This is a genomic window from Streptomyces sp. SID5785 (genome assembly GCF_009870065.1).
Taxonomy (GTDB): Bacteria; Actinomycetota; Actinomycetes; order Streptomycetales; family Streptomycetaceae; genus Streptomyces.
In genome coordinates this window covers 1-51,606 of record NZ_WWIA01000132.1, presented here as the reverse complement: position 1 = coordinate 51,606, position 51,606 = coordinate 1, and the positions used below count along the sequence as shown (strand labels likewise).

General features: G+C 70.8%; 49 protein-coding genes, 1 tRNA gene, 1 pseudogene and 1 riboswitch. Of the genes and pseudogenes, 27 read left to right on the top strand and 24 right to left on the bottom strand.

Going from position 1 to position 51,606, the window contains the following annotated elements; all coding sequences use genetic code 11:
* Nucleotides 1-112: 112 nt before the first annotated feature.
* The 3 genes from pheA (at nt 113) to GTW43_RS04225 (ending at nt 3,805) form a co-directional block, all read left to right on the top strand.
* Nucleotides 113-1,048 carry a prephenate dehydratase gene (gene pheA / locus GTW43_RS04235; protein ID WP_161300258.1) on the top strand — a complete coding sequence of 312 codons (936 nt, stop codon included), beginning with the start codon at nt 113-115 and terminating at the stop codon, nt 1,046-1,048.
* 615 nt (nt 1,049-1,663) lie between these two features.
* Complete coding sequence (serS, locus tag GTW43_RS04230) at nt 1,664-2,935, top strand: serine--tRNA ligase (protein WP_161300257.1); 1,272 nt, start codon at nt 1,664-1,666, stop codon at nt 2,933-2,935.
* A gap of 45 nt (nt 2,936-2,980) precedes the next feature.
* Entirely contained in the window at nt 2,981-3,805 is an 825-nt protein-coding gene (locus GTW43_RS04225) for an HAD family hydrolase (protein WP_161300256.1), read from the top strand.
* 66 nt (nt 3,806-3,871) lie between these two features.
* Here the strand turns inward: GTW43_RS04225 and GTW43_RS04220 are convergent.
* The 6 genes from GTW43_RS04220 to GTW43_RS04200 all read right to left on the bottom strand — a co-directional run bounded on the left by GTW43_RS04220 (nt 3,872) and on the right by GTW43_RS04200 (nt 8,168).
* Nucleotides 3,872-3,956: transfer RNA gene (locus GTW43_RS04220), tRNA-Ser, on the bottom strand.
* A gap of 261 nt (nt 3,957-4,217) precedes the next feature.
* Nucleotides 4,218-4,523: a hypothetical protein gene (locus GTW43_RS37405; protein ID WP_202501022.1), complete on the bottom strand. Its 306-nt coding sequence runs from the start codon at nt 4,521-4,523 to the stop codon at nt 4,218-4,220.
* 103 nt (nt 4,524-4,626) lie between these two features.
* Nucleotides 4,627-5,346, bottom strand: a complete 720-nt coding sequence (locus GTW43_RS04215; RefSeq protein ID WP_161300255.1) for an ABC transporter permease — start codon at nt 5,344-5,346, stop codon at nt 4,627-4,629.
* A gap of 20 nt (nt 5,347-5,366) precedes the next feature.
* A complete protein-coding gene (locus GTW43_RS04210; protein ID WP_161300254.1) occupies nt 5,367-6,278 on the bottom strand; it encodes an ABC transporter ATP-binding protein in 912 nt (303 codons plus the stop codon).
* Nucleotides 6,275-7,177, bottom strand: a complete 903-nt coding sequence (locus tag GTW43_RS04205; protein ID WP_161300253.1) for an ABC transporter permease subunit — start codon at nt 7,175-7,177, stop codon at nt 6,275-6,277. Before GTW43_RS04205 ends, GTW43_RS04210 begins: the two co-directional genes overlap by 4 nt.
* Entirely contained in the window at nt 7,167-8,168 is a 1,002-nt protein-coding gene (locus GTW43_RS04200) for an ABC transporter ATP-binding protein (RefSeq protein ID WP_161300265.1), read from the bottom strand. The genes GTW43_RS04205 and GTW43_RS04200 overlap by 11 nt, the downstream gene beginning before the upstream one ends.
* A gap of 294 nt (nt 8,169-8,462) precedes the next feature.
* Here GTW43_RS04200 and GTW43_RS04195 point away from each other — a divergent pair, with 294 nt between their 5' ends.
* The 7 genes from GTW43_RS04195 to GTW43_RS04165 all read left to right on the top strand — a co-directional run bounded on the left by GTW43_RS04195 (nt 8,463) and on the right by GTW43_RS04165 (nt 15,321).
* On the top strand, nt 8,463-9,305 hold the full coding sequence (locus GTW43_RS04195) for a M24 family metallopeptidase (protein WP_161300252.1): 843 nt from the start codon (nt 8,463-8,465) through the stop codon (nt 9,303-9,305).
* Complete coding sequence (locus GTW43_RS04190; protein WP_202501008.1) at nt 9,305-11,086, top strand: SDR family oxidoreductase; 1,782 nt, start codon at nt 9,305-9,307, stop codon at nt 11,084-11,086. The genes GTW43_RS04195 and GTW43_RS04190 overlap by 1 nt, the downstream gene beginning before the upstream one ends.
* Nucleotides 11,087-11,206: 120 nt before the next feature.
* On the top strand, nt 11,207-12,130 hold the full coding sequence (locus GTW43_RS04185) for a MerR family transcriptional regulator (RefSeq protein ID WP_161300251.1): 924 nt from the start codon (nt 11,207-11,209) through the stop codon (nt 12,128-12,130).
* A 142-nt stretch (nt 12,131-12,272) separates the two neighbouring features.
* The gene (locus GTW43_RS04180) at nt 12,273-12,815 is read left to right on the top strand and encodes an RNA 2'-phosphotransferase (protein WP_161300250.1); all 543 of its coding nucleotides are present in this window, start codon (nt 12,273-12,275) and stop codon (nt 12,813-12,815) included.
* 35 nt (nt 12,816-12,850) lie between these two features.
* On the top strand, nt 12,851-13,318 hold the full coding sequence (locus GTW43_RS04175) for a hypothetical protein (protein ID WP_161300249.1): 468 nt from the start codon (nt 12,851-12,853) through the stop codon (nt 13,316-13,318).
* Nucleotides 13,319-13,384: 66 nt separating this feature from the next.
* Nucleotides 13,385-14,326 (top strand): LLM class flavin-dependent oxidoreductase, encoded by a 942-nt coding sequence (locus GTW43_RS04170; protein ID WP_161300248.1) that lies wholly within the window; start codon nt 13,385-13,387, stop codon nt 14,324-14,326.
* A 110-nt stretch (nt 14,327-14,436) separates the two neighbouring features.
* Nucleotides 14,437-15,321, top strand: a complete 885-nt coding sequence (locus GTW43_RS04165) for an HAD hydrolase family protein (RefSeq protein WP_161300247.1) — start codon at nt 14,437-14,439, stop codon at nt 15,319-15,321.
* Between the two features lie 32 nt (nt 15,322-15,353).
* Here GTW43_RS04165 and GTW43_RS04160 read toward each other — a convergent pair whose 3' ends face one another.
* The 5 genes from GTW43_RS04160 to GTW43_RS04140 all read right to left on the bottom strand — a co-directional run bounded on the left by GTW43_RS04160 (nt 15,354) and on the right by GTW43_RS04140 (nt 24,406).
* Nucleotides 15,354-16,400, bottom strand: a complete 1,047-nt coding sequence (locus GTW43_RS04160) for a M23 family metallopeptidase (protein ID WP_161300246.1) — start codon at nt 16,398-16,400, stop codon at nt 15,354-15,356.
* A 123-nt stretch (nt 16,401-16,523) separates the two neighbouring features.
* On the bottom strand, nt 16,524-18,269 hold the full coding sequence (locus GTW43_RS04155) for a GAF domain-containing protein (protein WP_161300245.1): 1,746 nt from the start codon (nt 18,267-18,269) through the stop codon (nt 16,524-16,526).
* 42 nt (nt 18,270-18,311) lie between these two features.
* Nucleotides 18,312-21,836 carry a thiol reductant ABC exporter subunit CydD gene (cydD, locus tag GTW43_RS04150; RefSeq protein ID WP_161300244.1) on the bottom strand — a complete coding sequence of 1,175 codons (3,525 nt, stop codon included), beginning with the start codon at nt 21,834-21,836 and terminating at the stop codon, nt 18,312-18,314.
* A gap of 39 nt (nt 21,837-21,875) precedes the next feature.
* Entirely contained in the window at nt 21,876-22,880 is a 1,005-nt protein-coding gene (gene cydB, locus GTW43_RS04145; RefSeq protein ID WP_161300243.1) for a cytochrome d ubiquinol oxidase subunit II, read from the bottom strand.
* A 20-nt stretch (nt 22,881-22,900) separates the two neighbouring features.
* Nucleotides 22,901-24,406 carry a cytochrome ubiquinol oxidase subunit I gene (locus GTW43_RS04140; protein ID WP_161300242.1) on the bottom strand — a complete coding sequence of 502 codons (1,506 nt, stop codon included), beginning with the start codon at nt 24,404-24,406 and terminating at the stop codon, nt 22,901-22,903.
* Between the two features lie 210 nt (nt 24,407-24,616).
* Between GTW43_RS04140 and GTW43_RS04135 the strand changes: the two genes are divergently transcribed.
* Nucleotides 24,617-25,012, top strand: a complete 396-nt coding sequence (locus GTW43_RS04135; RefSeq protein ID WP_161300241.1) for a cyclophilin-like fold protein — start codon at nt 24,617-24,619, stop codon at nt 25,010-25,012.
* A 34-nt stretch (nt 25,013-25,046) separates the two neighbouring features.
* On the opposite strand, the gene hisC is transcribed toward GTW43_RS04135, so the two are convergent.
* Nucleotides 25,047-26,126 (bottom strand): histidinol-phosphate transaminase, encoded by a 1,080-nt coding sequence (hisC, locus tag GTW43_RS04130; protein ID WP_161300240.1) that lies wholly within the window; start codon nt 26,124-26,126, stop codon nt 25,047-25,049.
* A 377-nt stretch (nt 26,127-26,503) separates the two neighbouring features.
* Here hisC and GTW43_RS04125 point away from each other — a divergent pair, with 377 nt between their 5' ends.
* The 3 genes from GTW43_RS04125 (at nt 26,504) to GTW43_RS04115 (ending at nt 29,961) form a co-directional block, all read left to right on the top strand.
* Nucleotides 26,504-27,616: a LacI family DNA-binding transcriptional regulator gene (locus tag GTW43_RS04125; RefSeq protein ID WP_161300239.1), complete on the top strand. Its 1,113-nt coding sequence runs from the start codon at nt 26,504-26,506 to the stop codon at nt 27,614-27,616.
* 216 nt (nt 27,617-27,832) lie between these two features.
* Entirely contained in the window at nt 27,833-28,918 is a 1,086-nt protein-coding gene (locus GTW43_RS04120) for a metallophosphoesterase (protein WP_161300238.1), read from the top strand.
* Between the two features lie 182 nt (nt 28,919-29,100).
* Nucleotides 29,101-29,961 carry a hypothetical protein gene (locus tag GTW43_RS04115; RefSeq protein WP_161300237.1) on the top strand — a complete coding sequence of 287 codons (861 nt, stop codon included), beginning with the start codon at nt 29,101-29,103 and terminating at the stop codon, nt 29,959-29,961.
* 55 nt (nt 29,962-30,016) lie between these two features.
* Here GTW43_RS04115 and GTW43_RS38450 read toward each other — a convergent pair whose 3' ends face one another.
* Nucleotides 30,017-30,145, bottom strand: a complete 129-nt coding sequence (locus GTW43_RS38450) for a hypothetical protein (RefSeq protein WP_272922493.1) — start codon at nt 30,143-30,145, stop codon at nt 30,017-30,019.
* Nucleotides 30,146-30,232: 87 nt separating this feature from the next.
* On the opposite strand from GTW43_RS38450, the gene GTW43_RS04110 reads away from it, so the two are divergent.
* Nucleotides 30,233-31,792, top strand: a complete 1,560-nt coding sequence (locus GTW43_RS04110) for a recombinase family protein (protein WP_343245896.1) — start codon at nt 30,233-30,235, stop codon at nt 31,790-31,792.
* 144 nt (nt 31,793-31,936) lie between these two features.
* On the opposite strand, the pseudogene GTW43_RS04105 reads toward GTW43_RS04110, so the two are convergent.
* Together GTW43_RS04105 and GTW43_RS04100 are read right to left on the bottom strand one after the other, a co-directional pair.
* Nucleotides 31,937-32,410, bottom strand: a pseudogene (locus tag GTW43_RS04105) (replication initiator); the annotation flags it as partial.
* 225 nt (nt 32,411-32,635) lie between these two features.
* Nucleotides 32,636-32,908 carry a hypothetical protein gene (locus GTW43_RS04100; RefSeq protein WP_161300236.1) on the bottom strand — a complete coding sequence of 91 codons (273 nt, stop codon included), beginning with the start codon at nt 32,906-32,908 and terminating at the stop codon, nt 32,636-32,638.
* A 281-nt stretch (nt 32,909-33,189) separates the two neighbouring features.
* On the opposite strand from GTW43_RS04100, the gene GTW43_RS04095 reads away from it, so the two are divergent.
* Complete coding sequence (locus tag GTW43_RS04095) at nt 33,190-34,155, top strand: hypothetical protein (protein ID WP_237536392.1); 966 nt, start codon at nt 33,190-33,192, stop codon at nt 34,153-34,155.
* A gap of 111 nt (nt 34,156-34,266) precedes the next feature.
* Here the strand turns inward: GTW43_RS04095 and GTW43_RS04090 are convergent, their stop codons facing one another.
* From GTW43_RS04090 to GTW43_RS04080, 3 genes are all read right to left on the bottom strand, one after another.
* Nucleotides 34,267-35,445 (bottom strand): methyltransferase domain-containing protein, encoded by a 1,179-nt coding sequence (locus GTW43_RS04090; RefSeq protein WP_343245897.1) that lies wholly within the window; start codon nt 35,443-35,445, stop codon nt 34,267-34,269.
* Nucleotides 35,446-35,841: 396 nt separating this feature from the next.
* A complete protein-coding gene (locus tag GTW43_RS37845) occupies nt 35,842-36,078 on the bottom strand; it encodes a hypothetical protein (RefSeq protein WP_161300234.1) in 237 nt (78 codons plus the stop codon).
* Nucleotides 36,075-36,401 carry a hypothetical protein gene (locus tag GTW43_RS04080; protein WP_237536396.1) on the bottom strand — a complete coding sequence of 109 codons (327 nt, stop codon included), beginning with the start codon at nt 36,399-36,401 and terminating at the stop codon, nt 36,075-36,077. The genes GTW43_RS37845 and GTW43_RS04080 overlap by 4 nt, the downstream gene beginning before the upstream one ends.
* A 131-nt stretch (nt 36,402-36,532) precedes the next feature.
* Between GTW43_RS04080 and GTW43_RS04075 the strand changes: the two genes are divergently transcribed.
* Nucleotides 36,533-37,390: a helix-turn-helix transcriptional regulator gene (locus GTW43_RS04075; RefSeq protein WP_161300233.1), complete on the top strand. Its 858-nt coding sequence runs from the start codon at nt 36,533-36,535 to the stop codon at nt 37,388-37,390.
* On the top strand, nt 37,387-37,593 hold the full coding sequence (locus GTW43_RS04070) for a DUF397 domain-containing protein (RefSeq protein WP_343245895.1): 207 nt from the start codon (nt 37,387-37,389) through the stop codon (nt 37,591-37,593). The genes GTW43_RS04075 and GTW43_RS04070 overlap by 4 nt, the downstream gene beginning before the upstream one ends.
* Nucleotides 37,594-37,675: 82 nt before the next feature.
* On the opposite strand, the gene thiC is transcribed toward GTW43_RS04070, so the two are convergent.
* A complete protein-coding gene (thiC, locus tag GTW43_RS04065) occupies nt 37,676-39,469 on the bottom strand; it encodes a phosphomethylpyrimidine synthase ThiC (RefSeq protein WP_161300232.1) in 1,794 nt (597 codons plus the stop codon).
* Nucleotides 39,462-39,641, bottom strand: a riboswitch (TPP riboswitch). Its footprint overlaps the gene before it by 8 nt.
* A gap of 71 nt (nt 39,642-39,712) precedes the next feature.
* Here thiC and GTW43_RS04060 point away from each other — a divergent pair.
* Nucleotides 39,713-41,047 carry a YibE/F family protein gene (locus GTW43_RS04060; protein WP_161300231.1) on the top strand — a complete coding sequence of 445 codons (1,335 nt, stop codon included), beginning with the start codon at nt 39,713-39,715 and terminating at the stop codon, nt 41,045-41,047.
* Between the two features lie 76 nt (nt 41,048-41,123).
* On the opposite strand, the gene GTW43_RS04055 is transcribed toward GTW43_RS04060, so the two are convergent.
* From GTW43_RS04055 to GTW43_RS04040, 4 genes are all read right to left on the bottom strand, one after another.
* Nucleotides 41,124-41,591 (bottom strand): SsgA family sporulation/cell division regulator, encoded by a 468-nt coding sequence (locus GTW43_RS04055; RefSeq protein ID WP_161300230.1) that lies wholly within the window; start codon nt 41,589-41,591, stop codon nt 41,124-41,126.
* A 100-nt stretch (nt 41,592-41,691) separates the two neighbouring features.
* Nucleotides 41,692-42,417 carry a helix-turn-helix domain-containing protein gene (locus GTW43_RS04050; protein ID WP_161300259.1) on the bottom strand — a complete coding sequence of 242 codons (726 nt, stop codon included), beginning with the start codon at nt 42,415-42,417 and terminating at the stop codon, nt 41,692-41,694.
* Between the two features lie 297 nt (nt 42,418-42,714).
* On the bottom strand, nt 42,715-42,927 hold the full coding sequence (locus GTW43_RS04045) for a DUF5326 family protein (protein ID WP_161300229.1): 213 nt from the start codon (nt 42,925-42,927) through the stop codon (nt 42,715-42,717).
* A 144-nt stretch (nt 42,928-43,071) separates the two neighbouring features.
* Nucleotides 43,072-43,389, bottom strand: coding sequence for a cupin domain-containing protein (locus GTW43_RS04040; RefSeq protein ID WP_161300228.1), 318 nt, complete (start codon nt 43,387-43,389; stop codon nt 43,072-43,074).
* Between the two features lie 59 nt (nt 43,390-43,448).
* Between GTW43_RS04040 and GTW43_RS04035 the strand changes: the two genes are divergently transcribed.
* From GTW43_RS04035 to GTW43_RS04000, 8 genes are all read left to right on the top strand, one after another.
* Nucleotides 43,449-43,829 (top strand): phage holin family protein, encoded by a 381-nt coding sequence (locus tag GTW43_RS04035; protein ID WP_161300227.1) that lies wholly within the window; start codon nt 43,449-43,451, stop codon nt 43,827-43,829.
* 6 nt (nt 43,830-43,835) lie between these two features.
* Nucleotides 43,836-44,318, top strand: coding sequence for a low molecular weight protein-tyrosine-phosphatase (locus GTW43_RS04030; RefSeq protein ID WP_161300226.1), 483 nt, complete (start codon nt 43,836-43,838; stop codon nt 44,316-44,318).
* Between the two features lie 124 nt (nt 44,319-44,442).
* Complete coding sequence (locus GTW43_RS04025; RefSeq protein WP_161300225.1) at nt 44,443-45,951, top strand: DUF4246 domain-containing protein; 1,509 nt, start codon at nt 44,443-44,445, stop codon at nt 45,949-45,951.
* Between the two features lie 212 nt (nt 45,952-46,163).
* Nucleotides 46,164-47,069 carry a LysR family transcriptional regulator gene (locus GTW43_RS04020; RefSeq protein ID WP_161300224.1) on the top strand — a complete coding sequence of 302 codons (906 nt, stop codon included), beginning with the start codon at nt 46,164-46,166 and terminating at the stop codon, nt 47,067-47,069.
* Between the two features lie 58 nt (nt 47,070-47,127).
* On the top strand, nt 47,128-47,610 hold the full coding sequence (locus GTW43_RS04015) for an NUDIX hydrolase (protein WP_161300223.1): 483 nt from the start codon (nt 47,128-47,130) through the stop codon (nt 47,608-47,610).
* A 108-nt stretch (nt 47,611-47,718) separates the two neighbouring features.
* On the top strand, nt 47,719-48,255 hold the full coding sequence (locus tag GTW43_RS04010; protein ID WP_343245894.1) for a DUF2269 domain-containing protein: 537 nt from the start codon (nt 47,719-47,721) through the stop codon (nt 48,253-48,255).
* A gap of 5 nt (nt 48,256-48,260) precedes the next feature.
* On the top strand, nt 48,261-49,127 hold the full coding sequence (locus tag GTW43_RS04005; protein ID WP_161300221.1) for a GNAT family N-acetyltransferase: 867 nt from the start codon (nt 48,261-48,263) through the stop codon (nt 49,125-49,127).
* Between the two features lie 211 nt (nt 49,128-49,338).
* Nucleotides 49,339-49,815, top strand: coding sequence for a MarR family transcriptional regulator (locus GTW43_RS04000; protein ID WP_161300220.1), 477 nt, complete (start codon nt 49,339-49,341; stop codon nt 49,813-49,815).
* Between the two features lie 48 nt (nt 49,816-49,863).
* Here GTW43_RS04000 and GTW43_RS03995 read toward each other — a convergent pair whose 3' ends face one another.
* Entirely contained in the window at nt 49,864-51,492 is a 1,629-nt protein-coding gene (locus GTW43_RS03995) for a sigma-70 family RNA polymerase sigma factor (RefSeq protein WP_161300219.1), read from the bottom strand.
* Between the last annotated feature and the right edge of the window lie 114 nt (nt 51,493-51,606).

The window sequence follows — 51,606 nt, the reverse complement described above, 5'->3', positions numbered from 1 at the left end:
CAACCGACGACAACGCCGCAGGTCGGCGTGCCGGACCCCGCGTCCGCGACATGATCCGCCGGGCAGGCCCTAGCCGTCGGCGAGCCGGAGCGAGCCCCATTAGGGTGACGTCATGCCAGCCAGCTACGCGTATCTCGGCCCCGAGGGCACCTTCACCGAAGTCGCCCTGCGCACGCTTCCGGAGGCGGCCACCCGGGAGCTGGTCCCCGTCGTGTCCGTGCCCGCCGCGCTCGACGCCGTCCGCAGCGGCGAGGCGGAGGCGGCGTTCGTGCCGATCGAGAACTCGGTCGAGGGCGGCATCACGACGACCCTCGACGAGCTGGTCGCGGGCGAGCCGCTGATGATCTACCGCGAGGTGCTGCTCGACATCACCTTCGCGCTGCTGGTGCGGCCCGGCACCCGGCTGACGGACGTCAAGACGGTCACCGCGCATCCCGCGGCGCAGCCGCAGGTCCGCAACTGGATGAAGACGCATCTGTCCGCGGACGTCGCCTGGGAGTCCGCGGCGTCCAACGCGGACGGGGCACGGCTCGTGCAGGAGGGGCGGTACGACGCCGCGTTCGCCGGGGTCTTCGCGGCCGAGCGCTACGGGCTCACGCCGCTGGTGACCGACATCCACGACGCGGAGAACGCGCAGACCCGCTTCGTCCTGGTCGGCCGTCCCGCCCGGCCCGCGGCGCCGACCGGCGCGGACAAGACGTCCGTGGTCATCTGGCAGCGCGAGGACCACCCCGGCGGTCTGATGCAGCTCCTCCAGGAGTTCGCGATCCGCGGGGTCAACCTGGTGCTGCTGCAGTCCCGGCCCACGGGCACGGGCATCGGCGACTACTGCTTCGCGATCGACGCCGAGGGCCACATCTCGGACCGCCGGGTCGCCGAGGCGCTCATGGGGCTGAAGCGCGCGTGCCCGCAGGTGCGCTTCCTCGGCTCCTACCCGCGCGCGGGGGTGTCTGCCGCCGAGGTGACGGCACCGCGGCCCGGTACGTCGGACGGTGAGTTCGTGTCGGCGTCCGACTGGCTCGCGCGCTGCCAGGACGGCCGTTTCTGAGGTTTGTCCACCGGTGAGAGGGGCCGAGCTCTGCCCGCAGAGCCGGTCCTACCAGCGGATTTTCTTCATCCACAGAAGTTATCCACAGGTGGCCTTCTCGACCTGGGGACAAGTCGACAGGATCAGCTGACATGGTCGACAAATCGCCCCACGGGGCCCAAGTCCCTCCACAGCCCCGCACGTCACCCCTCGTCCACCCATTTCCTTTGATCAACTCTTTGGAGTGAAGCATTTCCACCCGAAAGTGAGCGCGAAACGGGTTTGCCCCGGGAATCCCTCGCCGCACATGCGGCTTTCGGAATGATCTCTTCCGTAGTCCACAGCCCCCTCGCACAGCCTGTGGATAACTCGAGGAATGCGGGACCTCCTGTGGACAGCACCTCCCCAAATCCCCTGCTCCCCAGGGGAGTCACGTCAAGGAACCGCACCGCCGCCGCACCGGTTCGGGGAATGGCGGGCTTTTCCTTGACGGAAGTCGCACAGGGCTCACAGAGATCGCTCCGGGGCACTTCCGGGCGCGTTCCACTCTAAATTCACATTCCGGCAAATAGGGCATAAAGCAACGCAACGGATATCGGGTCGTGAGCCGGAAGCGGGCACCGGTAGCCTTGAGGGGTGATTGACCTTCGCCTGCTCCGTGAGGACCCCGACCGTGTTCGCGCCTCCCAGCGCGCCCGTGGAGAGGACGTCGCCCTCGTCGACTCCGTCCTGTCCGCCGATGAGCGCCGCCGGTCCTCCGGCCTGCGCGCCGACGCGCTGCGCTCGGAGCGCAAGGCACTCAGCAAGCTGATGGGCAAGGCCACGCCCGAGGAGCGCGCCGAGCTGCTCCAGAAGGGCGAGACCCTCAAGACGGACGTGAAGGCCGCCGAGGCCGAGCAGCGCGACGCCGAGGAGGAGACCCAGCGTCTCGCCCTCCGGCTGGGGAACATCGTGCACGCGGACGTCCCGCAGGGCGGCGAGGAGGACTTCGTCGTCCTCGAGACGCACGGCACCATCCGTGACTTCGGCGCCGAGGGCTTCGCGCCCAAGGACCACCTGGAGCTCGGCGAGGCGCTCGGCGCCATCGACGTGGAGCGCGGCGCGAAGGTCTCCGGCTCGCGCTTCTACTACCTGACGGGCGTCGGCGCCCTGCTCGAGCTCGCCCTCGTCAACGCGGCGATCGCGCAGGCCACCGAGGCCGGCTTCACGCCGATGCTCACCCCCGCCCTGGTGCGCCCGCGCGCCATGGAGGGCACCGGCTTCCTCGGCCAGGCCGCGGAGAACGTGTACCACCTGGAGAAGGACGACTACTACCTGGTCGGCACCTCCGAGGTCCCGCTCGCCGCGTACCACATGGACGAGATCGTCGAGGCGAACCAGCTGCCGCTGCGCTACGCGGGCTTCTCGCCCTGCTTCCGCCGCGAGGCCGGTACGTACGGCAAGGACACCCGCGGCATCTTCCGTGTGCACCAGTTCGACAAGGTCGAGATGTTCTCGTACGTCGACCCGGCGGACGCGGAGAACGAGCACCGGCGGCTCCTGGAGTGGGAGAAGCAGTGGCTGACCTCGCTCGAGCTGCCCTTCCAGGTGATCGACGTGGCCACGGGCGACCTGGGCTCCTCGGCCTCGCGCAAGTTCGACTGCGAGGCCTGGATCCCGACCCAGGGCAAGTACCGCGAGCTGACCTCGGCGTCCAACTGCGACGGGTTCCAGGCGCGCCGCCTGTCGATCCGGATGCGGGAGGGCAAGAAGGTCCAGCCGCTCGCGACGCTGAACGGCACGCTGTGCGCCGTTCCGCGCACGATCGTCGCCATCCTGGAGAATCACCAGCAGGCCGACGGCTCCGTGCGAGTGCCCGAGGTGCTGCGTCCGTACCTGGGGGGACGAACCGTTCTGGAACCCAAGTAAGGCGTTCCGAACCCCACGCAAGAACCGTCTGGAGCCGAACCCCAAGTGAGCCAGCCCGCTCCGATCGCCGCCGCCTTTCCGTACCAGCTCGTCGCGACCGACCTCGACGGGACGCTGCTGCGCCCCGACGACACGGTCTCGCAGCGCACGCGTGAGGCGCTCGCCGCGGTCACCGCGGCGGGTGCGGCGCACATCATCGTCACCGGCCGGGCCGTGCCCTGGACCCGGCACATCCTCGACGACCTCGGTTACGAGGGACTCGCGGTGTGCGGCCAGGGCGCGCAGCTCTACCACGCCGGGGAGCACCGGCTGCTGACATCGGTGACGCTCGACCGGCAGCTCGCCGGGCTCGCCCTGTCCAAGATCGAGGCCGAGACCGGCCCGCTGGCGATCGCCGCGAGCCGGGACGGCATCGAGGGCGAGGTGATCGTCGGGCCCGGCTACCGGGTGCAGGAGGGTCCGCTCCCGGTCGTCCCGTTCACGGACGTCGCGGACCTGTGGTCGGCTCCGCTCAACAAGGTCTACGTGCAGCACCCGGACCTCACGGACGACGAGTTGGCCATGATCGCGCGCAGCGTGGCGGGCGACCTCGTGGGCGTCACGATGGCCGGCCCCGGCGTCGTGGAGCTGCTGCCGCTCGGCCTGTCGAAGGCCACCGGGCTGTCGCTCGCGGCGCGCCGCCTCGGCGTGAAGGCCGCGCACACGATCGCGTTCGGCGACATGCCCAACGACATCCCGATGTTCGGCTGGTCCGCGCACGGCGTGGCCATGGCCAACGCCCATGCCGAGCTGAAGTCCGTGGCCGACGAGGTGACGACGTCGAACGCGGACGACGGCATCGCGGTGGTCCTGGAGCGCCTGCTCGGCTGACGCCGCACCCGGCACCCGCCGGTCCGGTCCGGCATGGTCCGGCCTTGTCCTGGCCTGTCGTTCTTGCGGAGGATGCGCGGATCGAACGCGCGCGGGGGTCACCCCGACCACGGCTTAGCAAGCCGGTGCCTTACCACTCGGCCAATCCTCCGGGTGGGCGGCCCACGTGCCGCGGAGGGCACGTGCTCGAAGCGGCCGCCCCGGGCAGCACCCCCGTGGGCGGGGCTCGACGGAGTGCAGTGACTACTCCGGAGCCTGCCTCGGGCTGCCCTGCCGGGAGCTCGACGGACTACTGCTGATCATCGTCGCGCTCCTCTCCCGGTAGACGGCCGCCGGGCCTCGGGGTCCGGCGGGCGGTGACACAACTACTGTGCCTCGCGCGCCCGTTCACCGCCACCCAATAAATCCGGGCTCAGCGGCGGCGCCGTCTGCGGCGCCGGGCCTTGCTGAAGAACCATCCCGCGGGCGGCTCGTCGGACCGCCACGGCTGCGGGTCCGGGGCGCCCTCGCGCCAGCGGGCCGCGAGCATGCGCGCCCGCGCCGAGGGCTCCTGCGTCCCGGCCGCGCGGATGAAGTCGGCGTCCAGCTCGACGTCGTCCCACGCCCTGTCGCCCTGCTCGTGGTCGTGGTCGTCGTGGTCGTCGTAGTCGCGCTCGTGGTCGTGCTCGTGGTCGTCCCGGCCGGGCTGGTCCCCCTCGTGGATCGGCTCGGATGCCATCGCAGGTCCTCCTCGGGCCGCGTACGGACAGCGCACCCTCCCCCCAGTGTCCGGGTGGGAGGGTGAACGTGGCGTCAAGACGCCGGCACGGCCGGCGGGCGGGCTACTCCTCGCCCGCCAGGGTCAGCGACCTCAGCTTCTGCCCGGCGTACCAGGTGGCCAGCACGGTCACGCCGACGAGCAGGACGGTCGCCAGCGGCAGCCCCACGTCCGAGGTGACGAGGTCGCCGCCCGCCACCTTCTGGGCGACGGCCAGGGACCACTGCTGCACGCTGAGCGTGCGCGCGCCGGACACCAGCGAGCCGAAGAGGGCCTCCCACACGAGCGCGTAGACGAGACCGAAGACGACGGCGTGCCGGGTCACCGTGCCGAGCAGCAGGAAGATCGCGGCGTACGCGATGGAGGCGACCAGGGCCGCGACCGTGTAGGCGACGGCGATCTGCTGCCCGTTCCCGTTGAGGATCAGGCCGGCGATCAGGGTCGGGACGGCGGAGAACACCATGGTGACGCCGACGGCCACGATGAGCTTCGTGAAGATGATCGTGGGCCGCTTGACCGGCTTGGACAGCAGATAGACCACGGAGCCGTCGTCGATCTCGGGCCCGATCGCGCCCGTGCCCGCGATGACGCCGATGAGCGGCACCATCGTGGCGAGCGCGAAGCCGCCGAGGACGTCGGACGCGGTCTGGTCGTCGGCGCCCGTGAGCCCGCGCACCAGCGCCGAGATGGCGACGAGCAGGACGGGCAGGGCGAAGAGGATCAGCGCACGGCGGCGGCCGAGCAGAGCCCGGTAGGTGAGCCGGGCGACAGTGGGGTCGTACATCAGGGCCTCCTACGCCGTGACTAGGCCGCGACCAGGTAAGAGAAGACGGACTCGAGGGACTCGTCGGACGGCGAGACCGTGAGCAGGCGGATGCCGTGCTCGCGCGCCACCTTGGGGAGCAGAGCGGTGAACCGGCCGAAGTCGACGGCCTGGATGCGCAGCGCGCCCTCCTTGAGGTCGACCTCGATGCCCGCCGTGGAAGGGTCGGCGATCAGTGCGGCGGCCAGCGCCCGGTCGTCGCTGGAGCGGATCAGGTAGCGGTGCGGGCGGTCGGTCATCAGGCGGCGGATCCGCCGGAAGTCACCGCTGGCCGCGTGCCGTCCGGCGACGATCACCTCGATGTGCGAGGCCAGCTGCTCGACCTCCTCGAGGATGTGCGAGGAGAAGAGCACGGTGCGGCCCTCGTCGCCCATGCGCCGCAGGAGGTCCATGAGCTGCATGCGCTGGCGCGGGTCCATGCCGTTGAACGGCTCGTCCAGGAGCAGCACGGACGGCTCGTGGACGAGCGCGGAGGCCATCTTCACGCGCTGGCGCATGCCCTTGGAGTACGTCGAGATCTTGCGGTCCTGCGCGTACTCCATCTCGACGGTGGCGAGCGCGTGCTGCGCCTCCTTCTTGCCGAGGCCGTGCAGTTCCGCGTTGGCGACGACGAACTCGCTGCCGGTGAGGAAGTCGTACATCGCCTCGCGCTCGGGGACGATCCCGATGTGGCGGTAGATCTGTTCGTTGCGCCAGATCGGCTGCCCGTCGAGGGTCACCGTGCCGTTGGAGGGGGCGAGGAAGCCGCCCATCATGTTGATCAGCGTGGACTTTCCCGCGCCGTTGGGGCCGAGGAGTCCGGTGACGCCGGGGCCGATCGTCATGGTGACGTCGTTGACGGCGACCACGTTGCCGAACCAGCGCGAGACGTGGTCGATGTTGATGGCAGTCACAGTCCGACCTTCCGGTAGCGGCGCATCAGGAGGCCGTAGGAGCCGGCGATGAGTCCGAGGACGACGAGCAGGTAGACCACGCCCTGGCCGGCCGAGGGGCCGTGCGCGCCCGGGAAGGCGGACGTGGCGCCCAGGAAGGCGGTCTGGACGCCGTCGATGAGCGTGATCGGCGAGAACAGGCCGAGCCAGGACTCCGCGCTGCCGTTGTCCTGGGTGTCGGCGATCGCCTGGACGGTCGAGACCGCGCCGTAGGAGATCGTGAGGACGGCGATCACGGCGGCGATGCCGAAGCCGCGGCGCGGGGTGACGGCGGAGACGACGAGTCCGATGCCGGCGAAGAGCAGCGACAGCAGTGCCACGGAGACCAGTCCCTGGGCGAATCCCTTGGTCTGCTCGGCGAAGTCGAGCTTCGCGAGCAGGGCGCCCACGTAGAGGACGACGAGCGGTGCGGCGGTCAGGACGAACAGGGCCGACGTCATGGCGGCGAACTTCGCGGCCACGTAGTCACCGCGCTCGATGGGGCGCGAGAAGTAGAGCGGCACCGACTTGAAGCGCAGGTCGCGGGAGACCGCCTGCGGTGCCTGCGACGCCACGTAGAGGCCGATCACGGCCTGGAGGACGATCGCATAGCGCGTGTAGTCGAGCGGGAGGTCCTTCGCCTTGGTGGCGACGGCGACCGCGACCATGATGAGCGCGGGGACGCACATCACCACGAAGAGCAGCATCGGCAGCACCTTGGACTTGGCCGAGCGGCCCAGTCCGTACGCGCCCCGCAGGCTCTGCGAGAAGAGCGAGCGCCGGGCGTACGCGCGGCCCAGGCGGGCGCCGTCGTAGTGGCGGTAGCCGATGTTGTGGATCCGGGTGGACGTGCGGTCCGTGGGCATGGGCTCAGTGGTCATCGTGGCCGCCTCCCGTCTGCTGTGCCGCCACGGGGGCGAGTGGTTCGGGCTGCTGTGCGCCTTCGTCGGCCGGCCGGAAGACCTCGGCGATGTGGTGGCGGCGCTGCTCCATGCGGACGAGGCCGAGGCCGAGGTCCGCGACGACGTCGCGCACGAGGTCGTAGGTCTGCTCGCCCTGGGCGGTGAGCAGCACGATGTGCCCCGCGCCGGGCAGTTCGCCACCGGTGTGGGTCTCGATGCCCTGCCGGGTGAGTGCGTCGCGCAACGCGCGCGTGCCGTCGGGGTGTTCGTCGCTGTCGGTCACCTCGACGGCGAGGGTCGCGGTGCTCTGGGTGAAGTCCTTGGTGGAGCTGGAGCGCAGGAGCTTGCCGCCGTCGATCACGACGACGTGGTCGCAGGTGCGCTCCAGCTCGCCGAGCAGGTGCGAGGTGACGAGCACGGAGATGCCGAAGTCGGAGTGGACCCGGCGGATCAGGTCGAGCATGTCGTCGCGGCCCACCGGGTCCAGGCCGTTGGTCGGCTCGTCCAGGAAGACCAGCTGCGGGTCGTGGACGAGGGCCTGGGCGAGCTTCACGCGCTGCTTCATGCCCGTCGAGTAGCCGCCGATGGGGCGGTAGCGCTCCTCGTACAGGCCGACGTGGCGCAGGGTGTCGGCGGTGCGCTCCCGCGCGGCGGTGGGCGGCAGGCCGGACATCCGCGCCATGTGGACGACGAACTCGGTGGCCGAGACGTCGGGCGGCAGGCAGTCGTGCTCCGGCATGTACCCGACCCGCTCGCGGATCTCGGCGCCCTTGGTCGCGACGTCGAGCCCGAGCACGGCGGCTCGGCCCTCCGAGGCGGGGGACAGACCAAGAAGAATCTTGATCATGGTGGACTTGCCGGCTCCATTGGCCCCGACGAGTCCGGTCACCCCGGGCTCGATGTCCATGGTCAGCCGGTCAAGCGCGGTCACCCTGGGGAACCGCTTGCTCAGGCTTTCGGTCGCGATCACAGTCACGGTTCGACGCTAGTGGCGCAGGCCACACGAAACGTCAGACCCTGGGCTCGACCTCGTATGGGACCTGAGTATTACGGGGCCCTAGGGGTCAGCCCCGAGTAGCCCGTCCCGGCCGCGGCCCGTCCCCCGTGACGGTGACGCGGTTGTCCACAACCGGGGTGCCGTCCACAGTCTGACGCAGGCCCCTTGACGTCGACGCCGGTCATTGTCACATTCATCAGTGTCAAGTTACGAGCGCGTACGGCGACGCCCCGGTCACGGGCGGCCGGAACCGGGACGGACGGTGGCATGACCACAGCGGTGGCACGGGAACTCTCGGCGGAGCTGCGCGGGTTCAGAGAGGTCCAGGCGCTCGCGTACGCGTGCGCGGAAGCGGTCGCGGCCCAGCTCAAGCCCGGCGTGACGGAGCGCGAGGCGGCCCGCATGCAGCGCGAGTGGCTGCGCGAGCACGGGGTGCGGGACTGGTTCCACCTGCCCTTCGCGTGGTTCGGGGACCGCACGGCGTTCGCGGGGTTCCGCGTGCCGCTGCAGTTCTTCCCGACGAACCGCAAGCTCGAGGCGGGCATGCCGTTCATCCTCGACATGGCGCCGGTCCACCGGGGGTACACGGCGGACATCGGCTACTCGGGCTGCCTCGGCCCCGACCCGCTGCACGCCAAGCTGCTCGCGGACCTGGAGCCGCACCGCGCGCTGATCCTGCGCGAGGTGCGCGAGCGCCGCTCGCTGCGGGAGATCTACGAGAGCGTGGACCGCCTGATGGTCCGCCAGGGCTATGCCAACCGGCACCGGGCCTACCCCTTCGGGGTCATCGCGCACAAGGTGGACCGGGTCAAGGAGCGCAGGCACGCCCCCACCCTGTTCGGTTTCGGCGTCCAGTCCCTGAAGGGCCTGGCGAGCGACGCGCTGCACGGGCACCGGGACGGCTGGTCCCCGCTGTGGTCCCCGTACCGGTTCTCCGACCATCCGCCGCAGCCCGGTCTGTGGGCGGTGGAGCCGCATCTGGGATTCCGCGGCACGGGCGCCAAGTTCGAGGAGATCCTCGTGGTCACGGACTCCGCGGACCCCGAGGAGAGCGCCTTTTGGCTGGACGACGATCTGCCGCACGTGCGGCGCTGGGCGGAGGGCATCTGATGACGGACCTGACGAAGATCCACGGGGCGCGGGAGCGCACGGTGGCCACGGGCGGGGTCGAGCTGTGCGTCCTGGAGCTCGGCGACGCCGCGCGCCCCACGGTCGTCCTGGTGCACGGCTACCCGGACTCCAAGGAGGTCTGGTCCGAGGTCGCCACGCGCCTGGCCGACCGCTTTCACGTGGTGCTCTACGACGTGCGCGGGATGGGCCGGTCCACGGCACCGACCCCGCTGCGCGGCGGCTTCACCCTGGAGAAGCTGACCGACGACTTCATGGCGGTCGTCGACGCCGTCAGCCCCGACCGGCCCGTCCACGTGGTGGGGCACGACTGGGGCTCCGTGCAGTCCTGGGAGTTCGTCACGGTCGAGCGCACCGAGGGCCGCATCGCGTCCTTCACCTCGATGTCGGGGCCGTCCCTCGACCACTTCGGGCACTGGATCAAGCGGCGCATGAAGCGGCCCACGCCCCGCAAGGTCGGCCAGCTGCTCGGCCAGGGCGCCAAGTCCTGGTACGTGTACATGCTGCACACGCCGGTCCTGCCGGAGCTGGCCTGGCGCGGGCCGCTGGGCAAGCGCTGGCCGAAGATCCTGGAGCGCGTCGAGCGCGTCCCCGCCGGCGACTACCCGACGGCCTCGCTGCCCACCGACGCCGCCCGCGGCGCCTGGCTCTACCGGGACAACGTGCGCGCGCGGCTGAGCCACCCGCGCGAGGACGCGTACGCGCACGCGCCCGTGCAGCTCATCACGCCGCTCGGGGACGCCTTCCTGTCTCCGCAGCTGTACGACCAGCTGGAGCTGTGGGCGCCGCAGCTGACCCGGCGCTCGCTGCCCGCCAAGCACTGGGTGCCGCGCACCCGGCCCGACCAGCTCACCGCCTGGATCGGCGAGTTCGTGACGGCGAACGAGGAGCGCACGTCGGGCCTGCCGGTGCGGCGTGCGGCGGCCTCCGGCAGACACGCGGACCGGTTCGGCGGCCAGCTGGTGCTCGTCACGGGCGCGGGCAGTGGCATCGGCCGGGCCACCGCGTTCGCGTTCGCCGAGGCGGGCGCGCGCGTGATCGCCGTGGACCGGGACGCGGAGAGCGCCGCGCGGACCGCCGAGATGGCCCGGCTGATCGGCGCGCCCGAGGCCTGGGCGGAGACCGTCGACGTCAGCGACGAGCAGGCCATGGAGCAGCTCGCCGAGAAGGTCGCGGCCGAGCACGGCGTCGTGGACGTGCTGGTGAACAACGCGGGCATCGGCCTGTCCGGCTCGTTCTTCGACACCACCCCGGAGGACTGGAAGAAGGTCCTCGACGTGAACCTGTGGGGGGTCATCCACGGATGCCGGCTGTTCGGCCGGCAGATGGCGGAGCGCGGACAGGGCGGCCACATCGTCAACACGGCCTCGGCGGCGGCGTTCCAGCCGTCCCGGGCGCTGCCCGCCTACAGCACCTCGAAGGCCGCCGTCCTCATGCTCAGCGAGTGCCTGCGCGCCGAGCTGTCAGGTCAGGGCATCGGCGTCTCGGCGATCTGCCCCGGCCTGGTGAACACGAACATCACGGCGACGGCCCGCTTCGCGGGCGCCGACGCCGAGGAGGAGAAGCGCCGCCAGAAGAAGTCCTCGCGCCTCTACGGCATCCGGAACTACCCGCCGGAGAAGGTCGCCGACGCCGTCCTGGACGCCGTCGTGCACGACAGAGCGGTCGTCCCGGTCACCCCGGAGGCGCGCGGCGCGCACCTCATGGCGCGCTTCGCGCCCCGCGCCCTGCGCCGGATCGCCCGGATGCAGCCGCCGCTGTGAGAGCGGGGAGGGGGACCGGGCGGCCCGGCGAGCAGGCCGGGCCGCGGACGTACGATCCCCCGCAGGAGGGTCTCCGTCGCCGAAGCGGGCGGGACCGGGCATGACCGAGGGGTGTGGGGCGTGACGGAGCAGTCGGTCGCGGAGTACCGGATCGAGGACCTGGCGCACCACAGCGGTGCCACGGTGCGCACCATCCGCGCCTATCAGGACCGCGGGCTGCTGCCGCGGCCCGAGCGGCGCGGCCGGGCGAACGTGTACACGGACACGCATCTGGCCCGGCTGCGGCAGATCGCCGATCTCCTGGACCGCGGGTACACCCTGGCGTCGATCAAGGAGCTGCTGGAGGCCTGGGACGCCGGGCGGGGGCTCGGCGGGGTGCTCGGGTTGGTCGCCGAGGTGGACAAGCCGTGGACGGACGAGCGGGCCGGCCGGATCTCGCGCGCGGAGCTCGACGCGCGGTTCGGCGGCGACCCCGACGAGGCGGCCGTGCGGGACGCGATCGAGCTCGGGGTGCTGGAGCGAGTGCCGGGCCGGGACGACGAGTTCCGGGTGCCGAGCCCCCAAGAGCTGGCCGTGGCCGTGGAGTTGTACGCGGCGGGCGTCCCGCTCTCCGCGATCGCGGGCCATCTGCGGGAGTTGAGGGGGCAGGTCGAGCACATCGCGGCCCGTTTCCTGGAGTTCACGACCGAGCACGTCTTCGCGCGCTATCTCGGCCCGCACCCGCCGACGGACGCGGAAGCCGCCGAGGCGGCGACGCTCGTGCGCCGGCTGCGGCCGCTCGCGCAGCAGTCGGTGGATGCCGAACTCGCGCGCGCGATGCGCCTGTTCGCCACCCAGCATCTGCATCGGCACCTGTCCCGGGGGCCGGGCGCCGATCTCACCGACGAGCCTCATTCCGTGACGGTACCGGCGGGGACAATGCAGGCCGTTCGGGCGCTGGTTGGCCAGGAGCAGGCGTCCGCGTTCATCGCCGCGGCGGCCGAACGTGAGGTACAAGCAAGGACATTGGACACATTGACCTCAAACCACCTCAACAATACCTAAGTTGAACAAGTCAGGCTTATCGCCTGTGAGTTGTCCACAGAATCGTCAATTCCCCTGTGGATAACGCGACTTGCTTGTGGATCAAACATGCGAGCCGAAAAATCCGAAGACGTCACCGGGACGTCAGAGGCATCCTGACGGCATGAACGACCGTCGCACCGTGAAGGTCTCGAAGTACCTCTCCCGCCACCTGAGACACCAGCCCGAGCGCATCGGACTGACCCCCGACGAGGCCGGCTGGGTGGAGATCACGGCGCTCCTCGCGGGCGCGGCGGGACACGGCTTCCCGATCACCCGCGCGGAGCTGGACCGCGCCGTCGCGGAGAACGACAAGCAGCGCTTCACCGTCGACGGCACCCGCATCCGGGCCAACCAGGGGCACACCATCGACGTCGACCTCGGCCTGGAGCCCGTCGCACCGCCCGCGTACCTGTACCACGGCACCGTGCCGCGCTTCCTGGCCGCGATCCGCGCCGAGGGCCTGCGCCCGATGGCCCGGCACGACGTGCACCTGTCCGCGGACCGGGAGACCGCCACCCGCGTCGGCGCCCGCCGCGGCCGCCCCGTCGTGCTGTCCGTCGACGCGGGCGCGATGCACCGCGACGGCCACGCCTTCCGCGTCAGCGCCAACGGCGTCTGGCTCACCGCCGCCGTCCCCGCGCGCTACCTGCGCTTCCCCGGCTGACCACGCCGTCACGGTCTGCGGCATCATCGACCGGTATGGACCAGGAACCCGGCGCGCTCCCGCATCTGCCCTCCACCGAGGCGGCCGTCACCGCGCTGCGCGCGCTCGCCGCCGAGGTCGGCGTGGAGTGCGAGGTCGAGCACGACATCGGCGCCGACCGCACCGCCCGCCGCAGCGCCTCGGGCGTGGGCACGACGACCGACGCGGACGGCTCGCTGCCGCACGAGGCGTACGTCGAGCTGGGCGGTTCGCCGCGGATCGACGTACGGCTGTTCCCGGAGGGGGACGCGCTGATCACCGTCGAGGGCGTCGAGTTCCACGACGTCCCGCGCGACGACGTGCCCCCGTTCCTGCGCTCCTGCTACGGCGGCCTCGCCCGGGTCCGCGGCCGCTTCTTCCCGCCCGGCTACCGGCTCGTCGTACCGGTGCCCGGCGACCGCACGTACAAGGAGATCGTGCTGGGGATCCAGCTGACCCCCTGGCTCAGCGCCCACGTGCGCTGACGGCGCGTCCGGCGCCGGACGGGGCACCGAGGGCACGCCCGGCGCGGGCCGCATACGCTCGCAGGCATGACCGACACGCCCCGTACGCCGCAGTCCCCGCTCCGCCTGAGCACCGTGATCCTGCCCCACCGCCGCTGGCACGAGGGCGCCCGCGAGACCTGGGTGCGCGCCGAGGAGCTCGGCTTCCACACCGCGTACACCTACGACCACCTGTCCTGGCGGGTGCCGTTCCGCGACGGGCCGTGGTTCGGCGCGATCCCGACCCTGACCGCGGCCGCCACGGCGACCGAGCGGCTGCGTCTGGGCACTCTGGTCACCTCGCCGAACTTCCGGCACCCCGTCACCCTCGCCAAGGAACTGATCTCCCTGGACGACATCTCCGGCGGCCGGATCACGCTCGGCATCGGCGCGGGCGGCACCGGTTTCGACGCCACCGCGCTCACCCACAGCGCACAGGAGCCGTGGACGCCGCGGGAGCGGGCCGACCGCCTCGCCGAGTTCGTCCCGCTGCTCGACCGGCTGCTCACCGAGGACACCGTGTCGTACGACGGCACGTTCTACTCGGCGGGCGGCGCGCAGAACGTCCCGGGCTGCGTGCAGCGCCCCCGGCTGCCGTTCGCGGTCGCGGCGACCGGGCCGCGCGGGCTGAAGCTCGCCGCCCGCCACGGGCAGGCCTGGGTGACCACGGGCGACCCCAAGCTGTTCGAGTCGGGCACCCCCGAGCAGTCGGTTCAGGCCATCCGCGGGCAGATCGAGAAGCTGACCGCCGCCTGCGACGCGGCCGGCCGGGACGTGGCCGGGCTGGGCAAGATCCTGCTGACCGGGTTCACCCCGGACCGGGCCCGTCTCCTGGACTCGGTCGACGCCTTCGTGGACTTCGCGGGCACCCACCGCGACCTGGGCTTCACCGAGCTCGTGCTGCACTGGCCGATCCCGGACACCCCCTTCGCGGCCGACCACAAGGTCTTCGAGTCCATCGCCACGGAGGCGCTCGCCCAGCTCGGCTGAGACCGGGCCCGCGGCGCGGCGGACCGGGCGGACCGGGCCGCCGTCCGGGCGGGGCACAGGCCCGGGGCGCGCACTCATCTGCGCGCCCCGCCGCACGGCCGTGCGTGCATATGCGCGACGATGGTCGGGTGACCTCCTCGACTCCTGGGCCCCGGACCCCGGCCCTCTCCGCGCCCCGGCTGATCGCCACGGACCTCGACGGCACTCTGCTGCACGACGACAAAACCGTTTCGCCCCGTACCGTCGCCGCGCTCGCCGCCGCCGAGCGGGCCGGCATCGAGGTCTTCTTCGTGACCGGCCGCCCCGCCCGCTGGATGGACGTGGTCAGCGACCATGTGCACGGCCACGGCCTGGCGATCTGCGGCAACGGCGCCGCCGTGGTGGACCTGCACGGCGGCCCCGGGCGGCACCGGTTCGTCACGATCCGCGAGCTGCCCGTGCCGGACGCGCTGGACGTCGTACGGATCCTGCGGGACGCGGCGCCGGGCACGTCGTTCGCCGTCGAGCGCACCGGCGGGCTGCACCACGAGCCGACGTACCCGCCGCTGCACCTCGACCCGGGCGAGAGCGTCGCCCCGGCGGAGAAGCTGCTCGCCGCCGGCCCCGGCGGGGCCGGGGACCAGCCCGTCCTCAAGGTGCTCGCCTACCACCCCGACCTCGACCCCGACGGGTTCCTGGCGCTCGCCCGCACGGCGGTCGGCGACCGGGCGTCCCTCACCCGCTCCAGCCCGAGCGCCCTGCTCGAGATCAGCGGCCGGTCCGTCTCCAAGGCCAGCACGCTCGCGCAGTGCTGTGCCGAACGGGGCATCTCGGCCGACGAGGTCGTCGCCTTCGGCGACATGCCCAACGACATGGAGATGCTCGCCTGGGCGGGCCGTTCCTACGCGATGGGCAACGCGCACCCGGACGTCCTGACCGCGGCGACCGGCCGCACCGCGACGAACAACGAGGACGGCGTGGCCCGCGTCATCGAGGAGATCCTCGCGGAGCGCTGACGGCACCCGGCGCGGCGGCCGCGCCCGCCGCGTCACAGCGGGATGCCCCGCTCGGCGAACCAGCCGACCGGGTCCACCCCCGAGCCCAGATACGGCGTGAGCCGCACCTCGAAGTGCAGGTGCGGCCCCGTCGAGTTGCCCGTGGTGCCGGACAGCCCGATCCACTGGCCCGCGCGCACCTGCTCGCCCTGGTCGACCGCGAGAGCCGACAGATGGGCGTACTGCGTGTAGTAGCCGCCGCGGTGCCGCACGACGATCTGGATGCCGAACGCGCCGCCGCACGAGACGCTCACCACGCGCCCGTCACCGGCCGCGCGCACGGGCGTGCCGATGCCCACCGCGAAGTCCTGCCCGGTGTGCCGGTGCGCCCAGCGCGCGCCCGCGCTGTCGAAGCCGGCCGACAGTTCGTAGGTCTCCACGGGTGTCACCCACGCGCGCGTGGTGGTGATGGGCGGCTGGTCGAGGCGGACGGCGCCGCGGCACTGGCCCGCGGCCACCGACTGGTCGGCCTCGCCCTGGAGCGAGGCCTGGGCGGCCTGGAGCTTGCTCGCGATGGTCTTCTTCAGCCCCGCGAGTTCCGCGTTGCGCTTCTCCAGGGACGCCCACGCGGCCGTCGCCTTGCGCCGGCCCTCCTCCAGCTTCTTCTCCGCCCTGCGGCTCCTGCCGATCGCGTGGTCGAGCGCGAGATCCGCCTGCCGGGCGGCGCGCTGACCGCGCATCAGCTCCTCGGGATGGTCGGAGAGCAGCATCTGCGCGGCGACGGGGACGTCGCCGCCGCTGCGGTACTGGGCGCGGGCGAAGCGGCCGAGGTCGTCGTGGAGCACGGCGCTCTCGCGCCGCTCCTGGGCGAGCAGGCGCTCGGCCTTCTGCGCCTCCTTCTTCTGGAGCGCGGCGGCCTTGCGCCCCTCTTCGTAGTGCTGCGTGGCATCGGACGCCTCCTTGTAGAGGCGCGCCACCTCGGCGCTCGCCTCGGGACCGTCCGCCCCCTGCGAGAGCGTAGGCGTGCCCCCGAGGGCGACGAGTGCGCACAGCACCGCCGGGACGACGAGCGAGCTGCGGGAACGGGGTGGTCGGGACATGTAACGGATCGTCACCCGGCGTGCGCGGGGGCACCCGTGGAGCGCGTACGCCTGGGGGAACGCCTGCCCCGTACGGCGCAGGAACGTGCCTGCACGGCGGGGTGCGGGCGCGGACCGTCCGGGTCAGTGCGGTGCCTGCCACACCAGCGTCGTGCCCGTCCCGTCGTCGCCGGTCCCCGGCCCGTACCAGCTGTCGCCGCCCAGTGACTCGGCGCGCCGCTTGAGGTTCTTCAGGCCGCTGCGCCGGCCGCCCTCGGGGATGCCCACGCCGTCGTCGGCGACGGTGAGGCGCACGCCCTGCCGCCCGTCCGGGAGCGTCACCGTGGAGTCCACGACGACCTCGATGGACGCGGCCCGCGCATGCCGGAACGCGTTGGAGAGCGCCTCGCGCAGCGCCGCGATCAGGTTCTTCCCGGTGACCTCGCCGACGAGCGCGTCGACGGGCCCCACGAATCGGTGCGCGGGCTTGAACCCGAGCGGCACCGCCGCCATGTTGATCTCGCGCAGCACGCGCGTGCGCAGCCCCGAGGGCGCCTCCGTGGGGCCCTGCTGGAGCGCGAAGATCGCGGTGCGGATCTCCTGGATCGTGGTGTCCAGTTCGTCGACCGCCTTGCCGACCCCCTGCTGCACCTCGGGCACCACCGCCCGGCGCTGGGCGGTCTCCAGCATCATCCCCGTGGCGAACAGACGCTGGATGACGAGGTCGTGCAGATCGCGCGCGATGCGGTCGCGGTCCTCGTAGACGGCGAGCCGCTCCCGGTCGCGCTGGGCCTCGGCCATCATCAGCGCGAGCGCCGCCTGGGAGGCGAACTGGGTCGCCAGCGTGCGCTCCACCTCGGTGAACGGGCGGCCCCCACGCGCGCGGGGCATCACCAGGGTGCCCAGCACCCGGCCGTCGCTCTGCAGGGGCAGCAGCATCGCCGGACCGTAGGAGCCCGCCTGGTCGGTCATGATCCGCGGGTCGCCGGCCGCGTCGTCGATGAACACGGCCTCCCCGCGCAGCAGTTCGGAGACGATGGCGCTCTCCGGAGGGACCACGGTGCCGAGCGCCGTGGAGGGACCGTCCGAGGCCACCGCGACGATCTCCATGCCGCCCTCGGCGTCGGGCAGCAGCACGAGGCCCGCCGCGGAGTCCGAGAGGTGGCGGGCCTGTTCGGCGACCACCTGCAGCGCGTCCTCGGCGTCCCCGCCGGACAGCAGCGCGGTGGTGACGGCGACGGACCCGTCGATCCAGCGCTCGCGCTGCCGGGCCGCCTCGTAGAGCCGCGCGTTGCCGATCGCGATGCCGGCCTCCGTGGCGAGCACCTTGACCATGTTGAGGTCGTAGTCGTTGAACTCCTCGCCGCCGTGCTTCTCGGCGAGGTACAGGTTCCCGAAGATCTCGCCCTGGACGCGGATCGGCAGCCCGAGGAAGGTGCGCATCGGCGGGTGCTCCGGAGGGAAGCCGCAGGAGCGCGGATCGTCGGCGAGATCGCCGAGGCGCACCGGCCGGGGGTCCCGGATGAGGGCGCCGAGCAGCCCGCGGTGCCCGTCGGGGAGGCGGCCGATCCGGCGCGCCGTCTCCTCGTCGAGACCGTGGTAGACGAACTCGGACAGGCCGTTCCCGTCCTCGGAGACGACCCCGATCGCCGCGTACCGGGCGCCGGCGAGCTCGGCGGCGGTCTCGCAGATCCGGTCGAGCGTGGAGTGCAGCTCGAGGCCCGTGCCGACGGACCGCATCGCCTCCAGGAGCTGCGGCACCCGGGCCGTCAGCTCGGCCGACAGGCCCTGGAGGCTGCGGGTGGCCAGCGCGGCCACCTCCGCCGCCCGGGCCGGGTCTGCGGCGTGCGGGGCGGCGGTCGGGGCACCGGGGTCGGGAGGGGCAGCCATGCCTTGAGGGTAATTAGTCCTATTTGGCGAGGAAAGTCGGGCTCAGGGTGCGGACAGCGCGGGGAGCGCCGGGAGTGCCGGGAACGCCGGGAGCGCCCCTTCCCGCTCCGCCAGCGCCCGCAGCGGCCCCTCCACGGCGGCCAGCTCCGCGTAGGGACCGCGCTGCACCACCCGGCCGCCGTCCAGCACCAGCACCTCGTCCACCGCCTCCAGCCCCGCGAGCCGGTGCGTGATCAGCACCGTCGTCCGGCCCCGCGTCGCGTCGAGAAGGTCCGCGGTGAGCGCGTCGGCGGTCTCCAGGTCCAGATGCTCGGCCGGTTCGTCGAGCACCAGCACGGGGAAGTCCGCGAGCAGCGCCCTCGCCAGCGCCAGCCGCTGCCGCTGCCCGCCCGACAGCCGTGCCGCGTGCTCGCCCACCAGCGTGCCGAGCCCGTCGGGCAGCCCGTCCGCCCACTCCAGGAGCCGGACGCGGCCGAGCGCCGCACGCAGCTCCTCCTCCGTCGCGTCCTTCCGGGCGAGCAGCAGGTTCTCCCGGACCGTGCTGTCGAAGAGGTGCGCGTCCTGGGCGCAGAGCCCGACGGCCCGGCGGACGTCGTCCCCGTCGACCCGCGCCGCGTCGACCCCGCCGAGCGTGTACGTCCCCGCACTCGGGTCCAGGAAGCGCAGCAGCACCTGGGCGAGCGTGGTCTTGCCGGACCCGGACGGGCCCACGACAGCGACCCTGTGCCCGCGCGGCAGCGTCAGATCGACTCCGGCCAGCGCGTCACGGCCGCGCCCCTCGTACCGCGCCGTGAGACCCCGCAGGACGAGCGGGAAGGGGTCCTGCGGCGCCGCGAGCGGCCGCTCCGGCTCCCGTACGGGATCGGGCGCGTCCAGCACCTCGTACACCCGCTCGGCGCTCTTGCGGACCCGCTGCCGGTACTGCACGGCGAGCGGCAGTCCGAGCACGGCCTCGAACGCGGCGAGCGGGGTGAGCACGACGACCGCCAGCGCGACCCCGTCGAGCTGCCCGGCGCGCACGCCCTGGACGCCCACGAGGGCGGCCCCGGCCACGGTCAGGCCCGTGATCAGGGCGGTGAGTCCGTCGCCGAGCGCGGTCGCGGTCGCGGCGCGCGACGCGATCCGGGTGAGCGCCGAGTCGGCTTCCCGCGCCTCCTTCATGCGGCGCGGCAGCGCGCCGGAGACGGTCAGCTCGGCGGTGCCCGTGAGCAGCTCGGCCACCCGGGTGGCGAGCAGCCCCCGCGCGGGCGCCAGGCGCCGCTCGGCCCGGCGGGCCACGGCCCCGGACAGCAGCGGGACGCCGACCCCGGCGAGCAGCAGACCGGCGGCGAGCACGGCGCCCGCGGCCGGCAGCATCCAGGCGGTGAACGCGACCGATCCGGCGCCGACCAGCGCGGCCGCCGACGCGGGAAGCAGCCAGCGCAGCCAGTGGTCCTGGAGGGCGTCCACGTCGGAGACGAGGCGGGACAGCAGATCGCCGCGGCGCGTCGTGCGCAGCCCGGCCGGGGCGAGCCGCTCCAGGCGCCGGTAGACGGCGACCCGGGTGTCGGCCAGCATCCGCAGCACGGCGTCATGCGACACGAGCCGCTCGGCGTACCGGAAGCAGGCCCGGCCGATGCCGAACGCGCGCGTGGCGGTGACCGCGACCATCAGGTACAGCACGGGCGGCTGCTCCGAGGCCCGCGAGATCAGCCAGCCGCTGGTCGCCATGAGGCCGACGGCGCTGCCGAGCGCGAGCGCCCCGAGCAGCAGGGCCAGGGCCAGCCGCGAGCGGCGCGGGCGCGCCGTCCCCCGCAGCCGGGCGAGGACGTCGCGGCGCCCCGCGGGACGGGTGTCCCCGGGCCGCCGTGCCGCCTCGGGCGCGGCCTCCTCGCGGGTCTGCGCGGGGACCGCCGCCGGCCCGGCCTGCACCGGACGTGCCGGGTCCCCTTCCGCGGGCGGCTCCAGCCGCACCACGCGGTCCGCGACCGCGAGCAGCGCGGGCCGGTGCACGACGAGGAGCACCGTCCGCCCCACGGCGAGCCGGCGCACCGCCTCGACGATGCCCGCCTCGGTGTCCCCGTCGAGCGCGGCGGTCGGCTCGTCGAGCAGCACCACGGGGCGGTCGGCGAGGAAGGCGCGGGCCAGCGCCAGTCGCTGCCGCTGGCCCGCCGAGAGCCCCGCCCCGTCGTCACCGAGCACCGTGGCCGCGCCGTCGGGCAGCGCCTCGACGAACTCCAGGGCCCCGGCCTCGCCGAGCGCCGCCCGCACCTGCGCGTCGTCGGCGCCGGGGCGCGCCAGCCGTACGTTGTCGGCGACCGAGCCCGCGTACAGCTGCGGGCGCTGCGGCACCCACGCCACGCGCGCGTGCCAGTCCTGCCGGGACACCTCGCACAGATCGGCGCCCGCGACGAGGACCCGCCCGTCGCGCGGCGGGACGAAGCCGAGCAGGGCGCTCAGGAGGGTCGACTTGCCCGCGCCGCTCGGGCCGACCAGGGCGACCGTCTCCCCCTCGGCGACCTCGAAGGACGCCGCCGTGACCGCGTCCGCCGACCGTCCCTCGTAGCGGACCGAGACATGGTCGAAGGCGATGCCGCTTCCCGCCGGCAGCGGCTTCGCGCCGCTCTCGGGCAGCGGGGTCTCCAGGACGCCGAAGATCTCCTCGGCGGCCGCCAGGCCCTCCGCGGCCGCGTGGTACTGCGCCCCGACCTGGCGCAGCGGCAGATACGCCTCGGGCGCCAGGACGAGGATGACGATGCCGACGTAGAGGTCCATGTCGCCGTGCACGAGCCGCATGCCGATGGTGACCGCGACCAGCGCCACCGACAGCGTCGCCAGCAGTTCGAGCGCGAAGGACGACAGGAAGGCGATGCGCAGGGTGCGCATCGTCGCCCTGCGGTACGCGCCGGTGATGGAGCGGATGGACTCGGCCTGGGCCTTCGCGCGGCCGAACACCTTCAGGGTCGGCAGACCGGCGACGACGTCCAGGAAGTGCCCCGACAGCCGGGACAGGAGCCGCCACTGACGGTCCATCCGGGACTGGGTGGCCCAGCCGATCAGCATCATGAAGACCGGGATGAGAGGCAGCGTGCCGACGATGATCGCCGCCGACACCCAGTCCTCGGTGACGATCCGGGCCAGCACCGCGACCGGGACGACCACCGCGAGCCCCAACTGCGGCAGATAGCGCGAGAAATAGTCGTCCAGGGCGTCGACCCCGCGGGTCGCCAGCGCCACCAGCGAGCCGGTGCGCTGCCCGGTCAGCCAGCCGGGTCCGAGACCGGCCGCCCGCTCCAGGAGCCGGCCCCGCAGTTCGGACTTGACCGCCGCGCTCGCCCGGTGCGCGGCGAGTTCGGTCAGCCAGGACACCAGGCCCCGGCCGGCCGCCACCAGCACGAGCAGCACCAGGGGAGTGCTCAGCCGGCCCGCGTCGAACCCGTGCTGGAACGCGCCCACCACGACCTCGGCGACGAGCATCGCCTGAGCGATGACCAGGCCCGCCCCGGCGACGCCGAGCACGACCACCGCGAGCAGGAAGAAGCGGGTGGCCCGGGCGTACCGGAGCAGACGCTGGTCGATCGGTTTCACGTGAAACACACCCTCACATCAGGCGGATGGGCCCGGGACTCAGTGCGCGGCATCGGCGATGTGATGCGTGCCGATGCGCTTGCGGAACACCCAGTAGGTCCACGACTGGTAGAGCAACACGATCGGGGTCGCGATGCCCGCGCACCAGGTCATGATCTTCAGGGTGTACGGGCTCGACGAGGCGTTGGTGACCGTGAGGCTCCAGTCCGCGTTCAGCGACGACGGCATGACGTTCGGGAACAGCGTCAGGAAGAGCATCGCCACGGCCGCCACGATCGTGAGCCCCGACAGGGCGAACGACCAGCCCTCGCGGCCCAGCCTGATGGCGCCGATCGCTCCGACGAGCGCGACCACGGCCACGATCATCGCCACGAGCGAGCCGCCGTCGCCCTTGTCCGCCTGGGTCCAGATCAGGAAGACGAGCGCCAGGACGGCGGTCACCAGACCGAGGACGAGCGCGAGCTTCCGGGCCCCCGTCCGGATGTCGCCGACCGTCTTCAGCGCGGCGAACACCGCACCGTGGAAGGTGAACAGGGTGAGGGTGACCAGACCGCCCAGGATCGCGTACGGGTTGAGCAGATCCCAGAAGTTGCCGACGTACTCGAAGTCCTTGTCGATCTTGACGCCGTGCACGATGTTGCCGAACGCGACGCCCCACAGGAACGCCGGGATCAGCGATGTCCAGAAGATCGCGTGCTCCCAGTTGGTCTGCCACTTCTCCTCGGGCCGCTTCGCCCGGTACTCGAAGGCCACACCGCGGACGATCAGGCAGACCAGGATGATCAGCAGCGGCAGGTAGAAGCCCGAGAACAGCGTCGCGTACCACTCGGGGAAGGCGGCGAAGGTCGCGCCGCCCGCGGTGAGCAGCCACACCTCGTTGCCGTCCCAGACCGGGCCGATCGTGTTGATCAGCACCCGGCGTTCGGTGCGGTCCCTGGCCAGCAGCTTGGTGAGGACACCGATCCCGAAGTCGAACCCCTCCAGGAAGAAGTAGCCGATCCACAGGACGGCGATGAGTACGAACCAGACGTCGTGGAGTTCCATGACTCGTCAGCTCCCTGGGCCTAGTAGGAGAAGGCCATCGGCTTGTCGGCGTCCCGGTCCCCGCCGATCTTGGTGGGCGGGTTGAGGTCGTCCTCGGTGAGCTCGGGCGGGCCGGCCTTGATGTACTTCACGAGGAGCTTGACCTCGATCACGGCGAGCACCGCGTAGAGCAGCGTGAACACGGTCATCGAGGTGATGACCTCGCCCTGCGAGACACCGGGGGAGACCGCGTCGCGGGTCTGGAGGACTCCGTAGACGACCCACGGCTGGCGGCCCATCTCGGTGAAGATCCAGCCCCAGGAGTTGGCGATCAGCGGGAAGCCGAGCGTCCACAGGGCGGCGAGCCAGTAGAGCCGGGTGAGCTTCGGGCTCAGCGCCTTGTTCTTGAAGAGGACCAGGTTCGGCACCTCGTCCTCACCCACTCTCATGGCCTGCGGCAGCATGAACTTCTTGCGGGTGAGCCAGAGTCCGACGATGCCGAGGGCGAAGGAGGCCATCCCGAACCCGATCATCCAGCGGAAGGCCCAGAAGGTGACGGGGATGATCGGGCGGTAGTCGCCGGGCCCGTACTTCTCCTGCTCGGCCTTGTTGGTGTCGTTGATGCCGGGGACGTACGAGTGGAAGTCGTCGTCGGCGAGGAAGGACAGTATCCCGGGGATCGACAGCTCGACGCTGTTGTGGCCCTTGCTGACGTCGCCGTACGCGAAGACCGAGAACGGGGCGGAGTTCTGGCCGTCCCACAGCGCCTCGGCCGCGGCCATCTTCATGGGCTGCTGCTTGAACATGACCTTGCCGAGCAGGTCACCGCTGACCGCGGTGAGCAGGCCGGCGATGACGACGGTGACCAGGCCGAGCCGCAGCGAGGTCTTCATGGTCGCGATGTGCTTCTTGCGCGCCAGGTGGAACGCGGCGATGCCGACCATGAAGGCGCCGCCCGTGAGGAACGAGGCGGTCAGGGTGTGGAACGCCTGGGTCAGGGCCGTGTTCTGCGTCAGCACGTGCCAGAAGTCGGTGAGTTCGGCGCGGCCGTTGGCCTTGCTGTACCGGTACCCCACCGGGTGCTGCATCCAGGAGTTCGCGGCGAGGATGAAGTACGCGGACAGGATCGTGCCGATCGACACCATCCAGATGCAGGCGAGGTGGATCTTCTTCGGCAGCTTGTCCCAGCCGAAGATCCACAGCCCGATGAACGTGGACTCGAAGAAGAAGGCGATGAGCGCCTCGAAGGCCAGGGGCGCCCCGAAGATGTCGCCGACGAAGCGGGAGTAGTCCGACCAGTTCATCCCGAACTGGAACTCCTGCACGATGCCGGTGACGACACCCATCGCGATGTTGATGAGGAAGAGCTTCCCCCAGAACTTGGTGGCCCTGAGGTACTTCTCGTTCTCCGTGCGCACCCAGGCGGTCTGCAGCCCGGCGACGAGGGCCGCCAGCGAGATCGTCAGGGGAACGAACAGGAAGTGGTAGACGGTCGTGATGCCGAACTGCCATCGCGCCAGGGTTTCGGGCGCCAGAGCCAGATCCACTGCGTCTCTCCTTATGTCGCCGTGGTCACAGCGGCAGTTTGCCCTGTTAATCCCACAAACTTCGGGAGGAACCAGGACACGCTTGTGAACGCGTTCACATTCACAAGCATTATGTCGTACTGGTTGTCGGCATCCGAAGGGGGGTCCCCTTAGCGAGGGGGCGGCGCAGGGGGCTTCCCGTACGCTTCAACATATTGTTGAATCCGCGGCATGCAGCCGACGCCCGAACAGCCTCAGACCAGCATCCGCATCTCCTGGCCGGCCGGACACACCACGGCCACCGTCGAGGACACGCCGACCTCCCGGGCGCTGCTCGGCAGGCTCCCGCTGACCTCCACCGCGCAGACCTGGGGCGAGGAGGTCTACTTCGACACCGGCCTCAGCGCCCGCGTCGAGGACGGCGCCCGCCAGGTCGTCGAGCCCGGCACGGTCGCCTTCTGGACCGACGGCGACGCCCTCGCCCTCCCCTACGGGCCCACGCCGATCTCGCGGGGCGACGAGTGCCGCCTCGCGAGCCCGTGCAACCTGCTCGGCCGGCTCGACGGGGACCCGCGGGTGCTCGCGACGGTGCGCGGCGGCGACCCGGTCCGCGTCGAACTGGCCTGACGCGCGGGGGCGTCCGCGCCAGAGGCCGAGAGGCCTACAGCTCCTTGCGGAACGCCGCCGCCGCGTGCAGGAAGATGTCGTTGGCCTCGGTCTCCCCGATCGTGGCCCGCATCCCCTCACCGGCGAAGGGCCGCACGACGACCCCGGCCGCCTCGCACGCCGCCGCGAAGTCCAGGGTGCGCTCCCCCAGTCGCAGCCACACGAAGTTGGCCTGGGTCTCGGGCACCGTCCAGCCCTGCTCGCGCAGCGCGTCCACCACGCGGGTGCGCTCGCCGACCAGCGAGCCGACCCGGCCGAGCAGTTCGTCCTCCGCACGCAGAGAGGCCACGGCCGCGTCCTGCGCCAGCTGGCTCACGCCGAACGGCACCGCCGTCTTGCGCAGCGCCGCCGCCACCGGCTCGTGCGCGACGGCGAAGCCCACGCGCAGCCCGGCCAGCCCGTAGGCCTTGGAGAAGGTGCGCAGCACCGCCACGTTGGGCCGGTCCCGGTAGATCTCCACGCCGTCCGGCACCTCGGGGTCGCGGATGAACTCGCGGTACGCCTCGTCCAGCACGACGAGCACGTCGGAGGGGACCCGGTCGAGGAAGCGCTCCAGCTCGGCCCGGCGCACCACGGTGCCCGTGGGGTTGTTGGGGTTGCAGACGAAGATGAGGCGCGTGCGGTCCGTGACGGCGTCCGCCATCGCGTCCAGGTCGTGCACCTCGCCGCCGGTGAGCGGCACCTGCACGGACGTCGCGCCGCTGATCTGCGTGATGATCGGGTACGCCTCGAAGGACCGCCAGGCGTAGATCACCTCGTCGCCCGGGCCGCTGGTCGCCTGGAGCAGCTGCTGCGCGACGCCGACCGAGCCGGTACCCGTCGCCAGGTGCGCCGTGGGCACGCCGAAACGGTCCGCCAGCTCGCTCATCAGACCGGTGCAGGCCATGTCCGGGTACCGGTTGAACGTGCCTGCCGCGGCGATCGCTTGCTCCATGACGCCGGGGAGCGGCGGATACGGGTTCTCGTTGGAGGAGAGCTTGTACGCCACCGGGCCCCCGGCCGCCGCCGGCTTGCCCGGCTTGTAGGCGGGGATCCCCGCCAGCTCGGCACGCAGCTTGGGGTTCGTCTCGCTCACCGCAGTCCTCCTCAGGGGCACCGTTCCAATACTGCACACCTTAAGAGGATTCGGCCTGCGCCCCAATGGGGCGGAGCGATCGGGCTGCGGCGGGCCCTCCGGCATGCCTGCGAAGGGGGGAGCGCGCGCCGCCCTGGCGTGCGCCGGTGGCTCACTCCGTGGCGCGCATCCCTCGTGAAGGTGAGTTGAGACCTGTTCGCAACATCGCCGACTTGGCAGGCCCGCACGGACCGACAAGTGAGGTATCGCGCCCATTCCCTGCAATGACCTTGCCTTCAAAGGTCATTGACGGGGTGTCACCTTGCAGAAACGTGCCTGTCAACTCCGGCATATGCGCCCACGCCATGCAGCCGTATGAGCCCTAATATCGGCTCGCCATGACAGCAGCAGGGAAGCACCAGGTGAGCCGGGCGGAGACGACCCGCAGGGGCACCCGGCAGGGACGCGCAGGCATCAGAGATGTTGCCGCCGCCGCCGGGGTCTCCATCACGACTGTCTCCGATGCGCTCAACGGCAAGGGCCGGCTCCCCGACGCCACCCGACGCCATGTCCGCGAGGTCGCCGACCGGTTGGGCTATCGCCCCTCCGCGGCCGCCCGCACGCTCCGTACCGGCAAATCGGGCCTGATCGGCCTGACCGTGACGACGTACGGGGATGAACCTTTCACCTTCACCGAATTCGCGTACTTCGCGGAGATGGCCAGAGCCGCGACCTCGGCCGCGCTCGCCCGCGGCTACGCCCTCGTCATTCTGCCCGCGACCTCCCGGCACGACGTGTGGTCCAACGTCGCGCTCGACGGCACCGTCGTCATCGACCCCTCCGACCAGGACCCGGTCGTCAGCGAGCTGGTCCGCCAGGGCCTGCCCGTCGTCTCCGACGGCCGGCCGGCGGGCAGCCTGCCCGTCACCGCCTGGGTGGACAACGACCACGAGGCCGCCGTCCTCGGCATCCTCGACCACCTCGCCGAGGCCGGCGCCCGCCGCATCGGCCTGCTCACCGGCACGACCACCGACACCTACACACACCTGTCCACGTCCGCGTACCTGCGCTGGTGCGAGCGGATCGGGCAGGAGCCGGTCTACGAGTCCTATCCCGCCCACGACCCCTGCGCGGGCGCCGTCGCGGCCGACCGGCTGCTCGCCCGGCCCGACCGCCCCGACGCCGTCTACGGTCTCTTCGACCCCAACGGCACGGACCTGCTCGCCGCGGCCCGCCGCTACGGCCTGCGCGTCCCGGACGACCTGCTGCTCGTGTGCTGCAGCGAGTCCACCATGTACGCGAACACCGAGCCGCCCATCACGACGCTCTCCCTGAAGCCCCGGCGCATCGGCACGGCCGTCGTCCAGCTCCTGATCGACGCCATCGAGGGACTGGAGTCCGACCAGCCGGTCGAGCAGGTGATACCGACCGAACTGATCGTGCGCACCTCCTCGCAGCGCCGGCCGCACCGCACCACGGTCAGCCCGCCCCGCTCCCCGGGCAAGGGCTGACCGGCGCCCGCCCGTGGTGTGCGCCCGATGACCGAGAGGAAAAGTCCACACCAATTCGGGAGAAAAGCACGGGGAACAGCCGCCCGTCGCGGATTCACCACCCCTGGTGCGTCACACAGGCCGAGCGGCGTTCCTATGATGGGCGCACGACACCGCGGGCCGCTGCGACCAGGCAGTCCGAACCGGTGCACAGGCGGCGCAAGGGTGGAGGGGTCGATGACTCAGGGGGCAGGTCAGGGATCCGCGGCGCGCACGGAGACGCTGCGTGACTTCCGTGTTCCCGCGTACGTCCACGACGTACCGGCGAGCACGGTGCCCGCCGACCCTGTTCCCGGCCCCGTCCCGGTACCCGGCGAGAAGGCCGAGGACTACCCGGAGGGCTACACCCCGACCGAGCGGAACCTCCCCGTCATCAACCGTGGGGACACCGTCCAGGTCGAGGTCCCGCAGCCCGCGCCGGTCCCCCCGGCCGAGGGCCTCGGTCCGCTGTTCGTCGTCGGCGACGTGCACGGTTACCTCGACGAGCTGCTCGCCGCGCTGCACGCGAAGGGCCTGGTCGACGCCGAGGGCAGCTGGTCCGCGGGGAACGCGCGCCTGTGGTTCCTCGGCGACTTCACCGACCGCGGGCCCGACGGGATCGGGGTCATCGACCTCGTCATGCGCCTGTCCGCCGAGGCCGCCGCCGCCGGCGGCTACTGCAAGGCGCTCATGGGCAACCACGAGCTGCTGCTGCTCGGCGCCAAGCGCTTCGGCGACGCCCCCGTCAACTCCGGCGCGGGCACCGCCACCTTCCAGGCGGCCTGGCTGCTCAACGGCGGGCAGAAGTCCGACATGGACCGCCTCCAGGACGTGCACCTGCAGTGGATGTCCCGGCTCGACGCGATCGAGCTCGAGGACGACCACCTCCTCATGCACTCCGACACCACCGCCTACCTCGACTACGGCGACTCCATCGAGGCGGTCAACGACACGGTCCGCGAGACCCTCACGCGCAACGACGCGGACGAGTGCTGGGACCTGTTCCGCAAGTTCACCAAGCGCTTCGCCTTCCGCGACGAGGAGTCCGGCCCCGGCGCGGTCCGTGAGCTGCTCGCCGCATACGGCGGCTCGCGCGCGGTCCACGGGCACAGCCCCATTCCGTACCTGCTCGGCGAGGTCGGCGGCGAGGACGCCGACGGCGAGGAGAGCAGGCCCGTCGTCGAGGGCCCGCACGTCTACGCGGGCGGCCTCGCCATCGCGATGGACGGCGGCGTGACCATGGCCGGAAAGCTGCTGGTCCAGCAACTCCCCATGGATGAATGAGGATTGATCGGGCAGGCGGGTAAGCGGAGGATTCGGCTGGCCCCCGGGCCAATTTCCGGAAACCCCCTGTCACCGCGCGCCGTGACCGCTCTACCATCGGCTTATCCGTAGCAGGCTCCCCTCCGTTTCTGCCCGACGGCTCGCACCCATGCGAGTCACCAAGCCCTACGGAGCATCGGGGGATGCACATGAACAGCGCTCCGCATTTGCTGAACGAGGACCGCCCCGAGTTCGAGCGGATCCTCGATGAGGCGCTGCGTACCGCACCCGACCACCCGGATCCGGCCGTAGTCGGCCGGACGCTCAACGCCGAACAGCTGCGCACCATGGCGCTGGGCGCCGCCGCACTCATCAACACGGCGGCCGTCACCGAGTACGAGCACTACGTCAAGGTCCGCGAGGAGCTGCGCACCGCCCCGCGGCCCGTCGTCCGTACGTCCCGTGAGCAGGGCGGCTCCGCCATGGCCGAGAGCGCGGGCCCGATCGGTCTCGTCGCCGAGACCACGGGCCCGGGCGTCGCCGCGGTCGCCGTCGTCCTCGCCCCGGTCCTCGCGGGCACGGCCGCACTGATCTTCCTGCTCGTGGGCTACATCCTGAAGATGCTCGACCCGGCGCCGGAGTTCGCCGACACCATGCTGACGGCCGGCTGGATCTTCGGCGCGTGCACCGCGGCCGGCATCCTCGTCGCGGCCGTCTGCCTGCTCCTGGCGGCCCTGCGCAACGGCTCGACGTCGCTGCGCGCCGGGACCCCGGCCGAGGCCGACGAGGCCCTGGAGCGGGCCAGAGAGGCCTGGGGCGACGCGCTCCTGGAGCGGGGCCTCCTGCCGTTCCTGCGGGACGCCCTGGCCGGTCCGCCCGACGGCGGCACGCCCCTGGGCGGCGGCCACGGCGGCCAGACGAGCCGCATGCCGCAACTGGGCTACAACCGACCGGGCTTCAGCAGCCCGGACGGCGGTGGCACCGCCACCGGCCAGCGCGCCGGCTACTCGAGCCCGGACTTCTCCAGCCCGGACTTCGGCGGTCCGGAGCACCGGCCCGACTGATCCGTCCCCGGGCGGGTACGGCCCCGGGCCACTGCCCGGGGCCGTACCGTCCTGCTCAGTCGGCGAGCGGCAGGTACACGCGGTTCCCGCTCGCGGCGAACTCCTTCGACTTCTGCTCCATGCCGGCCTCGACCTCGGCCCTGGCCGAGCCGTGCTCGCGGCGGATGTCCTGCGAGATCTTCATCGAGCAGGACATTAACAAAGGACGCACATGCTAAGTTCGCGCCGAGACGCCCGGAACAGGCATAAGAGCTCGACCCGAGGGGGACCCGTGGCCGCACGCGACGAAGTGGTCAGCAGGCTGCGCGGCACGCCGGCCGATCTGCCGTCACCGGCCGAGGTTCAGGCCATGCTCGCAGCCAATCCGTCCATGAAGTGCGTGGTCTGCTACGCCCGTATCTCCTTCGACGGTCGAGCGAAGGACGCCCACGGCATCGAGGACCAGCACCGCGAGATGACGGAGAACGCGAAGGCGTTCGGTTGGCTGGTCGTCCACCGGTACACGGACAACGACAAGAGCGCCAGCAAGGAAGACGTCATCCGAGACGACTTCGAGCAGATGCTGAAGGACCTGGCAGCAGGCCACACACCCGAGGGCTACCCCGTCCACGGCGTGATGGCCGTCAACGACGACCGGCTGTACCGGCGCCCCGGCGACTGGGAACGCTATCTCCGTACATTCACCGCCCACCCGGATCGCGTTTACCACGACTCGAACGGCATGCAGGACCTGTACGCCGAGGGGTTCGAGGTGAAGGGTCTGGTGGGAGTGGCCATGTCGCTCGCCGAGACGCGGAAGAAGCAGCGCCGGTCACGTACGAGCCACCACAACCGGGCTGTTCGAGGTCAGTCGGTGTCGGCGTGGCGGCCGTTCGGCTGGGACGACGACAAGGTCAGTCTGCGCCCGAAGGAGGCCGAGGCCGTTCGGCAGGCTGTGACTGACGTGATCGCCGGCGCCTCGATCAGTGAGATCACCGCGCGATGGAAGGAAGCCGAGTTCATCACGAGCCGCGGCAACCCGTTCCAGTACCAGACCGTGAAGCAGGTTCTCGTGAACGCTCGCCTCTGCGGCTACCGCGAGATCAAGGGCGAGCTGGTCCGCGACGCGGATGGCCAGCCCATCGTGGGCGAGTGGGACGCGATCGTCACACCGAAGCAGTGGTTCGCGGTTGTCTCGACGATCAGGAAGCGCGGCGGAGGTACGGGGCAGCCGCGCGGTGGTCTTGTCCACAAGTACCTGCTGACCGGCATCCTCCGGTGCGGCCATGTGCTGGAGGACGGCACGGTCTGCAACAACAAGATGATCGGGATCAAGGCGAACGACTGGGTCTCGTACAAGCACGCGTACTTCTGCAAGAAGACCGTGGACGGCGGCTGCAACAAGACGTACAAGCGCGGCGACGAGACGGACAAGCACATCGAGGCACTGGTTCGGGCGAAGTTGAAGCGGGATGCTGCGGCGCAGGCGGAAGAGGTGCCGGCGTGGAATCGGGACGAGGAACTCGACGAGGCGGTCCGCCGGCGAGGAGCGCTGGAGAAGCGCTGGCAGACGGGGCAGATCGACGACGAGACATTCTTCCGCAACCTTCCCGCGCTGGACGAGCGAGTCAAGGTGTTGCGCGCAGACCAGCGCGAGCACGCCGCAAAGGCGGCCGCTGCCGAAGCCGCGACCGCCGATGTGGATCAGGAATGGAAGGGGAAGACGCTCACACAGCGCAGGACGCTGATCAAGGACGCGCTGCACGCCGTGATCGCGTCTCCGAGCGGGAAGGGCCGCAAGCCCTTCGACGTGACGCAGCTCAGGCCAGTGTGGCGGTCGTCTTCCGAGTGAGTACGACGCCGAGTACCTGGCCCATGCGGTTTAGCTGAGCATCTGAGAAGGGCGGTGCTTCGTCGAGGCACCGCTCTATCCATTGGTCGACGGTGTCCCGGTCGCAGGTGAGTGGCGTGCGATCAGCAGATGGCATCGCGGTCGTCATGCCCACTCCTCCCCCTCTGCCTTCGCACGTTCGCGTTGCGCGCGTTCGTGACGAACCTGGGCGGCAAGGAGTTCTTCGCCGGGGCAGTAGCCAGAAGTGAGGTAGGCCCAGGAGGACTCGGTGACGAGCACGGTGTCAGGTGTGAGTGCGGAATGGCCGGCTCGGGCGCGGGCGGCGTCTGCCTGAGCGATGCGCCAGGTACGGCGGACATCGCGCAATGCGCCGAGAGTGGTGGAGTAGGCACGGGACTTGGTGGAGAAGTGGCCTCGGAAGCCGAGCATGTGCGCCCACTTGCAGAGCTTGAGGTCCGCGAATTCGGGCAGGCCCCCGAGGTCCCAGGCGGTGCGGACCATCTGCCTCACGTGCCGGTGCACGGGCAGGGTTTTGAGTGGTTCGGCCTGTCCGGTGCCTTCGCAGTCCAGGCCGTCGCCAAGTGCGGTGATCTCCCGAACGTCGAGCATCGCGCCCCAACGCCAGCGCCTCCGGCGGGGATCGGCCGGCACCGGGATGGAGGGGGCGCCGTCACCGGCCGCGGGCACACTGAAGTGAGCGTGGTGGGCTCTCATCCCGTCCACCGTCGACCCAGGCGGAGCCGAGCAGGCGTGGTTCAGGGGCGGACGGGATGAGAGCTGGGGCGAGTGGTGGCGGAGGGCAACGCTCCGAAGCGGGATCAGAGCGGCACCACGGCCACCCCGTCAGGGCGAGGCAACAGAAAAAAGGATGGCCAGCGGGGCAAGCAGTGAGACGGCACCGGCCATAAGGCCCACGATGCATCGCGCGTTCACGTCTCCCTTGGCCCAGCCAGTCACCCCGTAGACGAGGGCAATGCCCCCACCGATCGGGGCCAGCATGATGACCACGGGAACGCCGGCGAAGCCCAGGACGGCGGCCACCAGGCTGATCAGGCCGATCGAAAAGCACAGCCCGCTGTACGGTCCGGCAGATTGGCGTGCGGCGTCGGCGCTCATCCTGTCCCCTGACGATCTTCTGGTCGCTCTCAGCGTGGCACCCGGTCGGCATTGCGGGCGCTGTCCATAATGTCACCTCACGCGGGCCGGGTGAAATAGAACGAATTGACGCCCGAGTTCTCAGCGATTCCGCCCCCACCTAGAGAGACATGGTTCGTTCGCGCACTGCCCTTCCTCTAGTCGCGGCAACACTTGTGGCGGCCGCCACACTCCCTGCAGCAGCGTCCCCACCTCCGTCTCCGGACAGTTCCGGTTCAGCTGACCAGGCAATGACACGCGTCATGGCCGAGCAGGGCTATCAAGCAGTGAGGACCCACAGCGGGCCGGCAGTCCACGACACATCTCTCGCGCAGAACGGAATCACTGCCGAGTACGCGGCAAACCGCGTGTCGCTCTCCTGGGAGCCCTACCGGCCCGACGCCCGGTACGTGGTCACACGTGACGACCGCCAGATCGCGGTCACCGAGCCGGGCCAGCGCCTGTTCGAGGACACCCATGTCCACGAGGCGACGGAATACCAGTACAAGGTGATCCCCATCCTCGACGGGGACACGGCCGGCGCACAGACATGGGGCTTGAGGGCTGTCACACCCAGCTCGACCAGGCTGCAGGAGGTCGACCGACTCGCTCGCCAGCAGGCGACGACGGCAGCAGCGGCCAAGATGACGACCGTCACGTGGCAAACCTTCATCCCACAGAAGAAGATCGACGCTCCACCTGCCGGCTGCAGCTACACGCGTGGCTATCAGTTCGGTGGAGACGGCCGCGGCTTCGACTGGAAGTCGAGCAAGTACCGAACGGCGCTGAATGCCCTGATCAATTGGAACCGCAAGAGCGTGACCGGAAGCGGCTCGATCGGGACAACCCACGTCTACCGCAAGAGCACTGGAAAGCTGGTGGCGAAGAAGAAGGCCAGCGCCAGCCAGATGAAGGCCAAGAAGCTTGGAGCGAGCGGGAGCAGCGTCGACATCCGCATGGTGACCCATGCATCCAACCCGTTCTGCAAGGGCTTGGGCGGCGTCAAGGGCGCCATCGACGGCGCGCTGACCATGACAGTGACCCAAGGCGGTAACTGGACGATCCGTTCCGGCGACCACCGCCTTATGCCGAACCATCACATCTACATCTACAACAATGGGAAAGTCACGAATGTCTACAAGCGGAAGTACGCCAATCTCAGCTGCCTGATCGGCAAGGCGACCTGCGATCTCGCCAACCTGACGGGTCGGCGGGGAAGCTACCGCTAGCGCGCGGCATTGCAGCAGTCAACGTGATTGCCGAGCACTAATCCGCAAGGAAAGCCCCTGCCGGCCCACAGAAACTGAGAGTCGGCAGGGGCGACCGGTACCTGGACCTGATCAAGCAGTCCAGGAATCGGCAGGTTCGTCGAGCCAGGCGCGGGTTTCCTCGGCGGTGACGGTCAGGCCGAGTCGGTCATAGCCGGGTTCACCGTGGGTCTGCCACCAGGCGTACGCCGCTTCCGTCTCGTCCCACAGTCGGCGAGAGCCGCCCTGGTACACGCGGGACTCAGGTTCTCCGTCGCGGAAGATGACGCAGGCCCAGGAGCGGTCTGTGAGTCCGTAGAGCCAGACCGGGCGGGTTCCTTCGCGTTTCTCGGCGACCGCGCACAGGCAGTCCGGCACGCGCAGCCCGAGTACGAAGCGCAGGGCGTCGAAGGTCTCCCGAACGAAGTCGTCCTCGACGAGCCGGGTCGAGGAGATGTCGCCGCCGGAGACGCCAGCCGCGGGGACGTACTCGTTATGCCGGGGCCACGGGCGACGTTGGGAGCGGAGCTTCATGAACTCCACGGGGCCGGTGAAGCGGCCTGAGGCGCTCGTTCCGTCCTCGGAGACGACCAGGCGGACCACCGCGTCCTGGCGAGCGTAGTCGGTGCCCCAAGGAGCCACGATCACTCCGCCGGGGCGGGTCTGGTTCACCCAGGTGTGCGGGAGAGTGCGCAGGCCAACCGTGGCGATCACCCTGTCGTACGGTGCCGTCGGCGCATGCCCGAGTAGGCCGTCCCCGCAGGCCACATCCACCGGCATTCCGAAGGCGTGGAGAGCCTTCCGGGCCGTGGCCGCCACTGCCGGGTCGACTTCCACGGAGTGCACCTGGGCGGCTCCGATGCGGTGAGCGAGAAGGGCAGCGTTCCAGCCGGTTCCCGTGCCGATCTCCAGGGCTCGCTGGCCCGGGTGGACGTCCAGGTCGCGGAGCATCGAGAACACCACGCTCGGCATGCTCGCCGAACTGGTCGCCACCCTTCCGGGTTCCGGACCATCGTGGTTGCCGTCGTCCCACTGGGTCACGATCGGTTCGTTGGCGTTCGCGTGGCGGTGCCAGGCCACCGGGTCGTCCGTCCTGCGCACCGCGATGCTGCGGCCGGTGTCCATGTCGAAGGGCCAGATCAGGTCGGGGAGGAACTCGGAGCGGGGCACGGCCGCCAGGGCAGGTGCCCAGTCCGAAGTGAGGGCTTGGGAAGCGAGGAGCAGGCGGCCCAGTTCGGACCGCCCCTCCCCGTGCTCAGAGGTGACCACCACGTCAGGCAATCACCTTGGGGCCGCCATCGGGAGACGGCGGCTCCGGTGGGACCGGCCACGGTTCGCCCGGCAGCGGGTCACCGCCACCTCCACCGCCTCCACCGGCCATGTGCGTCAACTCCGTATCCATCGCTGCCTCCTTGTGTAGAGAGTGCTGCATCGTGCCGCCCTGCCCGCCGACAGTGCCGGTCGGCAAGGGGTGGTGCCCCGCCCGTCCTCCGGGCCGTCTCCGTGGGGGAGCCGGAGTGTGACGGACGTCCGGAGGACGGGCGGGAGTTCAGGGTTGATGCGGTGACGCGGACAGGGTGACGCCCAGGACAAAGCCGACCGCGCCGGAGAGCAGAACGATCAGTAGGGGGCCGGCCAGACGCCCTAACCACCCCAGGGCCCGGGCGATCACGGTCGCCACCAGGCGCGCCAGGGGCGGGTGATGACCTCCCGGTAGGAGTGGTGCGAGGGATGAGCCGCGCCATGAGCGAGAACCCACTCCTGCGGCTCCCCGAAGTCGACGCTTGCCGTCGAAGTCTCCTCGCACACCGCGCACTGCATCGCATACGTGCTCGGCTCTGCGTCCGGCTCGCGGTCCGGCTCCAAGGTCCATGTCACCGTGCGCAGTTCGGATCTCACGCTCACTTACCCCACCGCCCGTTGGCGACAGCAACCTTGGCGCTCATCCCCTCGGCCGCCGTCGCCTCCCTCAGTGATCCGGGCGGGGCATCCCATTCCCGGCCTCCGCTCACCGGACGGAGCTGGGCGTAGGGCCCCTCATGGCCCATGACCACGCCGATACGCCCTGTCCGTGTGTCCACGACGAGGGCCCCGATCTCGGAGCGGTTTCGTTCGATCACGTGCTCCGCCTCCACGCTGTGCATTGCGGTGCGGCCCCGGAACAGGGCAGCGCGAACATCAAGATCGCCCGACAGTGACCATGCGATCACGTCGCGCAACGTGCTCACTCAGGACGCTCCTGCCACTCACAGATGCGCAAGCACTTCACCTCGAGTGCACGTGCACTTATGGAAGTTGAGGTGTGAACCAAAGGCCGCAAGCAATACGGTGACCAGCCACGAGTAAGGGGAGGTGCCCGATGGCCGCGATTCCGACCATGCGCCGGCGGATGCTCGGCGCCGAGCTGCGCAAACTCCGCGACCGCCGAGGTCTGACCGGAGACGAAGCCGCAGAACAGATGAAGTGGCACCCGTCGAAGATCAGCCGCATCGAGGCCGGACGCAGCGGCCTGCGCCCCCACGAGGTCGGAGCACTTCTCAAGCTCTACGCGGTCGAGGACACAGAGACCCGCGATGGGCTGGAAGCGCTGGCGCGCGAAGGCAAGCGGCGGGTCTGGTGGCAGCCGTACAACGACGTGCTCACCCCGCGGTATCTCGACTACATCAGCTTCGAGGCCGAGGCGTCATCAGCGCGCAGCTTTGAGACGGTCCTGGTCCCGGGCCTGCTCCAGACCCCCGACTACGCCCGCAGCATCATCCGCGCCCTCAAGCCAGAACGCACCCCCGACGAGGTCAACGCATTGGTCGACGTGCGCGTGGCCCGCCAGAACGCAGCCCTGAACCGGGAAGACCCCCTCCAGCTCTGGGCCATCCTGGACGAGTCCGTGCTGCGCCGCGAAGTCGGGGGCCGAGACACCACGAACCGGCAGCTCAAGCGCCTCCTGGACGCATCGGAGCAACCCAACGTGACCCTGCAGATACTGCCGTTCGGCGCCGGCGCCCACGCCGGGATGCTCGGCCCGTTCGTCATCCTGGGGTTCCCCGTTCACGCAGACCTCGACGTGGTGTATTCAGAGGGCCTGGCGAGTAGCGTCTACCTCGAACGAGATGATGACCGGATCGCCTACGGCCGCACCTTCGACCGACTGAGGGCGGCCGCGCTGGACATTGATCCGTCGCGCGACATGATCGCGCGCCTAGTGAGGGAACAGACGTGAAGCACATCAGCGGGCCCCGCGCGGACCTCGATCACGTGACCTGGCGCAAGAGCAGCTACAGCGGCGACCAGGGCAACTGCGTAGAGGTCGCCGACGGCGTCCACGACGTCGTCCCCGTACGCGACAGCAAGCAGCCCACCGCCGCGCTGGTCTTCTCCACCCACGCCTGGGCCGCATTCACGGACGACATCAAGACTGTCTGACCAAGAACGCCGATCGCCCCCAGCTCGACATCCCGGAGCTGGGGGCGATCTCTGTGCAGGGGGTCACTGAGACGCCAGAAGATCAGTCCGCAATAGGCAGGTACAGCCGGTTGCCCGCCTCAGCGAACTCCTTCGACTTGGCGAGCATCCCCACCGTAGCCTCATCCTGGCTGGTCACAGCCTTGTCAGACCCGAACTGCTCTGTGATGCTTCTACTGATCTTCATCGAGCAGAACTTCGGGCCGCACATCGAGCAGAAGTGCGCGGTCTTCGCGGGCTCGGCCGGCAGGGTCTCGTCGTGGAACTCCCGTGCCGTGTCCGGGTCGAGCGCCAGGTTGAACTGGTCCTCCCAGCGGAACTCGAAGCGCGCGTCGGACAGGGCGTCGTCCCACTCCTGGGCACCGGGGTGCCCCTTGGCGAGGTCGGCCGCGTGCGCCGCGATCTTGTACGTGATGACACCGGTCTTCACGTCGTCCCGGTTCGGCAGGCCCAGGTGCTCCTTGGGCGTGACGTAACAGAGCATCGCCGTTCCCCACCAGGCGATCATCGCGGCCCCGATCCCGGACGTGATGTGGTCGTAGGCCGGGGCGACGTCCGTGGTGAGCGGGCCGAGCGTGTAGAACGGCGCCTCCTCGCAGATCTCCTGCTGGAGGTCGATGTTCTCCTTGATCTTGTGCATCGGGACGTGGCCCGGGCCCTCGATCATGGTCTGCACATTGTGGCGCTTGGCGATGGAGTTGAGCTCGCCGAGCGTGCGCAGCTCCGCGAACTGGGCCTCGTCGTTGGCGTCCGCGATGGAGCCCGGCCGCAGCCCGTCGCCGAGCGAGTACGTGACGTCGTAGGCCGCGAGGATCTCGCAGAGCTCCTCGAAGTGCTCGTAGAGGAAGCTCTCCTTGTGGTGCGCGAGGCACCAGGCGGCCATGATCGAGCCGCCGCGCGAGACGATGCCGGTCTTGCGGTCGGCGGTGAGCGGCACGTACGGGAGACGGACCCCGGCGTGCACCGTCATGTAGTCGACGCCCTGCTCGGCCTGCTCGATGACCGTGTCCTTGTAGATGTCCCAGGTGAGTTCCTCGGCCTTGCCGTCGACCTTCTCGAGGGCCTGGTAGAGCGGGACGGTGCCGATCGGCACGGGGGAGTTGCGTAGCACCCACTCGCGGGTGGTGTGGATGTTGCGGCCGGTGGAGAGGTCCATGACCGTGTCGGCGCCCCAGCGGGTGGCCCAGGTCATCTTCTCCACCTCCTCCTCGATGGAGGAGGTGACAGCGGAGTTGCCGATGTTGGCGTTGACCTTCACCAGGAACCGCTTGCCGATGATCATCGGCTCGATCTCCGGGTGGTTCACGTTCGCGGGCAGGACGGCCCGCCCGGCCGCGATCTCGTCGCGGACGACCTCGGGCGCGACGTTCTCCCGGATCGCCACGTACTCCATCTCCGGGGTGATCTCGCCCCTTCGTGCGTACGCGAGTTGCGTCACGGCCTGGCCTCCGCGGCCGCGGCGCGGCTGGCGCGGGCGGCCGGGGAAGACCGCGTCGAGGTTGCGCAGGCCACCGCGCGGCGCGGTGTGCTTGATGCCGTCGTCCTCGGGGCGGACGGGGCGTCCCGCGTACTCCTCGGTGTCGCCGCGGGAGATGATCCAGTTCTCGCGCAGCGGCGCGAGGCCCCTGCGGACATCGGTGTCGACGGTCGGATCGGTGTACGGGCCTGAGGTGTCGTACAGCGTGACGTCCTGGCCGTTGGTGAGATGCACCTGACGGACCGGCACCTTGAGGTCGGGGCGGGAGCCCTCGATGTACCCCTTGTGCCATCCGATGGACTTCCCGGCCTCCGGCTCAGCGCCGTTGGAGGCAGGCGTGCGTGCGTCCGTTGTGGTCATGAGACCTACTCCCTACGCCGGCATTACCCGGTAACAGGTTCGGCGGTCGACGCAGCGATGTCCGTTCCACGGCGTTTCACGTGAAACACCTTGCTGTTTCACGTGAAACACGCGCTGGGACGGAGGTCAGCGCCCTCTCAGCCCGGTGCTCCGAGCTCCCGCGTGTACAAAGGTGCCCCCACGCTAGCGTCAAGCCGGACGCGTTGAACAGAGGGCCCCTTCCGTTGTTGCGATGATCGTGCGGTGACCAGCACCCAGCAGCCTCCTCCGCCGCCGCCCCACGCGCCGCACGGGCACTCGCACAGCCATGGACCCGCGGCGCCCGTCTCGCGGCATCTGCGGAAGGTCATCGCCGCAATCCTGATCCCGTTCTCCGTGGCCGTCGTGGTGGGCCTCGCAGTGCTGTGGCCGGGCGGCGCCCCGGCCCACGACCGCACCGGTGTGGGCTTCGACCGGCAGACCCAGCAGGCCACGGTGACCGAGATCGCGAAGGTGGACTGCAAGTCGGTGCATGCCGAGGGTGGAGCGACGCTCGGCGAGGACCCCACCGCTGGCACCGGGGACGGGAACGGTCAGGCCCCCTCCGGCGAGTGCGAGAACGCGACGGTGCGGGTGGACACCGGCAAGGACAAGGGCCGTACGTTCACCGAGATCGTCCAGCCGAGTTCGCCCCGGCAGCTGCACGAGGGCCAGAAGGTGATCGTCTCGTACGCGCCGGACGCGCCGAAGAACCTTCAGTACTCGGTCACCGACGTGAACCGGAAGATCCCCATGGCACTGCTCGCCGGGATCTTCGCGGTGGCGGTGGTCGTGGTGGGCCGGCTGCGTGGACTCATGGCCCTGGTCGCGCTCGCGGTCAGCTTCATGGTGCTGACCTTCTTCATCCTCCCCGCGATCCTCCAGGGCTCGAACCCCCTGGTGGTGGCGGTGGTCGGGGCGAGCGCGATCATGCTGATCGCGCTCTACATGTGCCACGGCCTGTCGGCCCGCACCTCCGTCGCGGTGCTCGGCACGCTCGTGTCCCTGCTCCTGATCGGCCTGCTGGGCTCGCTGTTCATCGGCTGGGCGGCGCTGACCGGCAACACGGACGACAGCACCGGACTGATCCACGGCCTGTATCCGGACATCGACATGAGCGGTCTGCTGCTCGCCGGCGTCATCATCGGCTCGCTCGGTGTGCTCGACGATGTGACGGTCACGCAGACCTCGGCCGTGTGGGAACTGCACGAGGCGAATCCCTCGATGGGCTGGCGCGGCCTGTACCGCGCGGGGATCCGGATCGGGCGCGACCACATCGCCTCGGTCGTGAACACCCTGGTCCTCGCGTACGCGGGCGCGGCGCTGCCGCTGCTGCTGCTCTTCTCGATCGCACAGAGCAGCGTGACCGACGTGGCCAACAGCGAGCTGGTGGCCGAGGAGATCGTGCGCACGCTCGTCGGCTCGATCGGCCTGGTCGCCTCTGTGCCGGTGACGACGGCGCTGGCCGCCCTGGTGGTGTCCGCCGACCGTCAGGGGCCGCAGGAGGCCGTGCAGGGCGCTCCGGGGCGCGGTGGCAGGGGACGACGACGCAAGCGCTGAACCGGCGCGCGGAACGGCTCGGGAGCACCGCGCTGCTGAAGCGTTACGTCTGTCGTCTGGCGGGGCCGGTGGAGAGTCAGCCCGCGCTCTGCTCCTCGGCGAGGATCCGGTCGAGGGCCTGGTCGAGATCCGCCTCGAAGTCGGCGAGCGCCTGCTCCTGACCGAGCGGAACCAGCTTGTCCGTGCGGTCGAGGAACGCGATCACCGGCGCGACACCCGCGCGGAACAGCGCCTGGTCGCTGCCCACCTGGAGCCTGATGTGGACCTCGCCCGGCAGCTCCCCGGTGCCGCCGCCACCCGCGCGCTCCACGGGGGAGACCCGCACATCGCCGTCGCCGGTCGCTCCGTTGACCCCGTCGACCAGCAGCTCACGGCCGAACGCCCAGGTCACCGGGGCGTCTCCGGGGAGGTGGAAAGTGAGCCGCACCGCATACGGGTCGGTGGACTCGTACTTGAGCTCCACCGGAATGCGGAACGAGAGCTCCTCCGAGACGAGGAAGCTCATCATGACCTCTGCTTGTACTGCCTGTACCGACTCGCGCATCGCCTACCCCGTCAACTTGCCGTCGATTGGCCAGGAATGGCCTTCCTGACGCTGCTCGCATCTTGCTCAACGTATACAGAGGATCACAAGGAGTGAGTTTTCAGATGCTGATAGAGAAGGCGAGTGTCGCTACGAGTCGCCCGATCTCGTCCTGCAGCCGGCGCGCCAGCGGCACCAGCCGCTCCGCCTGGTGCGAGGGGAGCGAGACGGCGAGCGTGGCCGCCGTCGAGCCGATGGTGATGGGAAACGCCGCGCAGGCCGTCCCGAGCGCGTACTCCTGCCACTCGACGAGCGGCTCCATCCGGCCGACCTCGCCCAGCTTGCGCAGCAGCGACCGGTCGTCCCGAACGGAGTACGGCGTGATGGCCCGGGTGGGGTAACGGTCGAGGTGGTCCTGGCGCGCCTGTTCGCCCAGCTGGGACAGCAGGCACTGGCCGATCGCGTGGGCGTGACCGGTCTCGCGGAAGTCGGCCCATTCCTCGACGGCCGGATTGGCCGGAGTGTCCGCGACGGCGACGATCTCGATCTCGCCCTCGCGGTAGACCGCGAAGTAGACGGGGACGCCGATGGTGTCCCGCCAGTGCTGCAGCGCGTCGCTGATCATGCCGCGACGATTCTGCTGCGCGGCCGCGTTGCTCAGCCGCTCGGCGGCCTCGCCGAAGACGAAGACGCCCTGTTCCTTGCGGAGATAGCCCTCGTGGGTGAGGGTCCGCAGCAGGTGGTAGGCCGTGGGCAGAGCCACCCCGGCCTCCCGGGCGAGCTGCTTGGCCGGGGCTCCGCCGTCGTGCGTGGCGACCGCCTCGAGCAGTCTCAGGGCCCGCTGCACGGAGCCGATGAGGGTCTGCTGGGCTGGGGGTGCGGGGTCAGCGGCTGTGGCCAAGGTTCACTCCCGATGCGCATGAGGCCCCCGCATACCCGGGGCTCACGGGGGTGAAGCCGTCGGAATCCGGACTTTAAACCGTGGCCACCGCTCGGTGGGTGTCCGGAACCGAAACTTCCCCCGGTCGTGCGAACCTTCGCGCGACGCGACGACCGGGGCTCGGAGGTGTGTCCGCCGCGCGGTGGGCCGGCCCGCCGACGCATCGGCCGGCGCATCGGCCCGCGCGCCGACTCACGCGTCGGCTCACCAGTCGCTGCGCGAGGAGGACCCCGTCATGAACTTCCGTACGACGTAGATGAGTCCACCGACCAGCGCGGCGAACACCAGCACCTTGAACAGCAGGCCGATCACGAACCCGACGACGCTGGCGATCAGCCCGCCGAACACGACCAGGGCGATGACCGGCACCGCGACCCACTTCACCCACCACGGCATGCCCGCGAATATCTCTCGCACTGCCTCGCTCCTTCGCTCACGGCCCCTCGACGGGGGCTCGTCCGACGTCCTGCACTCGATGCTGACATGCCGAGGGCCCGTTCGGGGCCCTCGCATCCCCTGTCCTCCCCTGAGCCGACCCTGAGGGAACCCTGGGGTCCGGTCTCACCCCTCCGGCGGGGAGAACACCACGAGCACCCTCAGGTCCTCGCTGATGTGGTGGAACTTGTGGGCGACGCCCGCCGGGACGTAGACCACGCTGCCGCGCCCGACCTGCGTGGTCTCCATGCCCACGGTGATCGAGGCCCGCCCGCTGACCACGAGGTAGACCTCGTCCTGCCCGTGCGGCTGCTGCGGATCGTGCTCCCCCGCGTTCAGCGCGTACAGGCCGACCGACATGTTCCGCTCACGCAGAAACTGCAGATACGCACCGTCGTTGGCGGCGCGCTCCGCCTCCAGTTCATCCAGCCGGAATGCCTTCATCGCTGCTCGTCCGCCCCTGTCCACCCTCGTCCACGGTCCCGTCTGCCACGATCAGACACATGAAGAATTTCGTAGTCAAGACGATCGCCAACGCGGGGGCCCTGGCCGTCGCGGTCTGGCTGCTGGACAAGATCACGCTGACCGGCGACAGCACCGGCAAGAAGGTCGGGACGCTGCTGCTGGTGGCCCTGATCTTCGGCCTGGTGAACTTCCTCGTGAAGCCGGTCGTGAAGGTGCTCACCTTCCCGCTCTTCATCCTCACCCTGGGCCTGATCACGCTGATCGTGAATGCCCTGATGCTGCTGCTCACCTCGTGGCTGGCCGACAAGCTGGACCTCAGCTTCCACGTCGACGGCCTGTGGACCGCGATCCTCGGCGGCCTGATCGTCTCCGTCGTCTCCTGGGCGCTGAACGTGGTCCTGCCCGACGACAAGGACTGACGCCCCATGACCTTCCGCGTGTGTTTCGTCTGCACGGGCAACATCTGCCGCTCGCCCATGGCCGAGCACGTGTTCCGCGCCCGCCTCCGGGAGGCCGGTCTCGCGTCGCTGGTCGAGGTGGACAGCGCGGGCACGGACGGCTGGCACGAGGGCGACGGCGCCGATCCGCGCACCGTCCGTGTCCTGCGGGAGGCCGGCTACTCCTTCGAGCACACCGCCCGGCAGTTCCACGCCGACCGGTTCGCCCGGCTCGACCTCGTCGTCGCCCTCGACGCGAGCCATCAGCGCACCCTGCGCCGACTGGCCCCGACCCCGCAGGACGCGGAGAAGGTGCGGCTGCTGCGTTCGTTCGACCCGGACGCCGATCCGGACACGCCGCCGGGGCTCGACGTGCCCGATCCGTACTACGGCGGCATGAGCGGCTTCGAGCAGTGTCTGCAGCTGGTCGAGGCGGCGGGGGACGGACTGCTGGACGCCGTACGCCCCTGATCGCGCGGGCCCGCCACGCGGCCCCGGCTTCCCCGTCCGCCGGACCAGGAAGCCGGGGCCGCGGTGTCAGTGCGCTCCCGTAGCCTTCCGGTCGACCGCACACCGACCGTGAGGACCGAGCGACTTGACCGGCCTGTCTGCCTTCCCGCTGCCCTTCCACACGTCCCGCTCCATACCCGGCGCGCCGCCCCGGACCCTGCGGGAACTGCAGATGATCCGGTGCAGCGCGCACCTCCGCGAGAAGCCGGAGTGGTTCGCCAAGAAGGACGACAGCGGCATCGTCGCCCGGTGGACGGCGGAAGCGCTCGCCCAGGGCCTCACCGAGGCACAGGTGCGCCACGTCATCGACGAGCTCGCGCACTACGCCGCCCTGCGGGACCCGCGGTCCGGCATCGAGGTGTCGGCCGTCGACGGGGTGTGGCAGTCCGACACCCTGATCGACACCGCGCTGCACGCCCGGCTGCGGGCGGCGGTCCGCGTGCTGGAGGACGTCCCCGACGCGGAGAAGGACTGGCATCCCGGATCCGGCGGCCAGGTGCTCGACCTCGTCCACCCCTCGCTCTTCTGCCTGGTGAACGGGGTGAGCGGGGCACCCGCGCACGCCTGGCGGAACACGGCCGACCGCTACGCGCAGTACGAGTTCTCGGAGCGGTTCCAGTGGCTGCCCACGGACGTCGACGTCCAGGACGACGGCGCCGCCGTCTTCCGCTCGTACGTCAACAACGTCCACCCGGAGCGGCACAGCGCGCTGAACGCCGTCCTGCCGGAGCTGTTCGCCCGCATGCTCCCGCTCTTCGAGAACGTGCTCACCGACCTGCGCCACCCGCGGCCCGCCCGCATCGAGGCCGATCCGTACGGCTGGTACGACTCGAAGCCCGTCTACCCCAGCAGGTCCGACGCCGCGGACGCCGCCGCCCACCGGGAAGCCGTCCACGCCTGGGAGACGGCCCACGAGCACTGGTGGGACAACCGCCGGCCGGTCGTGCCGGACGCCCCGCGCTTCACCCCGCCCGAGCGGCCCGCGGACTTCGCCCGCGTCGACCTGCGCGGGCGCCGCCTCCAGGTCATCGTCAAGCTCGCGACCATCCACCTCACCCCGGAGCGGCCCGAGTACGCGGGCGGTTCCTGGCACGTCGAGGGGATGCTGAACGAGCGGATCGTCTCGACCGGCATCTGCTACTGGGACAGCGAGAACATCACGGAGAGCCGGCTGAGCTTCCGGACGGCGCTCGACGACCCGGAGTACGAGCAGAACGACGACGACGGCCTGCGCGAGATCTACGGCCTGGAGGACGAGGACGCGCTCAACCAGGCGCTGGGATCGGCGGCCACCCCCGGCGGCCGCTGCCTCGCCTTCCCGAACATCCTGCAGCACCGCGTCGGCTCGTTCCGCCTCGCCGACCCCACCCGCCCCGGGCACCGCAAGATTCTCGCGTTCTTCCTGGTCGACCCGTCGGAGAGGATCGTCTCCACCTCCGACGTGCCGCCGCAGCAGCCCTGGTCCGAGACCTCGACCATGTCGCTCGAGGAAGCCCGGGACCATCGCGAACAGCTCATGCAGGAACGCAAATTCTTCGTCGACGAGCACAACGAGCAGCTCTACGAGCGCGAGTTCTCGCTCTGCGAGCACTGAGGCCGCACGAGAGCACCGCGACGGCACACAGACGGACGGTCCGAGCCTCCCCCCTCGTGGCTCGGACCGTCCCGGTTCTGCGCGCGAAGAACCGCACGGACAAGGCTAGTTGACTCTGTGTCAGTGTCCAATCACGGTAGCGACAGAGACCTATCGACATATTTATAGTGGGGCGCGACCCGGGTTGCCGGAGGGGAGGGACGTCGTCACCCATGGATCTCGCCCTGCTGCGCACCTTCGTGACGGTCCACCGCGCCGGGTCCTTCACTCGCGCCGCCGCACTCCTCGGGCTCTCACAGCCCGCGGTGACCTCCCAGATACGCACCCTGGAGCGCCAGCTCGGGCGGCCCTTGTTCCTGCGGCAGGCGCGCGGCGTGACCCCGACGACCATCGGCGACGAACTGGCCCACAAGACCGCTCCGCATCTCGACGCCCTGGTGGAGATCACCGAGGCGGGTCTCGACGAGGAGTCCCTGGTGCGGACGCTGCACCTCGCGGGGCCCCCCGAGTTCACCGCCGAGCGCGCGCTGCCCGCCCTGACCGCACTGACCCGCGAGGACGGCTACGGGGTCGCGCTGCGGGCCACCTTCGGTACGGCCGAGGACGCCCTGGAGGGGCTCGCCGCCGGTCACCATGATCTGGCCATCGCCACGGCCCGCCCGCGCGGCTCACTGCTCACGGCGACTCCGCTCTGCGACGAGGAGCACGTCCTCGTCGCGGCACCCCGCTGGGCCGCCCGCATCGGCTCCGGGATGCTGCACCGGGACGCCGCCCCCTCGCTCGAGAAGTTCCCCGTCGTCGAGGTGCACGAGTCGCTGCCCCTGGTATCGCGCTACTGGGCCGCGGTCTTCGACGCGCGCCCGGCCGTGCCTGCGACCGTGGTCGTACCCGACCTCCGCGCCGTGCTCGCGTGCGTCGCCTCGGGCGCCGGCCTCTCCGTTCTGCCTCGGTATCTGGCCGCGCCCGCACTGGAGAGCGGTGAGATCGTCGCGCTGCTCGACCCACCCGTGCCGCCCCTGCGCACGTACTTCCTGGTCGTACGTACCGGCACACTGGCGCTGCCCCACATTGCGCGGGCGCACGAGTGGCTGCTGCGCGCTGCCGTCGACTGGACGTGAACAGGACGAGGACGGTGCGGGATGTTTCACGTGGAACCGTCGGGGCCACATTTCTCCCATGACCGTACGACCCGTGGTCAAGCGCACCGCACGCGCTGTTCTGCTGGACGGCGACGACCTCATCCTGATCAAGCGGACGAAGCCCGGCGTCGACCCGTACTGGCTCACCCCCGGCGGCGGGGTCGAACCCGAGGACACCACTGTCGTGGACGCCCTCCACCGTGAGGTCGACGAGGAACTCGGCGCCAAGATCACTGACGTGGTGCCCTGCTTCGTGGACACCGTCGAGCACATCGGTGACGACGGCGGGGCGACCGGCGTGAAGGTCCAGCACTTCTTCGTCTGCCGGCTCGACTCGATGGACCTCACTCAACGCCACGGCCCCGAGATCGACGAACCCTGCGGCGAGTACGAGATCGTGCGCGTGCCCTTCACACGCGTCGGCATCGCCTCGGTCCACCTCGTCCCGCTCTCGCTGCGCCACTACCTGGACGGCAACATCGAGGGAGTACGGGCGATGCACGCCCCCGACCTGGGCTGACCCCCGGACCGACCGGCTCGGTCACACCTGCTGTACGCCGCGGCTAGTACGCGGGGTTACTCCCTCTGTCAGACGTCTTCCGCGTCCGGTCACGGCACCGTGTTTCACGTGAAACTTCAGCGCCGCCCTCGACGGGCACTCCTCGTTGTCCACGTCGCCGCCTCCGCCTCGTGGCTGGGCGTCACACTCGGGCTGCTCGCGCTGGCCGTCACCGCGACGACCACCGGGTCCGGTCCGGCCGTGGAGGCCTCCGCCCGCGCCATGAAGCTCTTCGCGGACTGGCTGGTGATCCCGCTCGCCCTGCTGACCCTGCTCAGCGGGCTCCTCCTCTCGCTCGGCACCCCGTGGGGTCTGGCCCGGCACCGATGGGTCTACGTCAAGTTCTGGCTCACCCTCGCCACGACCGCCGCCTCGATCTTCGCCCTGCGGCCAGGCGTCAACGAGGCCGTCACCACGCTCGCCTCGGGCCACGGACTGGACCGCCCCACCGATCTCCTCGCCGGCCCCATCGTCTCGCTGACCTCGTACGTCTTCATGATCGCCATCTCCGTGCTCAAGCCCTGGGGGCTGACCCGACGTGGCCGAAAGCACCGGGTCGAGGCGCGCAAAGCGGTGGACGCCAAGGTGCCCCATCCGACAGCCTGACCTGCGTGTCGACACCTTCGCTCTCCGACCTGCCCATCCGCCGTCTCACCCCGCGCGACCTCCGGGCCTGCGCCGACCTCTCCGAGGACCGGGGCTGGCCGCGCGAGGAACACAAATGGGGCCTGCTGCTCTCCGCCGGAACCGGCTACGGCATCGACGACCCCGCCGGCGGACTCGTCACCGCCTGCGTCGTGACCGACTACGGCACGTCGGACCGGCCCGAGCTCAGCGCGATCGGGATGGTGCTCGTCGCCGAACGGCACGCCCGCAAGGGCATCGGCCGACGCCTCATGCAGTACGTCCTCGAGCAGGCGGGCACCACACCGCTGACCCTCCACGCGACGCCCTACGGAAGGCCTCTCTACGAGGAGCTGGGCTTCAAGGTCACCGGCCGGGCGGAGATGGTGCGCGGTCGGTTCACTCCTGACGGGGGCGGCACCACGGTGCGCACCCGCCCGGCCACGGCCGAGGACCTGCCCGCGATCCTGCGGCTGGACGCCGAGGTCTTCGGCTCCGACCGCACCCACGTCCTCACACGGCTGCCGGCCTTCGCCGACCAGCTGCGCGTGGCCGAGGACGCACACGGGATCACCGGCTACGCCGCCGCATGGCCGAACATGGACACCCATGTCATCGGCCCCCTGATCGCCGCCGACACCGAGACCGCGAAGTCCCTCGTCGCCTCGCTCGCCGAGGGCACCGACCGACCGCTGCGCACCGACATCGACGTACGGCACGAGGACCTGATCGCGTGGCTCAAGCAGCACGGCCTGGAGGGCATCTCCATGAACGCGGTCATGAACCTCTCCGCGCCCGACCTTCCCGGTGACTGGACGCGACGCTTCGCCCCGCTCACGGTGGCCGCCGGCTGAACAGCCTCTCGCCGCAGCCGATCCGCCCCCGAGTCGCACCGTGACGCGACCGCTCGGGGGCGGCTCTCCGTCCAACGGGCCCGGTCCTGGTCCAGCGCCCGGGATCCACTCGGGCCAGTGCTTGCATACGCGCTCTATCCGCAAAGGCAGGCAATTTCACTCATCGACTACGCTGAGGTGCAGCCACTCCGGGACGGAGGAACCACCTGCCATGACCGCCACAGACCCCGCCCTCACCGCCCTCGCCCAGGGCTGGTGCGCGCTCTCGCTGCTCCACGGACGCATCGAGGCCCACATCGAGCGTGCGCTGCAGGCCGGGCACGGCCTGAGTGTGCGGGAGTACTCGCTGCTCGACGTGCTGAGCCGGCAGCACGACGGCGAGGGCGGTCACCTGCAGATGAAGCAGGTCGCCGACGCCGTCGTCCTCAGCCAGAGCGCCACCACCCGCCTCGTGACCCGCCTCGAGGACCGCGGCCTGCTGATGCGCTACCTGTGCCCGACCGACCGCCGCGGCATCTACACCAACGTCTCCGACGCGGGCCTCGCCCTCCTCGAAGCGGCCCGCCCCACCAACGAACAGGCGCTCCAGGAGGCCCTCGCGCAGGCGTCCGGCGACCCGCGCCTCGCCCCGCTGGTGCGCGCGGTCGAGGCAACGCCGCAGGCCGGGCATCTGGCCGCGGCGGCCTGACGGGCGCGCGGGCGGTGGCCGCGCCTCACTCCTGCGGGGCGGAGGGTGTCAGCTCGACGTCCCGAAGACCTGTGTCCACCACGGGCCCCCGGAGCCCTCGTGGACGCCCAGTCCGATCTCCTTGAACGCGCAGTTCAGGATGTTCGCCCGGTGGCCCGGGCTGTTCATCCACGAGTCCATCACCTGGGCCGGTGTCTGCTGCCCTCGGGCGATGTTCTCGCCGTACGTCGACCAGCTGTAGCCCGCGGCCGTGATCCGGTCGCCCGGGTCCTTGCCGTCGGGGTCCGTGTGGTCGAAGTAGTCGCGGTCGGCCATGTCGTCGGAGTGGCGCAGGGCCGCGGTGTCCAGCTTGCCGTTCTGGGTCACCGGGGCGCAGCCGTTCTCGGCGCGCTCGGCGTTGACCAGCTGGGTCACCTGCTGTCCGAAGGAGCCCGAGGGCGCCTGCGTCGGCGCGGGGGCCGGCGGCGCGGGCCGCTTCGTCGTGGGGGCGGGCTTCGGGCGCGGCGGCGGCGAGGTCTTCTTCTTCTCGCGGGTCGGCCGCGCCGAGCCGCGGCTCGGGGACGCCTCGGGGGACGGGGAGCGGTCGGCGGAGGCCGACGCGGAGGGGCTGCTCGGCGTCACCGGGGCGGACGGCACGGGCGCGGACTGTGTCCGTACGGTGTCGGCGCCGTCGTCCGGGGCGAGGTCGGTGAGCACGCCCACGGCTCCGCCCCCGGCGACGAGCACGGCGACGCCGAGCATCGTGTTGCGCCGTCGCCGCGCACGGCGCTCGTGGCGTATCCGACTGCGGGACGAGCGTGCCCCGTCCGCCGCGTGCCCCTGGCCCGTCGGCGCGTGGTCCCCGCCGGAACCCGTGCCGTCCGCGGCGCCGTGGGCGGCGAGACCGGCCGCGTCCGGTGCCGGGCCGCCCGCGAGCGTGGCCCCGACCGGTACCAGGCCGAGACCCGCGAGCAGTCCCTCGGCCGGGACGAGCCCGGAGCCCAGCCGGGAGCAGACGGTGCAGGACCGGGCGTGCCGGGCCAGCCGCTTGCGCCACAGCGGCGACGGCGTCCCGTCCCACGCCTCCAGCGTCTCCTCGAGCAGGACGCAGCGCGGGTCGGCGGACATCGCCCGGACGATCACCCGGGCGTTCTCCAGGTGCGCCTTCATGCGCTGGACGCGGACGGCGGTGTGGGCCTGCGACAGCTCCATCGCCGCCGCCACCTCGGCCCGGGTCAGCTCGCCCGCCGCCTCCAGCCACCACAGCGAGAGCAGCTCCCGGTCGGCTGGCTCGAGCCAGCGCGTCGCCTCCGCCACCTCGCGGCGCTGTCCCGACAGGCCCATGCGGACGATGGTCAGGTCCACGAAGTCGGCTCCCGGGTCCGCCAGTTCGTGGGCCTCGCCCAGCTCCCCGTACCGCGGGGCCGCGTGCTGGGCCTGCCAGCGGTTGCGCACCTGGTTCATGGCGATGGCGACGAGCCAGGAACGGAAGCGCTCCGGCGACCGCAGGGCCGGCAGCCCGGACAGCGCGCGGATCATGGTCTCCTGCACGACGTCGTCCACGTCGGCGTGCCCGTCCAGAGCCCGCCCCACGACGTTGTAGACGAGCGGCAGGTACGCGGCGACCACCTCGTCCTGCGCCCGCCGGTCGCCGCTCTGCGCCGCCCGGATCATCGCGCCGTGCCGTTCGCTGCTCATGCCCTGTCCACTCTCTGCCCCGCAGGCCCACTCGGCCTCAGTTTCGTCCGACATCATGGAGACCTCGCAAAGACTTCGGCATAACGAAAATCTCACCGGGCGGAGCGAACCGTG

Bases quoted from the DNA above. Each gene is read 5' to 3' on its own strand.
- pheA (WP_161300258.1), top strand. From the start codon at position 113: ATGCCAGCCAGCTACGCGTATCTCGGCCCCGAGGGCACCTTCACCGAA.
- GTW43_RS37405 (WP_202501022.1), bottom strand. From the start codon at position 4,523: ATGGCATCCGAGCCGATCCACGAGGGGGACCAGCCCGGCCGGGACGAC.
- GTW43_RS04215 (WP_161300255.1), bottom strand. From the start codon at position 5,346: ATGTACGACCCCACTGTCGCCCGGCTCACCTACCGGGCTCTGCTCGGC.
- GTW43_RS04205 (WP_161300253.1), bottom strand. From the start codon at position 7,177: ATGACCACTGAGCCCATGCCCACGGACCGCACGTCCACCCGGATCCAC.
- GTW43_RS04195 (WP_161300252.1), top strand. From the start codon at position 8,463: ATGACCACAGCGGTGGCACGGGAACTCTCGGCGGAGCTGCGCGGGTTC.
- GTW43_RS04190 (WP_202501008.1), top strand. From the start codon at position 9,305: ATGACGGACCTGACGAAGATCCACGGGGCGCGGGAGCGCACGGTGGCC.
- GTW43_RS04180 (WP_161300250.1), top strand. From the start codon at position 12,273: ATGAACGACCGTCGCACCGTGAAGGTCTCGAAGTACCTCTCCCGCCAC.
- GTW43_RS04175 (WP_161300249.1), top strand. From the start codon at position 12,851: ATGGACCAGGAACCCGGCGCGCTCCCGCATCTGCCCTCCACCGAGGCG.
- GTW43_RS04170 (WP_161300248.1), top strand. From the start codon at position 13,385: ATGACCGACACGCCCCGTACGCCGCAGTCCCCGCTCCGCCTGAGCACC.
- GTW43_RS04165 (WP_161300247.1), top strand. From the start codon at position 14,437: ATGCGCGACGATGGTCGGGTGACCTCCTCGACTCCTGGGCCCCGGACC.
- GTW43_RS04160 (WP_161300246.1), bottom strand. From the start codon at position 16,400: ATGTCCCGACCACCCCGTTCCCGCAGCTCGCTCGTCGTCCCGGCGGTG.
- GTW43_RS04155 (WP_161300245.1), bottom strand. From the start codon at position 18,269: ATGGCTGCCCCTCCCGACCCCGGTGCCCCGACCGCCGCCCCGCACGCC.
- cydB (WP_161300243.1), bottom strand. From the start codon at position 22,880: ATGGAACTCCACGACGTCTGGTTCGTACTCATCGCCGTCCTGTGGATC.
- GTW43_RS04135 (WP_161300241.1), top strand. From the start codon at position 24,617: ATGCAGCCGACGCCCGAACAGCCTCAGACCAGCATCCGCATCTCCTGG.
- GTW43_RS04125 (WP_161300239.1), top strand. From the start codon at position 26,504: ATGACAGCAGCAGGGAAGCACCAGGTGAGCCGGGCGGAGACGACCCGC.
- GTW43_RS04120 (WP_161300238.1), top strand. From the start codon at position 27,833: ATGACTCAGGGGGCAGGTCAGGGATCCGCGGCGCGCACGGAGACGCTG.
- GTW43_RS04115 (WP_161300237.1), top strand. From the start codon at position 29,101: ATGCACATGAACAGCGCTCCGCATTTGCTGAACGAGGACCGCCCCGAG.
- GTW43_RS38450 (WP_272922493.1), bottom strand. From the start codon at position 30,145: ATGAAGATCTCGCAGGACATCCGCCGCGAGCACGGCTCGGCCAGGGCC.
- GTW43_RS04100 (WP_161300236.1), bottom strand. From the start codon at position 32,908: ATGAGCGCCGACGCCGCACGCCAATCTGCCGGACCGTACAGCGGGCTG.
- GTW43_RS04095 (WP_237536392.1), top strand. From the start codon at position 33,190: ATGGCCGAGCAGGGCTATCAAGCAGTGAGGACCCACAGCGGGCCGGCA.
- GTW43_RS04075 (WP_161300233.1), top strand. From the start codon at position 36,533: ATGGCCGCGATTCCGACCATGCGCCGGCGGATGCTCGGCGCCGAGCTG.
- thiC (WP_161300232.1), bottom strand. From the start codon at position 39,469: ATGACCACAACGGACGCACGCACGCCTGCCTCCAACGGCGCTGAGCCG.
- GTW43_RS04055 (WP_161300230.1), bottom strand. From the start codon at position 41,591: ATGCGCGAGTCGGTACAGGCAGTACAAGCAGAGGTCATGATGAGCTTC.
- GTW43_RS04040 (WP_161300228.1), bottom strand. From the start codon at position 43,389: ATGAAGGCATTCCGGCTGGATGAACTGGAGGCGGAGCGCGCCGCCAAC.
- GTW43_RS04035 (WP_161300227.1), top strand. From the start codon at position 43,449: ATGAAGAATTTCGTAGTCAAGACGATCGCCAACGCGGGGGCCCTGGCC.
- GTW43_RS04030 (WP_161300226.1), top strand. From the start codon at position 43,836: ATGACCTTCCGCGTGTGTTTCGTCTGCACGGGCAACATCTGCCGCTCG.
- GTW43_RS04020 (WP_161300224.1), top strand. From the start codon at position 46,164: ATGGATCTCGCCCTGCTGCGCACCTTCGTGACGGTCCACCGCGCCGGG.
- GTW43_RS04015 (WP_161300223.1), top strand. From the start codon at position 47,128: ATGACCGTACGACCCGTGGTCAAGCGCACCGCACGCGCTGTTCTGCTG.
- GTW43_RS04000 (WP_161300220.1), top strand. From the start codon at position 49,339: ATGACCGCCACAGACCCCGCCCTCACCGCCCTCGCCCAGGGCTGGTGC.
- GTW43_RS03995 (WP_161300219.1), bottom strand. From the start codon at position 51,492: ATGAGCAGCGAACGGCACGGCGCGATGATCCGGGCGGCGCAGAGCGGC.